General features: G+C 75.1%; 49 protein-coding genes (1 of these 49 running past the window's edge). 29 read left to right on the forward strand and 20 right to left on the reverse strand.

The genetic code is table 11. The features are described from left to right. Both ACFUK0_RS02655 and ACFUK0_RS02660 read right to left on the reverse strand, forming a co-directional pair. Window positions 1-170: transposase (locus tag ACFUK0_RS02655; RefSeq protein WP_380246314.1), on the reverse strand; the 170-nt coding region annotated here is incomplete at its 3' end. Window positions 171-206: 36 nt separating this feature from the next. After that, the gene (locus ACFUK0_RS02660; protein WP_380246182.1) at window positions 207-1,577 is read right to left on the reverse strand and encodes a cation:dicarboxylate symporter family transporter; all 1,371 of its coding nucleotides are present in this window, start codon (window positions 1,575-1,577) and stop codon (window positions 207-209) included. 162 nt (window positions 1,578-1,739) lie between these two features. Between ACFUK0_RS02660 and ACFUK0_RS02665 the strand changes: the two genes are divergently transcribed. Then, window positions 1,740-3,359 (forward strand): ATP-binding protein, encoded by a 1,620-nt coding sequence (locus tag ACFUK0_RS02665; RefSeq protein ID WP_380246183.1) that lies wholly within the window; start codon window positions 1,740-1,742, stop codon window positions 3,357-3,359. Next, window positions 3,359-4,096: a response regulator gene (locus ACFUK0_RS02670; protein ID WP_380246184.1), complete on the forward strand. Its 738-nt coding sequence runs from the start codon at window positions 3,359-3,361 to the stop codon at window positions 4,094-4,096. The genes ACFUK0_RS02665 and ACFUK0_RS02670 overlap by 1 nt, the downstream gene beginning before the upstream one ends. A 61-nt stretch (window positions 4,097-4,157) precedes the next feature. Here ACFUK0_RS02670 and ACFUK0_RS02675 read toward each other — a convergent pair whose 3' ends face one another. Together ACFUK0_RS02675 and ACFUK0_RS02680 are read right to left on the reverse strand one after the other, a co-directional pair. Next, on the reverse strand, window positions 4,158-5,483 hold the full coding sequence (locus ACFUK0_RS02675) for a M48 family metallopeptidase (RefSeq protein WP_380246185.1): 1,326 nt from the start codon (window positions 5,481-5,483) through the stop codon (window positions 4,158-4,160). A 66-nt stretch (window positions 5,484-5,549) separates the two neighbouring features. Beyond that, window positions 5,550-6,197, reverse strand: coding sequence for a class I SAM-dependent methyltransferase (locus ACFUK0_RS02680; protein WP_380246186.1), 648 nt, complete (start codon window positions 6,195-6,197; stop codon window positions 5,550-5,552). 181 nt (window positions 6,198-6,378) lie between these two features. On the opposite strand from ACFUK0_RS02680, the gene ACFUK0_RS02685 reads away from it, so the two are divergent. Both ACFUK0_RS02685 and ACFUK0_RS02690 read left to right on the forward strand, forming a co-directional pair. Continuing rightward, window positions 6,379-7,776 (forward strand): diaminobutyrate--2-oxoglutarate transaminase, encoded by a 1,398-nt coding sequence (locus ACFUK0_RS02685; RefSeq protein ID WP_380246187.1) that lies wholly within the window; start codon window positions 6,379-6,381, stop codon window positions 7,774-7,776. Further along, entirely contained in the window at window positions 7,773-9,242 is a 1,470-nt protein-coding gene (locus tag ACFUK0_RS02690; RefSeq protein WP_380246188.1) for a pyridoxal phosphate-dependent decarboxylase family protein, read from the forward strand. Before ACFUK0_RS02685 ends, ACFUK0_RS02690 begins: the two co-directional genes overlap by 4 nt. A 43-nt stretch (window positions 9,243-9,285) precedes the next feature. On the opposite strand, the gene ACFUK0_RS02695 is transcribed toward ACFUK0_RS02690, so the two are convergent. The 5 genes from ACFUK0_RS02695 to ACFUK0_RS02715 all read right to left on the reverse strand — a co-directional run bounded on the left by ACFUK0_RS02695 (window position 9,286) and on the right by ACFUK0_RS02715 (window position 16,191). Further along, entirely contained in the window at window positions 9,286-10,089 is an 804-nt protein-coding gene (locus tag ACFUK0_RS02695) for an inositol monophosphatase family protein (RefSeq protein WP_380246315.1), read from the reverse strand. Window positions 10,090-10,216: 127 nt separating this feature from the next. Beyond that, a complete protein-coding gene (locus tag ACFUK0_RS02700; protein WP_380246189.1) occupies window positions 10,217-11,434 on the reverse strand; it encodes a type III PLP-dependent enzyme in 1,218 nt (405 codons plus the stop codon). Next, window positions 11,431-13,227: an IucA/IucC family protein gene (locus ACFUK0_RS02705; protein ID WP_380246190.1), complete on the reverse strand. Its 1,797-nt coding sequence runs from the start codon at window positions 13,225-13,227 to the stop codon at window positions 11,431-11,433. The genes ACFUK0_RS02700 and ACFUK0_RS02705 overlap by 4 nt, the downstream gene beginning before the upstream one ends. A 43-nt stretch (window positions 13,228-13,270) precedes the next feature. Then, a complete protein-coding gene (locus ACFUK0_RS02710) occupies window positions 13,271-14,998 on the reverse strand; it encodes an IucA/IucC family protein (RefSeq protein WP_380246191.1) in 1,728 nt (575 codons plus the stop codon). Further along, the gene (locus tag ACFUK0_RS02715) at window positions 14,995-16,191 is read right to left on the reverse strand and encodes an ATP-grasp domain-containing protein (protein WP_380246192.1); all 1,197 of its coding nucleotides are present in this window, start codon (window positions 16,189-16,191) and stop codon (window positions 14,995-14,997) included. The genes ACFUK0_RS02710 and ACFUK0_RS02715 overlap by 4 nt, the downstream gene beginning before the upstream one ends. A 621-nt stretch (window positions 16,192-16,812) precedes the next feature. Between ACFUK0_RS02715 and ACFUK0_RS02720 the strand changes: the two genes are divergently transcribed. Beyond that, window positions 16,813-17,658, forward strand: coding sequence for a (2Fe-2S)-binding protein (locus ACFUK0_RS02720; protein WP_380246193.1), 846 nt, complete (start codon window positions 16,813-16,815; stop codon window positions 17,656-17,658). A gap of 28 nt (window positions 17,659-17,686) precedes the next feature. Here ACFUK0_RS02720 and ACFUK0_RS02725 read toward each other — a convergent pair whose 3' ends face one another. The 3 genes from ACFUK0_RS02725 to ACFUK0_RS02735 form a co-directional block, all read right to left on the reverse strand. Further along, window positions 17,687-18,160 (reverse strand): hypothetical protein, encoded by a 474-nt coding sequence (locus ACFUK0_RS02725; protein ID WP_380246194.1) that lies wholly within the window; start codon window positions 18,158-18,160, stop codon window positions 17,687-17,689. A 10-nt stretch (window positions 18,161-18,170) separates the two neighbouring features. After that, window positions 18,171-18,398, reverse strand: a complete 228-nt coding sequence (locus ACFUK0_RS02730; RefSeq protein WP_380246195.1) for a hypothetical protein — start codon at window positions 18,396-18,398, stop codon at window positions 18,171-18,173. Between the two features lie 120 nt (window positions 18,399-18,518). After that, entirely contained in the window at window positions 18,519-19,292 is a 774-nt protein-coding gene (locus ACFUK0_RS02735) for a MerR family transcriptional regulator (RefSeq protein WP_380246196.1), read from the reverse strand. Window positions 19,293-19,484: 192 nt separating this feature from the next. Here ACFUK0_RS02735 and ACFUK0_RS02740 point away from each other — a divergent pair, with 192 nt between their 5' ends. From ACFUK0_RS02740 to ACFUK0_RS02760, 5 genes are all read left to right on the forward strand, one after another. Further along, complete coding sequence (locus ACFUK0_RS02740) at window positions 19,485-21,035, forward strand: flavin-containing monooxygenase (protein ID WP_380246197.1); 1,551 nt, start codon at window positions 19,485-19,487, stop codon at window positions 21,033-21,035. Then, on the forward strand, window positions 21,032-22,012 hold the full coding sequence (locus tag ACFUK0_RS02745) for an alpha/beta fold hydrolase (protein WP_380246198.1): 981 nt from the start codon (window positions 21,032-21,034) through the stop codon (window positions 22,010-22,012). The genes ACFUK0_RS02740 and ACFUK0_RS02745 overlap by 4 nt, the downstream gene beginning before the upstream one ends. After that, window positions 22,009-22,917, forward strand: a complete 909-nt coding sequence (locus tag ACFUK0_RS02750) for an SDR family oxidoreductase (protein ID WP_380246199.1) — start codon at window positions 22,009-22,011, stop codon at window positions 22,915-22,917. Before ACFUK0_RS02745 ends, ACFUK0_RS02750 begins: the two co-directional genes overlap by 4 nt. A gap of 116 nt (window positions 22,918-23,033) precedes the next feature. Continuing rightward, window positions 23,034-23,807 (forward strand): SDR family NAD(P)-dependent oxidoreductase, encoded by a 774-nt coding sequence (locus ACFUK0_RS02755; RefSeq protein ID WP_380246200.1) that lies wholly within the window; start codon window positions 23,034-23,036, stop codon window positions 23,805-23,807. A gap of 156 nt (window positions 23,808-23,963) precedes the next feature. Further along, on the forward strand, window positions 23,964-25,781 hold the full coding sequence (locus tag ACFUK0_RS02760) for an ABC transporter ATP-binding protein (protein ID WP_380246201.1): 1,818 nt from the start codon (window positions 23,964-23,966) through the stop codon (window positions 25,779-25,781). A 19-nt stretch (window positions 25,782-25,800) separates the two neighbouring features. On the opposite strand, the gene ACFUK0_RS02765 is transcribed toward ACFUK0_RS02760, so the two are convergent. Next, on the reverse strand, window positions 25,801-26,469 hold the full coding sequence (locus ACFUK0_RS02765; RefSeq protein WP_380246202.1) for a lysophospholipid acyltransferase family protein: 669 nt from the start codon (window positions 26,467-26,469) through the stop codon (window positions 25,801-25,803). Window positions 26,470-26,741: 272 nt separating this feature from the next. Between ACFUK0_RS02765 and ACFUK0_RS02770 the strand changes: the two genes are divergently transcribed. Then, the gene (locus ACFUK0_RS02770; protein ID WP_380246203.1) at window positions 26,742-26,954 is read left to right on the forward strand and encodes an EF-hand domain-containing protein; all 213 of its coding nucleotides are present in this window, start codon (window positions 26,742-26,744) and stop codon (window positions 26,952-26,954) included. Between the two features lie 73 nt (window positions 26,955-27,027). On the opposite strand, the gene ACFUK0_RS02775 is transcribed toward ACFUK0_RS02770, so the two are convergent. Next, window positions 27,028-29,229 (reverse strand): CDP-glycerol glycerophosphotransferase family protein, encoded by a 2,202-nt coding sequence (locus ACFUK0_RS02775; RefSeq protein WP_380246204.1) that lies wholly within the window; start codon window positions 29,227-29,229, stop codon window positions 27,028-27,030. Window positions 29,230-30,060: 831 nt separating this feature from the next. On the opposite strand from ACFUK0_RS02775, the gene ACFUK0_RS02780 reads away from it, so the two are divergent. Further along, window positions 30,061-30,327: a hypothetical protein gene (locus ACFUK0_RS02780; RefSeq protein ID WP_380246205.1), complete on the forward strand. Its 267-nt coding sequence runs from the start codon at window positions 30,061-30,063 to the stop codon at window positions 30,325-30,327. Window positions 30,328-30,500: 173 nt separating this feature from the next. Then, window positions 30,501-30,923 (forward strand): secondary thiamine-phosphate synthase enzyme YjbQ, encoded by a 423-nt coding sequence (locus ACFUK0_RS02785; protein WP_380246206.1) that lies wholly within the window; start codon window positions 30,501-30,503, stop codon window positions 30,921-30,923. Window positions 30,924-31,004: 81 nt separating this feature from the next. Here the strand turns inward: ACFUK0_RS02785 and ACFUK0_RS02790 are convergent, their stop codons facing one another. After that, on the reverse strand, window positions 31,005-31,556 hold the full coding sequence (locus ACFUK0_RS02790; protein WP_380246207.1) for a DUF1990 family protein: 552 nt from the start codon (window positions 31,554-31,556) through the stop codon (window positions 31,005-31,007). Between the two features lie 103 nt (window positions 31,557-31,659). Here ACFUK0_RS02790 and ACFUK0_RS02795 point away from each other — a divergent pair, with 103 nt between their 5' ends. Further along, the gene (locus ACFUK0_RS02795) at window positions 31,660-31,863 is read left to right on the forward strand and encodes a hypothetical protein (protein WP_380246208.1); all 204 of its coding nucleotides are present in this window, start codon (window positions 31,660-31,662) and stop codon (window positions 31,861-31,863) included. Between the two features lie 47 nt (window positions 31,864-31,910). Here the strand turns inward: ACFUK0_RS02795 and ACFUK0_RS02800 are convergent, their stop codons facing one another. Then, the gene (locus tag ACFUK0_RS02800; RefSeq protein WP_380246209.1) at window positions 31,911-35,012 is read right to left on the reverse strand and encodes an AAA family ATPase; all 3,102 of its coding nucleotides are present in this window, start codon (window positions 35,010-35,012) and stop codon (window positions 31,911-31,913) included. 100 nt (window positions 35,013-35,112) lie between these two features. Further along, the gene (locus ACFUK0_RS02805; RefSeq protein WP_380246210.1) at window positions 35,113-36,282 is read right to left on the reverse strand and encodes an exonuclease SbcCD subunit D; all 1,170 of its coding nucleotides are present in this window, start codon (window positions 36,280-36,282) and stop codon (window positions 35,113-35,115) included. Window positions 36,283-36,493: 211 nt separating this feature from the next. Here ACFUK0_RS02805 and ACFUK0_RS02810 point away from each other — a divergent pair, with 211 nt between their 5' ends. From ACFUK0_RS02810 to ACFUK0_RS02825, 4 genes are all read left to right on the forward strand, one after another. Then, the gene (locus tag ACFUK0_RS02810; RefSeq protein WP_380246211.1) at window positions 36,494-37,594 is read left to right on the forward strand and encodes a hypothetical protein; all 1,101 of its coding nucleotides are present in this window, start codon (window positions 36,494-36,496) and stop codon (window positions 37,592-37,594) included. A 360-nt stretch (window positions 37,595-37,954) separates the two neighbouring features. Continuing rightward, window positions 37,955-38,563, forward strand: a complete 609-nt coding sequence (locus ACFUK0_RS02815) for a hypothetical protein (protein WP_380246212.1) — start codon at window positions 37,955-37,957, stop codon at window positions 38,561-38,563. Window positions 38,564-38,567: 4 nt separating this feature from the next. Then, window positions 38,568-38,951, forward strand: a complete 384-nt coding sequence (locus ACFUK0_RS02820) for a glyoxalase (protein ID WP_380246213.1) — start codon at window positions 38,568-38,570, stop codon at window positions 38,949-38,951. Between the two features lie 207 nt (window positions 38,952-39,158). Next, window positions 39,159-39,956: an SGNH/GDSL hydrolase family protein gene (locus ACFUK0_RS02825; protein ID WP_380246214.1), complete on the forward strand. Its 798-nt coding sequence runs from the start codon at window positions 39,159-39,161 to the stop codon at window positions 39,954-39,956. A 94-nt stretch (window positions 39,957-40,050) separates the two neighbouring features. On the opposite strand, the gene ACFUK0_RS02830 is transcribed toward ACFUK0_RS02825, so the two are convergent. Beyond that, entirely contained in the window at window positions 40,051-41,172 is a 1,122-nt protein-coding gene (locus ACFUK0_RS02830; protein WP_380246215.1) for a polysaccharide deacetylase family protein, read from the reverse strand. A gap of 203 nt (window positions 41,173-41,375) precedes the next feature. After that, window positions 41,376-43,211 carry an AMP-dependent synthetase/ligase gene (locus tag ACFUK0_RS02835; protein WP_380246216.1) on the reverse strand — a complete coding sequence of 612 codons (1,836 nt, stop codon included), beginning with the start codon at window positions 43,209-43,211 and terminating at the stop codon, window positions 41,376-41,378. Window positions 43,212-43,673: 462 nt separating this feature from the next. On the opposite strand from ACFUK0_RS02835, the gene ACFUK0_RS02840 reads away from it, so the two are divergent. The 6 genes from ACFUK0_RS02840 to ACFUK0_RS02865 all read left to right on the forward strand — a co-directional run bounded on the left by ACFUK0_RS02840 (window position 43,674) and on the right by ACFUK0_RS02865 (window position 50,421). Continuing rightward, window positions 43,674-46,484, forward strand: coding sequence for a nitrate- and nitrite sensing domain-containing protein (locus tag ACFUK0_RS02840; protein WP_380246217.1), 2,811 nt, complete (start codon window positions 43,674-43,676; stop codon window positions 46,482-46,484). Beyond that, complete coding sequence (locus ACFUK0_RS02845; protein ID WP_380246218.1) at window positions 46,481-46,894, forward strand: roadblock/LC7 domain-containing protein; 414 nt, start codon at window positions 46,481-46,483, stop codon at window positions 46,892-46,894. Before ACFUK0_RS02840 ends, ACFUK0_RS02845 begins: the two co-directional genes overlap by 4 nt. A 7-nt stretch (window positions 46,895-46,901) precedes the next feature. Continuing rightward, entirely contained in the window at window positions 46,902-47,342 is a 441-nt protein-coding gene (locus ACFUK0_RS02850; RefSeq protein ID WP_380246219.1) for a DUF742 domain-containing protein, read from the forward strand. After that, window positions 47,323-47,940, forward strand: a complete 618-nt coding sequence (locus ACFUK0_RS02855; RefSeq protein ID WP_380246220.1) for an ATP/GTP-binding protein — start codon at window positions 47,323-47,325, stop codon at window positions 47,938-47,940. The genes ACFUK0_RS02850 and ACFUK0_RS02855 overlap by 20 nt, the downstream gene beginning before the upstream one ends. 443 nt (window positions 47,941-48,383) lie before the next feature. Beyond that, on the forward strand, window positions 48,384-49,394 hold the full coding sequence (locus ACFUK0_RS02860) for an NrtA/SsuA/CpmA family ABC transporter substrate-binding protein (RefSeq protein ID WP_380246221.1): 1,011 nt from the start codon (window positions 48,384-48,386) through the stop codon (window positions 49,392-49,394). A 298-nt stretch (window positions 49,395-49,692) separates the two neighbouring features. Further along, a complete protein-coding gene (locus ACFUK0_RS02865; protein ID WP_380246222.1) occupies window positions 49,693-50,421 on the forward strand; it encodes a winged helix-turn-helix domain-containing protein in 729 nt (242 codons plus the stop codon). Window positions 50,422-50,463: 42 nt separating this feature from the next. Here ACFUK0_RS02865 and ACFUK0_RS02870 read toward each other — a convergent pair whose 3' ends face one another. After that, window positions 50,464-51,246, reverse strand: a complete 783-nt coding sequence (locus tag ACFUK0_RS02870; RefSeq protein WP_380246223.1) for an IclR family transcriptional regulator — start codon at window positions 51,244-51,246, stop codon at window positions 50,464-50,466. A 437-nt stretch (window positions 51,247-51,683) separates the two neighbouring features. Here ACFUK0_RS02870 and ACFUK0_RS02875 point away from each other — a divergent pair, with 437 nt between their 5' ends. The 5 genes in view from ACFUK0_RS02875 to ACFUK0_RS02895 are tightly spaced (at most 35 nt apart) and all read left to right on the forward strand, a layout consistent with a single transcriptional unit that may run on beyond the window. Next, on the forward strand, window positions 51,684-52,691 hold the full coding sequence (locus tag ACFUK0_RS02875; protein WP_380246224.1) for an ABC transporter substrate-binding protein: 1,008 nt from the start codon (window positions 51,684-51,686) through the stop codon (window positions 52,689-52,691). Window positions 52,692-52,711: 20 nt separating this feature from the next. Then, on the forward strand, window positions 52,712-53,734 hold the full coding sequence (locus tag ACFUK0_RS02880) for an ABC transporter substrate-binding protein (protein WP_380246225.1): 1,023 nt from the start codon (window positions 52,712-52,714) through the stop codon (window positions 53,732-53,734). After that, window positions 53,731-54,633, forward strand: coding sequence for an ABC transporter permease (locus tag ACFUK0_RS02885; protein WP_380246226.1), 903 nt, complete (start codon window positions 53,731-53,733; stop codon window positions 54,631-54,633). The genes ACFUK0_RS02880 and ACFUK0_RS02885 overlap by 4 nt, the downstream gene beginning before the upstream one ends. Further along, a complete protein-coding gene (locus tag ACFUK0_RS02890) occupies window positions 54,630-55,388 on the forward strand; it encodes an ABC transporter ATP-binding protein (RefSeq protein ID WP_380246227.1) in 759 nt (252 codons plus the stop codon). Before ACFUK0_RS02885 ends, ACFUK0_RS02890 begins: the two co-directional genes overlap by 4 nt. 35 nt (window positions 55,389-55,423) lie before the next feature. Next, a protein-coding gene (locus ACFUK0_RS02895; RefSeq protein ID WP_380246228.1) for an ABC transporter substrate-binding protein crosses the window boundary here: on the forward strand, window positions 55,424-55,931 show its 5' portion. The gene runs 398 nt beyond the window's last position; only the first 508 of its 906 coding nucleotides appear in the window; it begins with the start codon at window positions 55,424-55,426; the stop codon falls past the right edge of the window.

Below are 55,931 nucleotides of genomic sequence, written 5' to 3' on the forward strand. Positions count from 1 at the left end.
CGCTCCGGCACGTCCCGCCACGCCGAGCCGGTCCGCAGCTTCCACACGATCCCGTTCAGCACCACCCGGTCGTCCGCCCGGGGCCGTCCCGTCCCTGCTCGCGGCAGAAGACGGGACAGCACCTCCCACTCCACATCCGACAGCTCATGACGACGAATCACGACCAACATGATCGCTCATCAGCCCATCGCCTTTGAAGACGCGCCCTAGGCGGACACGTTCTCGGCGCTGGGCGCGCCCGGCTGCGCCGGGACGGCCGGGGCCGCCCCGTGGTCGACCAGCGTCCGCTCGTCGAAGGGCAGCCCGCCGGCCAGCACCGTGCGGACCCGCTCGTGGTCGATCTCCTTCGTCCAGTGGCCGATCAGCACGGTGGCGACGGCGTTGCCCGCGAAGTTGGTCAGCGCGCGGGCCTCGGACATGAAGCGGTCGATGCCGACGATCAGGCCGACCCCGTCCACCAGCTCCGGCCGGTGCGACTGCAGGCCGCCGGCCAGGGTGGCCAGGCCCGCGCCGGTGACACCGGCCGCGCCCTTGCTGGCGATCACCATGAACAGCAGCAGGGAGAGCTGCTGGCCGATCGACATCGGCTTGTCCATCGCCTCGGAGATGAAGATCGAGGCCATCGTCAGGTAGATCGCCGTGCCGTCCAGGTTGAAGCTGTAGCCGGTCGGCACGGTGATGCCGACGACCGGCCGGCTCACCCCGAGGTGCTCCATCTTGGCGATCAGGCGGGGCAGGGCGCTCTCCGAGGAGGAGGTGGAGAGGATCAGCAGGAACTCGCGGCCGAGGTAGCGCAGCAGGGCGATCACGCTCACCCCGGCGACCAGGCGCAGCAGCGTGCCCAGCACCACGACGACGAAGACGGCGCAGGTCAGGTAGAAGCCGATCATGATGACGGCGAGGCTCTTCAGGGCGGCCGTGCCGGTCGCGCCGACCACCGCCGCCATCGCGCCGAAGGCGCCGACCGGGGCGGCCCACATGATCATCGACATCACCCGGAAGACCAGCCGCTGGACGTGCTCGACGCCGCGCAGCACCGGCGCCCCGGCCGGGCCCATCGCCTGCAGGGCGAATCCGGCCAGCAGCGCGACCACCAGGGTCTGCAGCACCTTGCCCTCGGTGAGGGCCGAGAGCATGGTGGTCGGGATCATGCCGAGCACAAAGTCCGCGGTGCCCTGGGCGTGCCCGGCGGTGGCCTGGGCGTGGCCGGCCTTCGCCAGCGCCTGGGTGAGGTGCAGGCCGGAGCCGGGTTCCAGCAGGTTGCCGACCAGCAGGCCGATGCCGAGCGCGACGGTCGACATGGCGAGGAAGTAGCCGAGCGCGAGGCCGCCGACCCGGCCGACCTTCGCGGCCCTGTTGACCGAGCCGATGCCCAGCACGATGGTGCAGAAGATCACCGGGCTGATCATCATCTTGATCAGGTTGACGAAGCCCGTTCCGACCGGCTTCAGCTCCACCGCGAAGCCGGGGGCGGCCAGCCCGACCACGATGCCCGCCACCACCGCCGCGATCACCGCGAGATAGAGGTAGTGCGTGCGGTCCCGGCGTCTCCTGGGTACTGCCCCGGTGATCGGCATCTGCGGCTCCTTCGCCCTGCTGTCCTGGCGGCCCCGGGTGGTGGGCCGCTCCGACTATGGGTTCCGCCGTGACCGGGGTCACGTTTACGTTCATAGAGTTCACGGCCCGCTGCTGCACCGGCCCTTGCCGGGCACCTCACCCGGCAGTGCACACTGGCTGGCATGTCCCAGCGTCCGAGTCCTCCGTCGCGCCGGCGGGTGCGCAGCCTCGCCGGGCAGCTGTTCGTCGTGCAGATCGTGATCGTCGCCGCCGTGGTGGCCGGCGGCGCCGTCCTCGCCTACCTGTTCACCGCGAGCCGGGCCGAGGACGCCGCCCGCACCCAGGTCAACGCCGTCGCCCGGACGGTCGCCGACTCACCGGCCGTCCGGGCCGCCGTCACCGGCCCGGACCCCTCCGCCGTGCTCCAGCCCTACGCCCAGGACGTCGTGGCGCACACCGGCGTCTCCTTCGTCACCGTGATGGACACCCGCGGCGTGCGCTGGACGCACCCCGATCCCGGCCAGATCGGCCGGCCCTTCCTCGGCCACATCGGCCAGGCACTCGCCGGGCAGACCTGGACCGAGACGTACACCGGCACCCTCGGCCCCTCCGTCCGGGTGGTCACCCCCGTCCTCGACGACGGCCGGCACGTGCTCGCCCTGGTCAGCGTCGGCATCACCGTCGACTCCATCAGCGAACAACTGCGCGACCCGCTGCTCGCCCTGGCCGGGGTTGCCCTGGCGGCCCTCGCCCTCGGCGGGCTCGGCAGCTACCTGGTCGGCGCCCGGCTGCGCCGGCACACCCACGGCATGGGCGCCGCCGAACTCAGCCACCTGTACGAGTACCACCAGGCCACCCTGCACTCGGTGCGCGAGGGCCTGGTGCTGCTCGACCGCGAGCACCGGGTGGTGCTCTGCAACGACGCGGCCCGCGAACTGCTCGGACTCGGAACCGACCTGGAGGGCAGGCCGGTCGCCGCCCTGGGCCTGCCCGAGTCGCTGCTCGCCGCCGTCCTCGCCCCGGCCCCGGCCCGCGACGAGATCCACCTGACGGCGGAGCTGGTCGTGGTGCTGAACACCTCGGACATCGCCGGCGGCCTCGGCCGGGTGCTGACCCTGCGCGACCACACCGAACTCCAGGCGCTGACCGGCGAACTGGACACCGTACGCGGGTTCAGCGAAGCCCTCGGTGCGCAGGCGCACGAGGCCGCCAACCGGCTGCACACCGTCGTCTCGCTGATCGAACTCGGCCGCCACGAACAGGCTGTGGAGTTCGCCACCGCCGAACTCGCCCTCGCCCAACGGCTCACCGACCGGGTGGTGGCCGCCGTCGGCGAACCCGTACTGGCCGCGCTGCTGCTCGGCAAGGCGGCCCAGGCGGCCGAGCGCGGCGTGGAGCTGACCCTCACCGAGGACAGTCGGATCGACGACGGCGTCCTGCCGCCGGAGCTGACCGCCCGCGACCTGGTCACCGTGCTGGGGAACCTGGTCGACAACGCGGTGGACGCCGCCGTCGAGGGCGCGGCCAGGCGCGGCGACGCCCCCGAAGTCACCGTCACCGCACGGGTGGAGGACGCCCACCTGCTGCTGCGGGTGGCCGACACCGGCGCCGGCATCGACCCGCAGGCCGTCGCCGACGTGTTCCGGCGCGGCTGGACGACGAAGGACAGCGGCGGCCACGGCCTGGGCCTCGCCCTCGTCGCCCAGACCGCCCGGCGCAACGGGGGCACCGTCGAGGTCGGCCGCGAACGCGGCGCCGTGCTCACCGTCCGGCTGCCGCTCCAGCGGACGGGGGGCAGCTGATGCCGCCGGCACCGGTGGCGCGCCCGACGATCGGCGTCCTGGTGGTCGAGGACGACCCGGTGGCCGCCGCCGCGCACGCCCTCTACGTGCAGCGCGCGCCCGGTTTTCACGCCGTCGCCACCGTGCACAGCTGCGCGGACGCGCTGCGCGCCCTGGACCGGGCCCGCGACGCCGGCCGCCCCGTCGACCTGATCCTGCTGGACCTGCACCTGCCGGACGGTCACGGGCTCCAGCTCTGCCGCACCCTGCGGGCCGCCGGCCACGCCACCGACATCATCGCCGTCACCTCGGCCCGCGAACTCGCCACCGTCCGCCAGGCCGTCTCCGCCGGCGTCGTCCAGTACCTGCTGAAGCCCTTCAGCGGCGCCGCCCTGCACGACCGCCTGGAGCGCTACGGCCGCTACCGCGAAACCCTCGGCCGCACCGGCGAGGCCACCGGCCAGGACGAGGTGGACCACGCGTTCGCCGTCCTGCGCACCCCCGACCGCACCGCCCTCCCCAAGGGCCTCACCGCCGCCACCCTCGACACCGTCGCCACCGTCCTGCGCGCGGCCGACGCCGGCCTGTCCGCCGCGGCGGCCGCGACGGCGGCCGGCGTCTCCCGGATCACCGCCCGCCGCTACCTGGAACACCTCGTCGACACCGGCCTCGCCCACCGCGAACCCCAGTACGGCCAGGTCGGCCGCCCGGAGCTCTGCTACCGCTGGCGGGCCGCCAAGGGCACTCGGGGCCCGTAGCGCCCGGCAGCGCAGCCTCTCCGGGATCCACCGGCCCGGGGCCCGGGGCGGGGCCGCGGCCTCAGGCCAGCAGCTCCCGGGCGAGCCGGTCGCGGTGCCGGGCCAGCTCCAGGGCGATCGCCGCCTCCTCGGCGTCGGTCAGCACGACGGATGGCGCCAGGACGGGCCGCCGTGCGAGCATGGCGATCCGCAGATGGGTCGGCGGGTGCGTGCTGTCGACGCTGCCCAACTCCCGCGTGGAGAGCCTGAGCAGACGCTCCGTCTCCTGCGGCGGCACCGTGGCCAGCTCCTCGGCGAGCCCGCTCCAGAAGACGGCCGGACCGCGCGGGATGCCGGGCCGGTGGATCCCGGAGAGGCTGCGCTGCCGGGCCCGGAAGGTCTCCACCGTCCGGTCCAGCAGGAGCACCCGAAGCATGTCCTGGGCGGCGGCCGTGGACGCGACCTCGGCGGCCAGGGCGTCGGCCCGGTACTCGGCGCCCTGCCCGGACCGGTCGGCGAGCCGCACCAGCAGGCCGAGGAGGAGCCCGACCAGCCGGTTGACGATCTCCAGGAACAGGTTGGCGATCTCGTGCGCGATGATCTCCAGCGCGTGGGTGCGGCCTGCGTGGGGGTCCGGCAGGCTGACGTACCACCACTGGTTCAGCGTCCCGATGGCGGAGCCGAGCCACCGGCTGCTCCGGTGGTCGCCGTTCACGTCGTGGCCGAGTTCGTGCCCGAGCAGGGCGAGCCGCTGGCCGCCGGTCAGCGGCTCCCAGAGCGACAGCCCGAGCGTGAGCACACTGCGGCGGCGCAGCCCCACCCGCCCGAAGGAGGCGTTGAACTCGCCGGTCACCCGTACGACGTCCACCGGACGGCCGCCCACGGCGGCGGCCACCCGGTCGACCAGTGCGTACAGCGTGGGCGCCGCCGCCCTCCCCAGCACACCGGCGTCCTTCGGGACCCGGCCGAACCGGGGGCGCAGGAGTACGGCCAGGGCGAGGCCCGTCCAGCCGATGGCCCGCAGCGGCCAACTGCCGGTGAACTGCAGGGCCACCGAGGCGGCCAGCAGGCCGCCTGTCACCAGATGGACGAGTGCGGCGACGGCCATGGCCGCGATCCAGGTCCGGTCCTGACGCGCGCCCGCCCCCTCGGCCACGGCCTCGTACACCTGCCCGGCCCGGGAGCGGGCCGCCGCCAGCAGGGCCGCGTCGGCCCGCTGCCGGCGATCGCTGATCCGCCGCCGCCGGGGCGGGAGCACCGGGGCGTCGGCCGGGGCGGGGGACAGGTTCCACTCGCAGCCCGGACACCACGTCGGGAACCGCTCGTCGAGGGCGAGCCGGGTTGCGCAGGCCGGACAGGCGGGGCCGGCGGGGCCGGCCGAGGGTGCTGCGAACAGGGGTACGGGCATGACGGCCGATCATGCCAGTGGGTGCACCACGCGTGCTCCACCGGGCCCCGGCCACGGATCCGGGTGTCAGTCCGTCCGTTCGGCCAGGGCGAGGTAGCGGTCGTCGGTGTCCGTGTAGGCGGTGAGCCGCCAGCCCGTCGCGGCCAGCAGCGGCCGGAGGTTGGGTTCGGCCCGCAGGTCGCCTCCTTCCTTCGCAGCCTCCGGGCGCTCCGCGCCGGTGCTCTGCCGCCCGTGGCGGGCCGCCAGGGCGGCGCGGCCGATCGGGTGGAAGAGGGCGAGCAGGCCGCCGGGGCGGGTGGTGCGGGCGAGTTCGCGCAGGCCGGCGGCGGGGTCGGGGAGGTGGGAGATCAGGCCGGCGGCGAAGACGGCGTCCAGGGTGGCGTCCGGGAGGGGGAGCCGGGCGCAGTCGGCCTGCAGCAGGGTGGCGCCGGTGTCGCGGGTGGCCGCGACGGCGAGCATCTCCGGGGTGAGGTCGACGCCGGTGACGGCGCCGCCGGGGCCGACGGCGGCGCGGAGCAGGGGGAGGGCGCGGCCGGTGCCGCAGCCCGCGTCGAGGACGGACTGCCCTGGCTCCAGGGCGAGTTCGGCGACGGCGGCGGCGTAGCGCGGGCCGTCGTCGGGGAAGCGGGCGTCCCAGTCGGCGGCTCGGGCGGCGAAGAACTCGCGGGTGCGGGCGAGTTCGGCCTGGTGGGTGTCGTCGGTCGGGTCGGGCATCGGGGCTCCCCTCGGTGATCTGCGGTCAGCGTACCGAGCGGGGCCGTGACCTCGGGCGGGAGCGGGTCGTTGGGCAGCGTGCGGCGGGGGTTCACCCGCTCGGGTGGTCTTCACCCGGTGGGCCGGGCGAAGTGGTGCAATCCAGTAAAGTTAGGCTTACCTAACTTCATGGGAGTCTGCTGTGACCGTCACCGTCGAGCCTGCCGAGCCCACCGCACCCGCCCCCGCCCCCGGGGAGGCCGTGCTGCGCCGCCAGCGCATCCGCGAGTCGGCCGCCCGCACCTACGCGCGGTCCTTCCCGATCGTGCCCGTCCGCGCGCACGGCATGACCGTCGAGGGCGCCGACGGCCGCCGCTACCTCGACTGCCTCTCCGGCGCCGGCACCCTGGCCCTCGGCCACAACCACCCCGTGGTGCTGGAGGCGATCCGCCGCACCCTGGACAGCGGCGCGCCCCTGCACCTGCTCGATCTCGCCACCGCCGAGAAGGACGACTTCACCAACGCCCTCTTCGCGAGCCTGCCGGCCGGCTTCGGCGAGCGCTCCCGGGTGCACTTCTGCGGCCCGGCCGGCACTGACGCCGTCGAGGCCGCGCTCAAGCTGATGCAGACCGCCACCGGCCGCCGCGGCGCCCTCGCCTTCACCGGCGCCTACCACGGCATGACCGCCGGCGCGCTCGCCGTGACCGGCAACGTCGCCGTCAAGGCGCCGCTGCCCGGCGGGGGCGAGGTCACCCGGCTCCCGTACCCGTACGACTACCGCTGCCCGTTCGGCGTCGGCGGGCCGGCCGGCGCCGAGCTGGCCGTGACGTACACCGAACGGCTGCTGGACGACCCGGCGGGCGGGGTCGTCAAGCCCGCCGCGATGATCCTGGAGGCCGTGCAGGGCGAGGGCGGCGTGGTGCCCGCACCGGACGGCTGGCTGCGCGAGATGCGCCGGATCACCGCCGAGCGCGGCATCCCGCTGATCGTCGACGAGGTGCAGACCGGGGTCGGCCGCACCGGTGCGATGTGGGCGGTCGAGCACAGCGGCATCATGCCGGACGCCATGGTGCTGTCCAAGGCGATCGGCGGCAGCCTGCCGCTCGCCGTGGTCGTCTACCGCGAGGAGTACGACGGCTGGCAGCCGGGCGCGCACACCGGCACCTTCCGCGGCAACACCCTGGCGATGGCGGCCGGTGCGGCCACCCTGCGCTACGTCGCCGTGCACGGGCTGGTCGAGCGGGCGGCCGCCGTCGGCGCCCGGATGACCGCCCGGCTGCGCGCCCTGCGGGCCGAGCTGCCGGTGATCGGCGACGTCCGGGGGCGGGGCCTGATGATCGGCGTCGAGCTGGTCGACCCGGCCGCCGGCCCGGACGCCTGCGGTGCGCGGCCCGCCGCCCCCCGGCTGGCCGTGCTGGTCCGCGAGGCCTGCCTGGAGCGCGGCCTGATCGTCGAACTCGGCGGCCGGCACGACGCCGTGCTGCGCCTGCTGCCGCCGCTCACCATCACCGACGAGCAGGCCGAGGCCGTCCTGGAGCGCCTCGCCGACGCGATCCGGGCCGCCTCCGTCGCTGCCTACGGGGCGGGGGCGGGCGCGTGAGCACCGGGGCGCCGCTCTCGGGCGGCGCGGCCGGGCCGCAGGCCCTGCGGCCGCTGCTGGAGACCGTCCTCGACGCGTTGGCGGCGGGCGCCGCCCGCCGGGGCGGCCCGCTGCCGGCCGGCGGCCCGGGGCAGAGCGCCGGGCAGGTGGCGGACGCGCTGCGCCACGAGGGCGCGGACTCCCTGCGCCGGCTGACCGAGCTCCTCGCGCACGGCAGCGCCGACCCGGCCGACCCGGCCTGCGCCGCGCACCTGCACTGCCCGCCGCTGGCCGTCGCGGTGGCCGCCGACCTCGCGGTCAGCGCCCTCAACCCCTCCCAGGACTCCTGGGACCAGGCCCCCGCCGCCACCGCCCTGGAAACCGCCCTGCTCGCCGAACTCGCCGCCCTGGTCGGCTTCCACCCCGAGGAGTCGGCCGGCGTCCTCACCTCGGGCGGCACCGAGTCCAACCTGATGGGCCTGATGCTGGCCCGCGACCAGGTGCTCGGCGGCATCGTCGAGCTGGACGGCGTGCCGGCCGGCGCCCGGCCCCGGATCTTCGCTTCGCAGGCCGCCCACTTCTCCGTCCAGCGCGCTGCCGCCCTGCTCGGCCTCGGCGAGCGCGCCGTCGTCCCCGTCCGGGTCGACCACGAACTGCGGATGGACCCGGACGCGCTGGCGCAGGCGATGGCCGAAGCCGCCTGGCAGGGCGCGACGCCGCTCGCGGTGGTCGCCACCGCCGGCACCACCGACACCGGCGCCGTCGACCCGCTGCACCCGGCGGCCGACCTGGCCGCCCGCTACGGCGCCTGGCTGCACGTGGACGGCGCGTACGGCGGCGGCGCGCTGCTCTCCGACCGGCTCGCGCCGCTGCTGGACGGCATCGCCCGCGCCGACTCGGTCTCGCTCGACTGGCACAAGCTGGGCTGGCAGCCCGCCGCCGCCGGCGTCTTCCTGGCCCGCCGGGCCGAGACCTACGCCTCGCTGCTGCGCCGCGCCGCCTACCTCAATCCGGCCGACGACGAGGAGGCCGGCTACCCGAGCCTGCTCGGCCTCTCGCTGCGCACCACCCGCCGGGCCGACGCCTTCAAACTGGCCGTCACCCTGCGCACCCTGGGCCGGCCCGGCCTCGGGCGTCTGGTCGACGCCTGCCACGACCTCGCGCGGGCCACCGCGGAGGCCGTCCTCGCCGAGCCCGCCCTCGAACTGCACTGCGCGCCGATCCTGACCACCGTGGTCTTCCGCTACCGGCCCGCCGGGGGCGGCCCGGCCGCCGCCGACCGGCTCAACGCGCAGCTGCGCCGGGCCCTGCTGCACGAGGGCCGCGCGGTGGTCGGCCGGACGGAACTCCCGGGATCCGGCCCGGGCCGGGTGCGGCTGAAACTGACCCTGCTGAACCCGTACGCCACGCCGGCCGACACGGCGGCGGTGCTGCGCGAGGTGGTCCGCGCGGGCCGGGAGCTGGAGCGGACGGCGGCCCCGGGCTGACGGATCCCCGGGGTGGCCGGTCCGGTCCGAGCGGGGTGGCGGGTCAGGCGGCCGGGCGGAGCAGGATGGCCCGGGTCTGCTCCCAGGTCTCCGGGTCGCAGGCGACCAGCAGGCCGTCCTCGCCGCCGGGCGGGTCGGGCCGGTAGGGGGAGCCGTCCAGCCGGGCGGAGACCCCGCCGGCCTCGCTGACCAGCAGCGAGCCGGGGGCGTGGTCCCACGGGAGGGTGCGGTTGTAGAGGATGAACTCCTGCTCGCCCTCCGCGATGTCGGGGTACTCGACCCCGGCGGCGGAGCGGCCGGCGGCGACCCGGCCGAAGGCGGCGGCGTTGGCGCGCAGCCGCCGCTGGTCGGCGGGGGCGAGGAAGCGGCCCTTGATGAAGCCGCGCCAGTCGCCGGGCGTGCCGGTGGCGGGTCTGCGGGTGAGCCGCTCGCCGTCCCGCCACGCGCCCGCGCCCAGTTCGGCGGCGTACGCGGTGCCGGACACCGGCTGCCAGATCCACGAGGCGACGGTCTGCCCGGAGCGGACGAGCGAGGCCATCACGGCGAAGTCGGGGCGGCCGGCGATGAAGTTCGCCGTGCCGTCGACCGGGTCGACCAGCCACACGGCGGGCTCGGAGAGCAGGGCGTTCGCCAGCTCGGGGTCGGCGGCCACGGCCTCCTCGCCGACCACCGGCACCGGCAGCAGCTCGCGCAGCCTCCTGGCGATGATCACCTCGGCCTCGCGGTCGGCGACGGTGACCACCTCGCCGGGTGCCTTCTCCATCACCTCGCCCGCGGACAGGGCCCGGAATCGCGGCACGACCACCTCGGAGGCCGCCTCGGCGAGGATCTCCGCCACCTTCTCCATCAGCACGTGCCGCTCCCTTCGCTGACACCACTCTCGCACGCCTGTGCCACTCGGACCTGCGGCAGCCCCCTGGCGGCGCCGGGCACGGCCCCGCTCCGGCCTGCGGCGGGCCGGGTCCGGCCCGGGGTCACCGCCTCGGTGCGGGGTCGTCGAGGAAGTGGAAGGCGGGGCGAGGGTGCATCAGGAACTCGTGGTGCGAGATGTTCCACGCGTACGCGCCGGCCAGCGCGAACACCACCCGGTCCGCCGCCCGCAGGCCGGGCGCCGGTGCCCGGTGCGCGAGCACGTCCTTCGGGGTGCAGAGCTGGCCCGCCAGGGTGACCCGGCCGGTGGCGGCGGCCGGGCGCGGCCACGGGTGCGGCCACCCGGCCACCGGCAGCACGGTGAACGGCTGGTCGTGGCCCCGGGTCGCGGGCGTGCGCAGGTGGTGGGTGCCGCCCCGGACCACCGCGAAGTCCTCGCCGTGGCTCTGCTTCACGTCGAGCACCTCGGTGGCGTACCAGCCGCAGTACGCCGTCAGGGCCCGTCCGGGCTCGATCCGCAGGGTCGGCCCGGGGTGGCGGGCGAGCAGCCCCGCGAGGCCGGCGCCGAACGCCGTCCAGTCGAAGCGGCGGGCCGGGTCGGCGTAGTCGACGGCCATCCCGCCGCCGATGTTCACCTCGTCGAGGGCGGTCCGGTGCCGCTCCGCGAGCCGCACCGACCAGGCCACCAGCTGCCCGGCGAGCGCCAGCTGCGCTTCGGGGTCCAGCCCGCTGGCCAGATGGGCGTGGAACCCGCGCAGCCGGATCCGGCGGCCCACCGGGCCGGCCAGCAGCGCGAGGCACTCCTCGGCGGCCGCCGGGTCCAGCCCGAACGGCGTCGGCCGGCCGCCCATCGCCAGCGCCACGGAGTCCAGCGCGCCCGGGGCGAGCGGCAGGTTGACCCGCAGCAGCACGTCCACGTCGGCGGCCTCCGGGTCGGCGGCCAGGGCCGCCGCCAGCAGGTGCAGCTCCCGCACGCTCTCCAGGTGCCAGCGGTGCACCCCGCCCCGGACGGCGGCGGCGATCTCAGCCGGCGTCTTCCCCGGCCCGCCGAACGCCAGCGCCGCACCCGGCACGGCCGCCCGCACGTGCGCCAACTCGCCCCCGCTGGAGACCTCGTAGCCGTCGACCGCGCCGCTCAGCGCGCCGAGCACGGCCGGTTCCGGGTTGGCCTTCGCGGCGTAGTACAGCTCCACCCGCCCGGGCAGCGCGGCACGCACGGCGGCCGCGTGCGCGCGCAGGGCGGCCAGGTCGTAGACGTACGCGGGCAGTTCGTCGGCGCCGAGGCGCCCGACCAGGCTGCGCACGGGTGCGGTCAGGGTCATCGGGCACTCCGCGGGGTCGGCGGGCCGGCGGGGCGGACGGCCCCGGCCAGTGGTGACGGCAGCCGGACGTAGCCGGCCTCGCGGTCGGCCCGGCGCTCCCACCGCGTCAGCAGGTTGGCCTTGGCCGGCAGCGGGCCGCCCGCCAGCAGGGCGGCCAGTTCCGGCGGGCAGCCGAAGGTGTCGGCGTACGAGCGCAGCGCGGCGCGGACGGCCTCCCACAACGCGCCCTCCAGCTCCGGGTGCAGGTCGGCCAGCGCGGCCAGCAGCTCGGAGACGTGGTTGACCAGCAGGCAGTACACCACGCGGTCCCAGCCGCGCCTCGGGTCGTACGTCATCGGGCCGGCGACCTCGGGCGGCAGCCCGGCCGGCAGGGCCGCGTGCCGGCCGGACACCAGCTTGGCGCCCTCCAGGTCGCGGAACAGCACCTGGACGGGCCGGCCGGCGGTGTCCACCCCGATCAGCACGTTCTGCAGGTGCGGCTCCAGCGCCACGCCGTGGTCGAAGTAGGCGGCCAGCACCGGCGGCACCAGCAGCCGCAGGTAGCTGCTCCACCAGGCCAGCGACTCCTGCGGGCCGGCGCCGTCGAGCAGCCGGGAGATGTGGGCCGAACTGGTCGGGTACTCGTCGGCCACCGCCGCCGCGAGCAGCGGCGTGACGCCGGGGTGCAGGGCGCCCGCCAGGCCGTCCCGGACGATCACGCCGAAGCCCTCGAACAGCGCCGTGTCGGTGCGGCCGTCGGGGCCCGGCAGGGCGAGGGTGCGGAAGGCGGGCTCGCGCAGCACGGTCGCGGCCGGGAAGCGTCCGGCCAGCTCGCCGAGGGCCGGGGCCAGCAGGCGGGTCAGCGCGACGGCTCCGGCCAGCTCGTACGCGGCGTTCTTGCGCAGGCAGTTGGTGATCCGGACGTTCAGGCTGAACTTCAGGAAGGCCCCCGCACCGTACAGCGTGCGGACGGACGCGGTGGCGGCGAACGGGGTGCCGCCGGTGCCGAGGTCCAGGACGTCGCCCCGGGCCAGCGCGGCCTGCAACAGCCCGTTCTCCGCCAGCAGTTCGTACTGCCACGGGTGAGCGGGCAGCAGCCCGTACCCGGCGGGCGCCTCGCCCAGCCCGTCCAGCAGCGCGGTCGCCGCCGGATCGAGGCTCTCCCCGGCGAGCAGGCCCGTGCGGACGGCGAGCCGGCGTAGCGGGAAGACGGCGCGGGCCTCCGGTGCGTACGCGGCCCAGGCCTGGCCGGCGTCGGCGCCCCCGCCGGAACCGGTGCCCTCGGCGGAGCCCTCGCCGGAGCGGGACTTGGGCGCCGGGTGGAAGCGGTGCCCGTACACCAGTGCCTGCTCGGACTCCAGGTAGCGGGCGGTCTCGGGGGAGCCGCCGGCCGCCGGGCCGGCCCGGCCGGCCAGCGCGGCCCGGACGCCCGCGTGGCTGGAGGCGAGCTGCGGGAGGAACTCGGCGTTGCTCACCCCCGTCCGCAGGGTCAGCTCCTGCTGGATGTGCTCGGCCAGCTCGCGCCAGCCCAGGACGCGCCACCCGTCCGGCCGTTCCTGCTCCACCGGCCCGGCGAAGCGGTGCGCGCCGATCAGTGAGGTCCGCCGCAGCCGGGCCCGCAGCAGCACTCCGCGCCGGGGCAGCCGCAGCAGCAGACTGCCGTCGGCGACGGCGGTCTGCCGCTCGGGGGCGGAGACCTCGCGCAACAGGCAGTTGAGCAGGGTGTGGGCCACCGCCTGGTCGGCGTCGGCCAGTTCGGGGTGGTCGGCCGGCCGGGTTCGGCGACGGGCCACGGGCGGGACAGGTAGGGGCATCAACGGCTCCGGCGGGTGCGGGGGAGGAGGGCGGCCGGGCGCGTCATCGGCAGACACCCGGGCGGCGAAGGTAGTTGGGCCCGGTGGTGTAGTGCTTGTTGATGTCGGCCGCGCCCGATCGCGCCTTGGCGAGCAGGCTTCCGGCGGTGACCATCGCCTTCACCGGCAGCCGCTCGGCGTCGAGCAGGGCGGCCCGCAGCGGCTCGGCGTCCGGGCCGGCCCGGTCGACCGCTTCGCCCAGCCGCCTGCGCAGCAGCCGCAGCGAGCCCTCCAGCGGTGCCCGTCCGTGGGCGTCGAGGGCGAACGCGAGCGAGGCGGTGCAGAGATGGCCGGTGACGGTCGTGAACAGGTCGGTGAGCGCCCGGTCGTCCGTACCGAGGATCCTCGGGTCGGCGAACCCCGTCTGCCCGGGCGCGTCCGGTCCGAGGGCGGCGGCGAGCCTGCGGGTGTTCACCCGGGGGCCGTCGTTGTCCTTCAGCAGCAGCCGCAGTCTGGTCCGGCCGCCGGGCCGGTCGAGGACGAGCGAGATGTTCTGCTGGTGCGACTCCAGGGCGATGCCGTACCGGAAGAGCGTGGTCTGCCAGTCGAGCAGCAGCACCAGCAGGTCGTCGAACAGGGCCGTCGGGTCGCCGTCGTGGAACCGGTCCGCGAGGTGGTCGAGCACCAGGCGCCCGCCCGGCGCCCGGGCCGCGAGGGCGGCCAGCGGCACGGTGACGGCCCCGTCCAGGCCCTCGGGGTACCGGCGCAGCAGGGCGGCCAGCAGTTCGTGGCCGGCGTGCGCGTAGCCCTGCTCGTCCGCGTGCAGGACGCTCCCGGCGAACCGGGGTTCGCGGGCGGTGACCGCCGCCAGCAGGCGCTGGCCGGCCGCGCCGTCCAGCAGCGTGCCGGGCTTGATGGTGCGGCGGTTGAGCAGGCCGAGGGTGGCGGTGGCCAGCGGCAGTTTGAGGTGGTGGGCCGGGTCGGCGGCGACCGCGACGGTGCGCATCGACAGGGTGGGGACGACCCGCAGGTACGGGCGCTCGGCGAGCACCGCCCGTCCGGCCAGTCCGGTGGCGCGCAGCGCCTCCTCCAGTGCGGCGCCCACGGTGAGTGGGTGCACGGGCAGGGTGAGGTACGGGCCGGTGAGGCCGGTGAGCCCGAGGCCGGCCGGCGTGGGCCACCAGGGCGGCAGAGGCCGGGGGCCCCGGACGGTGAGCGCCTCGGCGGGGACGGCGAGCCAGCGCAGTTCGAACTCGGGGTGGAACTCGGGTGCGTACGCGCGCAGGTGCGCCTCGGTGAGGCCGGAGCGGCCGCGCGCGGTCGGGTACACGGGGTGGTCGTGGCGGGCGGCCAGGGTGTCGTGGGCGAGGGCCGCGCGGGGGCCCGTCCAGTCGGCCGGGTCGGCGCCGTACCGCTCGGCCAGCGTGCGGTGCACCGAGGCGCGGGTGCCGTCGTGCAGTTCCATGGTGGCCAGGGTCTGCCGGCACTCCTCGGCGAAGGCCGTGTACCCGCTCCGGTCGGCCGGGTCGGCGCAGCTGCCGAGTGCGGCCAGGATCTGCGGCAGGCCGGTGAGGGCGGTGCCGTCGACCTCCAGCAGCGGCAGCCGGGCGGCGTACTCGCTCTGGAAGCCCTCGGGTGCGACGGGCAGCAGAAGGGTGTGCGGGGCCGCCGCCAGCCGGATCCAGCGTCCGTCGGCCCGGTCGACGGCCGCGCCGCGGGTGCGGAGCCCGAGGACGTCCTCGCGCAGCAGCGCCGAGAGCACCCGCAGGGTCAGCCCGGCCGCCGCGCTCACGGGGTGATCTCCCAGCGGTTGGCGGCGATGAAGGCGGCGACGGCGCGGTCGACGGCCGGCCGGTCGGGGCCCACCGCCCAGACCACGCCCAGGTAGTCCCGGTTGGTGCGGTAGTGCTCGTGGCGCTCACCGACCGGGCGCACCGGCCGGTAGGCCAGCCGGACGCCGTCGGTCTCGGCGTCGTACGGGCCGGGCGCGGCGGTGAGGGTGCCGGCCCGGTCGGCGCAGACCGGCTCGTTGCGGGCGTGGCGGCCGGTGCGGGCGCCGAGGCCGGCGGGCAGCGGCTCGCCCAGGTGGACCTTGAGCACGTGTTCGAAGAAGGGGATCTCCAGCAGCCGGGCGAGCATCAGGTCGCACTGGTCCCCGATGGCACGGTAGTTGACCTCGACCAGCCGGGCCCGGCCGTCGGCCTGGAGGACGAACTCGGTGTGGCAGGCGCCGAGGCCGACGCCGAGGGCGTCCAACTGGGCGAGCAGCTGGTCGAGGACGGGCCGCGGGTAGGCGGGGACGAACTCCAGCAGCTCCTCGACGAAGTGCGGCGGCGGCGAGAGCCGGGTGCGGAAGCCGCCGAGGACGTGCCGGGTGCGGCCGTCGCCGAGGGTCTCCAGCGTGTGCAGGTCGCCGGTCAGGAACTCCTCCACCACCAGGGCGGCGCCGGGCCGCCGGTGCTGTATCTCCCGGCACCGCTCCCGCAGTTCGGCCGCGTCGGCGACCAGGACGACGTCCTCGCTGGCGACGCCCTCGCGCGGCTTCACCACGCAGGGGAAGGGCGCGTCGGGCAGCTCGGGCGCCTCCCCGGGGGCGAGCTCGGCCGACCACACCGCGTCCAGGCCGGCCAGATCGAGCCGGCGGCGCAGCTCGGCCTTGTTCTTGGCCCGCAGGGCGGCCCGCCAGTCCTTGGCCGGAAGTCCGAAGTAGTCGGCGGCCAGGGCGGTCTGGGTCTGGAGGTGGTCGCTGTTGCTGAAGACGGCGTCCGGTGCGTGGTGGGCGGAGATCAGTCCGATCACCTCGCGGAAGTCCCGGACGTCGCACTCCAGGATTTCGGGGGCGCCGGGCAGCCCGAGGTAGGCGGCGCGGTGCGGAGCGGCTCGGTCGGTGAGGACGGTGACGTCCAGGCCGAGGCGGGCCGCGGCCGGCAGGAATCCCTCGGTCACCGAGTCGGTGGGGTTGAGGGCGAGCAGATAGAGCCGCATCGGGGGTGAGGTCCTCTCGTGGGCCGGGCCGGGCCGGGCCGGGCGGAGCGGTGGGGGCGGGCGCGGCCCGCTCACCCGTTCGGCGGTGCCATCGGACGGCATCCGGAGCACGCCGGGAGTGGGCCCCGCTGTGCGCGACCGGTGCCGGCGCCGGTCGTGCGGGCGGGGCGGCCGGGTGGTGGCGAGGGCCGGACTGCCGCCGGAAACCGCTGTACCACCGGGATTCCGGGCGCCGGGTGATGGAGGGTCAGCACGGAAGGCGAGTCTAGGTTAGGTTGGCCTAAGTACGTCAAATCGCAGGCCGGAGCGGGTGCGGGCCCCCGAATCGGGCCCCGCCGCGCGTCGTGCCCCCGCGCGGAACGCGGCCGGTCATGTGTAAGGTGAGCCTCACCTTAGGCCGATCGGCAGTGGGGGCGGCACGAGGCCGTGCACGCACCCCGAGCCTTCGGCCGGGGTGGCCACCCGCCGCGTCGTCGTCGGTCGCCGCTCCGCACGGAGGTCCGCCCCCGGTCGTCGGAGTGAAGGCGCCCGGCCGCTCCGCTGCGATGCACGAACCTCCACGCCGCTCCGCCACCCGCCCCCCAGTCGCCGCTCGGCCCCAGCCGAATCCGGGAGAAATCCATGCCCGAACCACAGGTGGTCCAACCCCGGGCCGCAGAGCTGCTCGCCCCCGTCTACCGGGAGCTCCTCAGCAGTTGCGAGAGCCTGCGGGTCCGGCTGCTGGGGCCCCAGGAGGTCCCGGACGGCCCGGGGTTCGTCCGCGCCGACCGGCTGGGCGCCCACCTGGACGGGCTGGTGGCCGGCGAGAGCGCGCGGATCCTCGCCGTCCACGGCCGCGAACCCCGCCCGCACGTCGCCGCCTCGCGCCTGCTGCACCACTACCTGTGGTCGCTCTGCCTGCTGGTCAGCGGCCCCTGGTACCTGTCCCGGCGGGTACCAGGGATCAGCGCCGAGGACCTCTGGATCGACCTCGGCACCGGCGACCTCGCGCTGCGCCCCGGTGCCTTCGCCTGCCTGCCCGGCGACCCGGCGGCCGGCCTGCCCGGCACCCGGGTGCCGGGCGGCGAGGACGAGCTGCGGGCCGAGCTGCGGGCCGCGGTCGCCGACCACCTGGAGCCCGTACTCGCCGTCTTCCAGGGCCCGTTGAAGCGTGGACAGCGCGCTCTGTGGGGCATGGCCGCCGACGACCTGGCCTCCGGCGTCTGGTACCTCGGCCGGATGCTCGGCGACGAGGAGGCCGGCGCCCGCGCGGCGTCCCTCCTGCTGCCCGGCGACACCCTGCCGTTCCCGGGCGCCGCCGACTTCCGCCGGCTGGCCGGTACGGAGGGCCGCACCCACCTCACCCGCACCCGGCTCGGCTGCTGCCTCTACTACGCCATCCGCCCCGAGGACACCTGCGTCACCTGCCCCCGCACCTGCGACGCCGAGCGCGTCCGCCGGCTGGAGCAGCCGGCGGCCACCGGCTGAGCGGGCCGCCGGCCGCCCGGCCGGCGGGTCAGTGCCCTTCGTGCCGCTCCGAGCTGTAGGTGGCCGTGCCGCCGATGTCGGCGACGACGCCGGGGCAGACGGCGCACGCGGCCGCACCCCGCTGCGCGTACCAGCGGCAGGTCCGGCGGATGCCGCAGGCGGGCAGCGGCGGACCGCCCGCCGGGAGCTCCCCGCCCGCGCCGTCCGCCGGGGCGTCCAGCAGGTGGTCGACCACCCCGCACCCGCTGCCCGTCCACTGCGGGCAGCGGTCCTGGACGCACGGCGCGGAGAACCGGTACCGGGCCTCCGGGCGGCCGTCCGCCGCCAGCGCCGCGGCGAAGGCCTCGTCCACGGGGACCGGCATCGGCAGGTACGCCAGCCGCCCGGAGCCCGTCATCACGCCCAGTACGGCGGTGCCCTCGTGGTGGCAGGCGGCGCTCGGGCAGGTCCGCCCCTGCTCCCCGGCGGGCCGGCCGCCGTCCGCGGCCGTGGGCGGCCTCATCGGCCGGCACCTAGCCGATCTGCAGCTGGGCGAACCTCTCCAGCTCCGTCCGCAGGGCGTCCGGCGGGAGCCCCCGCCACCACACGTGACTGCCGAGCGCCACCGAGACGGCTCCCGGCGGCGTCAGGTCGCCCAGCGCGAGCGCCCCCGCCTGGCCGACCGCGTGGCTCACGCGCGCCTGCTGCTCCTCGGTCAACTCGACGTCGCTGACGACGAACTTGAACTCGTGCTTGCCCATGGCAACCTCGCGATCACTCCGTGCTACGAATGGTTCGAGGCCATACGGTACCTGCGGCGCAAGGGCACTGCGGGTTCGACGCGCCAGGCGGTGCTGCGGGCGGGGGCGCCCCGGGGCGCGCTACGCGCCGTCCTGGCGGCGCTGCTTGAGCATCTCGTCGTACTCGGCGTGCACCCGGCGGTCCATCGCGAGGGCGAACTGGGCGTCGGCGACGGTGCGGGCCAGCGGCCGGACGTGCTGGATCTGCTCCGTCAGGTGGGCGGCCTCGCCCGGGGGGAGTGGCCGGTCGTCGGCCAGGGCGCCGAGCAGGTGGTCGCGGACGAGGCCGACGAACAGCTCGGCTATCGCGTCCACGTGTTCCTGGGTGCGGCGGCTGGCCTCCAGGACGGCGGAGAGCGGCACGCCTTCGGCGACCAGGGCCGTCGTCGCGTCCATCAGCCGCCGGCTGACATGGGTGATGCCGTGCTCGTGGAGGGTGATGTAGCCCTGCGCGATGGACTCGGCGGTGTTGGTGTCGGTGAGCTGGTCGCCGAAGGTGTCCCGGAGTTCGTTCCAGCTGAGTTCGACCGGGGTCTCGTCCGACCAGGGCGCGACGATGGCCGCCTCCAGGCCGATCAGCTCGGCGACGTCGCGCCCGCTCTCCCCGGCGCCGATCAGTTCGGCGATGCCGCCCAGCGTGTGGCCGCGCTCCAGCAGTTCGGCGATCACCCGCAGCCGGGTGAGGTGGGCCTCGCCGTACCAGGCGATCCGGCCCTGCCTGCGGGGCGGCGGGAGCAGCTTGCGCTCGCGGTAGAAGCGCAGGGTGCGGGTGGTGATGCCGGCCGCCTCGGCCAGTTCCTCCACCCGGTACTCGTGCTGCGCTGTCGCCGCTGGTACTGCCCGGAGCTTCTCCACGGCGCTCAGCATAGGCGCCGCCGTCGGGGGGTCGGGGGTCTGCAACCGTGGTTGCGCGGCTTCTTCCATGAACTGTCAGCAACGGCTACCCTGCCAATCGTGCCAGTGATTACTGGCACAGATCGAATGGACGCGCGCACCGCACCCTGCCCCCGGGTGCGCGCCCCACCCCACCCTCAGGAGGGACGCCGGATGGCATCCACCCCCAAGCGCAGCAAGCCGGACGAGCCCGCCACGCCCGCCACCCCGCACGTGCGGGTGGCCGTGATCGGCTCCGGATTCGGCGGCCTCGGCGCCGGCGTCCGGCTGCGCCGCGCAGGGATCACCGACTTCGTCATCCTGGAGCGGGCCGGCTCGGTCGGCGGCACCTGGCGCGACAACAGCTACCCCGGCTGCGCCTGCGACGTGCCGTCCCACCTCTACTCCTTCTCCTTCGCGCCCAACCCGCAGTGGCCGCGCAGCTTCTCCGGCCAGCCCGACATCCGGGCCTACCTGGAGAAGGTCACCGACACCTTCGGCCTCCGCCCGCACCTGCGCTTCGGCGCCGAGGTCACCGAGGCCCGCTGGGAGAGCGACGGCGCCCGCTGGCGGGTCACCACCACCGCCGGCGAGTGGACGGCCGACGCCGTCGTCTCCGCCGCCGGCCCGCTCGCCGACCCGCAGATCCCCGACATCCCCGGCCTGGACGCGTTCCCCGGCAAGGTCTTCCACTCCTCCCGCTGGGACCACGACTTCGACCTCGCGGGCAAGCGCGTCGCGATGGTCGGCACCGGCGCCTCGGCCGCGCAGATCATCCCCAGCATCCAGCCCGGGGTCGGCCGGCTCACCGTCTTCCAGCGGACCCCCGCCTGGGTGCTGCCGCGCCGCGACCGGGCGATCAGCAGCGCCGAGAAGTGGCTGCACAGCACGCTCCCCGCCACCGCCAAGCTCCGCCGGGGCGCCGTCTTCGCCCTCCGGGAGCTCCAGGTGGACGCCTTCGTCCGCCGGCCCGGCGCGCTGCGCCTGGTGCAGCGGCTGGCCCAGCGGCACATCGCGGCCGGTGTCACCGACCCGGCCCTGCGGGCCCGGCTGACCCCGGACTACCGGATCGGCTGCAAGCGCATCCTGCTCAGCAACACGTACTACCCGGCGCTCGCCGCCGCCAACACCGAGGTCGTCTCCGCCGGGCTGTCCGAGGTGCGCGGCTCGACACTGGTCGCGGCCGACGGCACCGAGCACGAGGTGGACGCGATCGTCTTCGGCACCGGCTTCCACGTCACCGACATGCCCGTCGCCGACCGGGTGTTCGGCGTGGACGGGCAGAGCCTGGCCTCGCAGTGGAAGGAGGGCATGGAGGCGCTGCGCGGCTCCACCGTCCACGGCTTCCCGAACCTGTTCTTCGTGATCGGGCCGAACACCGGCCTCGGCAACAACTCGATGATCCTGATGATCGAGTCACAGCTGAACTACCTGATCGACGCGTTGACCACCCTGCAGTCCGTCGGCGCCACCGCCATGCAGCCCACCGCCCGGGCCCAGCGGCACTGGAACCAGGCCCTCCAGCACCGGATGTCGCGCACCGTCTGGGCCACCGGCGGCTGCAACAGCTGGTACCTGGACGAGGAGGGCAGGAACACCGTGCTGTGGCCGGGCTCCACCACCGCCTTCCGCCGCGCCACCCGCCGCGTCGACCTCGCCGAGTACGAGCTGATCAAGCGCACCGCACCCCGGCCGTCCGCCCTCGCCCAGGAGGTCCCCGCATGAGCCCCGCGATCCCCGCCGACTGCGTGCTCCCGACCCCGGTAGAGGAGTTGAGCATCCGTTCGGCGGACGGCACCCGGCTGCACGCCGAGGTCCACGGGCCGGCCGGCGCGCCGACCGTCGTGCTCGCGCACGGCTGGACCTGCTCGACCGCCTTCTGGGCCCCGGTCATCAACCAACTCGCCGGGGAGTACCGGCTGGTGGCGTACGACCAGCGCGGCCACGGGCGCAGCGACGTACCGCGCGACCGGGCGGCGTACAGCACCCGGGCGCTGGCCGAGGACCTGGAGGCGGTGCTCGCCGAGGCCGTGCCGGCGGGGGAGCGGGCCGTGCTGGCCGGGCACAGCATGGGCGGCATGACCATCATGGCGGCGGGCGGCCGGGCCGCGGTCGCCGCCCGGACGGCCGCCGCGCTGCTGGTCAGCACGGGGGCGGGCGACCTGGTCGCCGAGCTGCGGGTCGCCCCGGACGCCGTCCGCAGCCCTTGGCTGCGGCGCTTCCTGCACCAGCGCATCCTGAAGTCGCGCCTGCCGCTGGGGCCGGTCAACACCGTCAGCCGGGCCGTCCTCAAGTACGCCACCATGGGCCCGGCCAGCCCCGCCGGCCGGGTCGAGGCCGCGGCCAGGATCGTGCACGCCTGCCCGACCGCCGTCCGGTCCCACTGGGCCTCCGTCCTGGAGGAGTTGGACGTCAAGGACGGTCTCGCGGCGCTGGCCGCACCGACCGCGGTGGTGGTGGGTACCGACGACCGGCTCACGCCGCCCGTCCTGGCGCACCGGCTGGTCGCCGGACTGCCCGATCCGCAGGGCCTGTTGCTGCTGCCGGGAGTCGGCCACATGGCGCCGCTGGAGCGCCCGGCCGAGATCGCCGCCGAGCTGCGCCGCCTGGCCGCCGCCCACCTCGCGGCCCCCGCCCGTCCCGCCACGTCCGCCGAGCCTGCCGCACCGGCCGTCCCGGCGGAGAGGAGCACCGCCGCATGAGCGCCGTCCCGCCCCTGTCCGCGCAGGTCGTCGTCGTCACCGGGGCCGCCCGGGGCGTCGGCGCGACGCTGGCCCGCAAGCTCGCCGCGCAGGGCGCGAAGGTCGCCCTGGTCGGCCTGGAACCGGCCGAACTGAAGGCCGCCGCCGCCCTCTGCGGCCCGGACGCCTCCTCCTGGGAGGCCGATGTCACGGACATCGACGCGCTGTCCGCCACCGCCCGGGCCGTCCAGGACCGGTACGGGAGGATCGACGCGGTCGTCGCCAACGCTGGCATCGCCATCGGCGGGCCGCTGCTGGACAGCGACCACCGGGCGTTCAGCCGGGTGATCGAGGTCAACCTGCTCGGCAGCGTGGCGACCGCCCGGGCGTTCCTGCCCGCGCTCACCGAGAGCGGCGGCTACCTGCTGCAGATCGCCTCGCTGGCGGCCATGACGCCCGCGCCGCTGATGAGCGCGTACTGCGCGAGCAAGGCCGGGGTGGAGGCCTTCGCCCACGCGCTGCGCGCGGAGGTGGCCCACCAGGGGGTCAAGGTCGGTGTCGGGTACCTGAGCTGGACGGACACCGACATGGTGCGCGGCGCCGACCAGGACGAGGTGCTGCGGCAGATGCGCTCCAGGCTGCCCTGGCCCGCCAGCAGGACGTACCCGCTCGACCCGGCGGTCGACCGGCTGGTGGCGGGTGTCGCGCGGCGCTCGCCGCACGTCTACGCCCAGGCCTGGCTGCGCGCCGTGCAGCCGGTCCGGTGGGTGCTGCCGGGGCTGATCGCGGCCGTCGGCTCACGTGACGTCGCCAGGCTCGCACCGCAGTTGAAGGCCACCGCGGGCACCCGGCTGGGCCCGGTCGGAGCCGGCGGGGACGCCGACTCGGCGGCCCGCGCCGCCGCGGCGGACGCCGGGAAGCAGTAGGCCCGGCGGGCGGCCCCGAGGGGCACGGTCCGGTGCGTTCGTGGGAGAGCGGACGTACGGGGCCGTGCCCCTGGGGGTTCGTGTGTTCCGGCGGGCGAGTCGGTACGGTCTGGGCCATGACCACTGCCCTCATCACCGGCGCCACCGCCGGAATCGGCGCCACGTTCGCCGTCAAGCTCGCCCGTTCCGGCCATGACGTCGTCCTCGTCGCCCGGGACACCGCGCGGCTCGCGGAGAGCGCCGAGAAGCTGTCCGCCGAGTACGGCGTGGTGGCCGAGCCGCTCACCGCGGACCTCTCGACCGAGGCCGGCATCGCCGCCGTCGAGGCCCGGCTCTCGGACGCCTCGCGGCCCGTCGACCTGCTGGTCAACAACGCCGGGTTCGGCAACAAGGGCGCCTACCTGACCGTGCCGCTCCAGGGCGAGTTGGACATGCTCAAGGTGCACGTCGAGGCCGTCCTGCGGCTGACGAGTGCCGCGCTGCCGGGCATGCGCGAGCGCGGGCGGGGCGGGATCGTCAACGTGGCCTCGGTCGCGGCCTTCCTGCCGCGCGGCACCTACGGGGCGTCGAAGGCGTGGGTGGTGAGCTTCACCCAGGGCGCGGCCCGTGACCTCGGTGACTCGGGGGTGCGGCTGATGGCGTTGTGCCCCGGTTTCACCCGGACGGAGTTCCACCAGCGGGCCGGTATGGGCACCTCGAACATTCCGGCCTGGGGCTGGCTGTCGGCCGAGCGGGTGGTGAACGAGGCGATGCGCGACCTGGCCCGCGGGCGGTCGCTGTCGGTGCCGGGCAAGCGCTACAAGCTCGTGGTGGCGCTGGCGCGGCTGCTCCCGTCGGGCGGGCTCGGCAGGATGTCCTCGAAGGCGGCGCGGACGTACGGCAGGGAGTGAGCGCGCGGTGGCGGCGGGCGGGCCCGCAGCAAGACGGCCGGCGCACGGAGGAATAGACCGAGCCTCATTATTAGCTTCGCTAACTATGAGCTTTTCTCTGTATGCTGGCCCGCGGACCGCCCCGCCGCCCCGCCCCGACCCCTTGGAGGCCCGCACGTGAGGCCCGACACCGACGCCTGGACCCCGCCCGCCCGCGAGGGCGGCGAGCCCGCCCCGCCCGCGCAGCTGCGCCGCATCCTCGCGCTCTTCCGCCCCTACCGGGGCCGGCTCGGCGTGGTCGGCCTGCTGGTGGCGGCCTCCGCCGTGGTCTCGGTGGTGTCGCCGTTCCTGCTGCGGGCCGTCCTGGACACCGCGATACCGCAGGGCCGCACCGGGCTGCTCAGCCTGCTGGTGCTCGGCATGATCGCGGCCGCGGTGGTCAACAGCATCTTCAACGTGCTGCAGACCCTGATCTCGACCACCGTCGGCCAGCGCGTCATGCACGACCTGCGCACCTCCGTCTACTCGCACCTCCAGCGGATGTCCCTGGCCTTCTTCACCCGGACCAGGACGGGCGAGGTGCAGTCCCGGATCGCCAACGACATCGGCGGCATGCAGTCCACGGTGACGTCCACCGCGACCTCCCTGGTGTCCAACTTCACCAGCGTGATCGCCTCGGTGGTGGCGATGGTCGCGCTGGACTGGCGCCTCACCCTGGTCTCGCTGCTGCTGCTCCCGGTGTTCGTCTGGATCAGCCGGCGGGTCGGCGGGGAGCGCAAGAAGATCACCACCGAGCGGCAGAAGCAGCTCGCGCTGATGTCCTCCGCCGTCCAGGAGTCGCTGTCCGTCAGCGGCATCATGCTCGGCCGCACGATGGGCCGTTCCGACTCCCTGTCCAAGGAGTTCACCGAGCAGTCGGACCGCCTGGCCGACCTGGAGGTCCGCTCCAGCATGGCCGGGCGCTGGCGGATGAACACCATCCAGATCGTGATGGCCGCGATGCCCGCGGTGATCTACTGGGCCGCCGGGCTGGCCTCCGCCGACGGCGCGCCGATCGTCTCGATCGGCACCCTGGTCGCGTTCGTCTCGCTCCAGCAGGGGCTGTTCCGGCCGACCGTCAGCCTGCTGTCGACCGGCGTCCAGGTGCAGACCTCGCTGGCGCTGTTCCAGCGCATCTTCGAGTACCTCGACCTGCCCGTGGAGATCGCCGAGCCCGCGCAGCCCGTCCGCCTGGAGAAGATCCGCGGGGAGGTCCGCTTCGAGGGCGTCGGGTTCCGCTACGACCCGGCGCAGGAGCGGCCCACCCTGGCGGGGATCGAGCTGAAGGTGCCGGCCGGCGGCTCGCTGGCCGTGGTCGGCGAGACCGGCTCCGGCAAGACCACGCTCAGCTACCTGGTGCCGAGGCTGTACGACGTGACGGCGGGGCGGGTCACCATCGACGGCACGGACGTACGGGAGCTGTCCTTCGAGAGCCTGTCGCGCGCCGTCGGGGTGGTCTCGCAGGAGACGTACCTGTTCCACGCCTCGGTCGCCGACAACCTGCGCTTCGCCAAGCCGGAGGCCACCGACGCGGAGGTGGTCGCCGCCGCCCGCGCCGCCCAGATCCACGACATGATCGCCGGCCTGCCGGACGGCTATGACACGCTCGTCGGTGAGCGCGGCTACCGGTTCTCGGGAGGAGAGAAGCAGCGCCTCGCGCTCGCCCGGACGATCCTGCGCAACCCGCCGGTGCTGATCCTGGACGAGGCCACCAGCGCGCTCGACAACCGCACCGAGCTGGCCGTCCAGCAGGCGATCGACGCGCTCGCGGCGGGCCGGACGACGATCACGGTCGCGCACCGGCTGTCCACCGTCCGCTCGGCCGACCAGATCGTGGTGCTCGACCGGGGGGAGGTCGTCGAGCTCGGGACGCACGAGGAACTGGTCGAGGCCGGCGGACGGTACGCCGCGCTGCTGCGCCGGGAGGGGCCGGTGCCGGCGGACGTCAGGGTGTAGCGGGCCGGGGCGGGGGCGGTCAGGCGGCCTTCGGCAGCTCGTTGTAGGTCTCGGCGACCTCCTGGCCGGACAGCTCCTGGATCGCCCGCATCACCTCGTCGGTGACCTGGCGGCGGGCCTGGGCCGAGCGGGCCTTGCCGTGCAGCTCGGTGAAGTCCAGCGGTGCGCCGAAGCGGACGGTCACCTTGCGGATCCGGGGGAGCCGGCGGCCGACGGGGAGGATCTGCTCCGGGCCCTCCAGGGCGACCGGGACCACGGGCACCCCGGCGGTCAGCGCCAGCCAGGCGACGCCGGTCTTGCCGCGGTACAGCCGGCCGTCCAGCGAGCGGGTGCCCTCGGGGTAGATGCCGAAGGCCTTGTCGGCCTCCAGGATCTCCAGCGCCGACTGCAGCGAGGCCTGCGCGGAGCGGTAGGTGCCGCGCTCGACCGGGACGGCGCCGATCGCCTCGAAGAAGCCCCGGGACAGTGCGCCCTTGAGGCCGGTGCCGGTGAAGTACTCGGCCTTGGCCAGGAAGTGCACCCGGCGGGGCGCGGTCAGCGGGATGACCACGCTGTCGATGAAGGACAGGTGGTTGCTGGCCAGGATCACCCCGCCCTTGCGCGGAACGTTCTCCAGGCCCTCGATCACCGGCCGGTAGACCGCCCGTGCGAGGGGTTTCAGCACCAGCTTGGTGAGGATGTTGATCATGGTCCCTCCCTGGACGAATGACCGGGCCGTGCACCCGGGGCGGAGCGTGTGTCGCTCGGCTCACCGGCGGGCCGAGATCAGATCGCAGGGTACGACATGAACCCCGGCGCCCGTCCACTCCCGTCCGCGCCCGGCCTGTCGCGTCGCGCGGTGTTCGAGCGGCCGGTCGAACGCCTGTCCGCACAGGTCCGGGCCGGGGTCCCGGCCGGAGGCGTCCGGCGGGGCCGGTACTGTACGCCAGTCAGTAACGCGCACAGGAGGGGACACATCCCATGGCAGACATCGAGGCGGCTCGGCAGGCGTTCGAGCGGTTCGACATCAACGGCGACGGCCTGATCTCGGCCGCCGAGTACTCCCGGGTGATGGCGGAGCTCGGTGACCCCCACGTCTCCGTGGCGGTCGCCGAGTCCGTGATCAAGGCGTCCGACGTCAACGGCGACGGCCTGCTCACCTTCGAGGAGTTCTGGGCCTCGCGTCAGCGCTGAGCCCGCGCGAAGGGCCGGCCCCGGGTGTCCGGAGCCGGCCCTTCGTCATCTCGCGGCGGGTCTGGTCCGCCGGTCAGCCCGCGGTGCCCGGGAACACCCGGCGGACCACCCGCTCGGCGGCCCCGCCGTCGTCCCACGGGCAGAACCGCTCGCGGAACTTCGCCCGGGCGGCCGGCTCCGGATCACCCGCGAGCAGTGCCGCGGCCAGCCCGTCCTGGTCCACCGTGACGGCGCCGGGCGGCTCGGCGAACAGGTCGAAGTAGACCCCGCGCACCCGCTGGTACTCCTCCCAGTCCGGTGCGAAGACGACGATCGGCCGGTCCAGCACCGCGAAGTCGAACATCATCGAGGAGTAGTCCGTGACCAGGACGTCCGCCGCGAGGTAGAGGTCCTCGACCGCCGGATGCGCCGAGACGTCCACGATCGCGGCCGCCCCGTCACGGGCCGCGAGGTCGCCCGGCCCGCCGGTGTGGAAGTAGTGGGTGCGCACCAGCAGCGTGAAGCCGGGGCCCAGGCGCCGGGCCAGCTCGCGGACGTCCAGCAGCGGCACGTACCCGCCCTGTCCCTCCCGGTGCGTGGGCGCGTACAGCACCGCCGTACGCCCCTCGGGCAGGCCGAGGCGCTCGCGCATCGCGGCCACCTCGGCGGGGCCCGCGTTCGCCAGCCGGTCGTTGCGCGGGTAGCCGGTGTCCAGCATCTCGTACCGGCCGGGGAAGGCCCGCGCGAAGTGCTCGCTGGTGTGCGGATTGGGCGAGACCAGGTAGTCCCACCGCCCGACGGCCTCCCGCAGCCGCTCGAAGTCCATCCCGTCGGCGGCCACCGGGTGCCCCCGGAGGTCCATGCCCATCATCTTCAGCGGCGTGCCGTGCTGCGTCTGCACGTGCACCGTCCCGGACCGCTTCACCATCGTGTGCGGGAAGTTGACGTTGTTGACGAAGTACTTCGCGGTCGCCATCGCCCTCAGGTACGCGGGCGTGTTGACGATCACGTACGGCACCCCGGCGGGCAGCGCGGCGGCCTGCGCCCGGGTCTCCACCACCCAGACGCCCCGGATCCCCGGTGCCAGCTCCTTCGCCTTCTCGTAGATCGCGGCCGGGTTGCAGGCGTACCCCCGGTGCCAGTAGGCCGCGTACACCGCCAGGTGGTCGTCCAGCGGCAGCCGGCGGAAGGCGTTGTACGCGGTGAAGCGGGCGCTGCTGCGCACTCCGCGCCGCACCGCCGGGGCCACCGCGCGGGCGCCGCGCTTCAGCTCGCGGGGCAGCCGCCCGGTGCGGCGCAGCTCCTCGTACGCGACCCGCGAGCCCCGGGCGGCGAGCCGGTACCGGAGGCCGTCCAGGCCGCCGGGGAAGTGGTAGCCGGCCGGGCGGTGGCGGGCGAAGTGCGCGGTGATGCCGCGGAAGAACTCCTTGCGCAGCCCGGCCGGGACCAGTCCGGGGGTGTCGTAGACGTTCAGGGCCTGCTTGACGGTGCGCTCGAAGAACAGGGTGCGCAGGGGGTCGGCGTCGCTCAGCCCGTGCCGGTCGGCGCCGTGCCCGTCCAGGAAGGCGAAGATCGCGTCGTACTGGGCGAAGGCGTCCGCGTGCTTCGGCGAGGCGGTGCTGGTGATCGCGCCCGGCCGGCCCCGGCGGTAGTTGTAGCAGGACTCGTCCACGTAGCGGATCCGCTCGGCGGCGAGCAGGGCCGGGTAGGTGACCGAGATGTCCTCGTAGAAGCCGCGGCCGAAGGAGACGCCGAGGCCGAGCAGGAACTCCCGGCGGAAGACCTTGTTCCACACCGACATCACGGTGCGCAGCAGGGCCGGGTAGGCGCGCAGCGTGCTGCCCTCGACGAGCGGTGAGCCGGTGAGCACGTGGCGCCACGGGTTGGGCTCGGTGGAGTCGTCGGGGTAGACGTGGGTGAAGCCGGTCAGTAGGACGTCCGCGGGCGCGGGCGCGGCCGCTTCGCTCCCCAGTTCGGCCAGGACGGTGCCGAGGGCGCCCTCGGGCAGCCAGTCGTCGCTGTCGACGAACCACACGTACCTGCCGCGGGCCTGGGCCAGGCCGGCCTCGCGGGCGCCGCCGAGACCCTGGTTCTCGGCCAGGTGCAGGACCCGCAGCCGGCCGTCCCGGGCCGCGTACCCGTCGAGGATCGCGCCGCAGCGGTCGGGGGAGCGGTCGTCGACCGCGATGAGTTCGAAGCGGCCGTCGTCGGGCCCGCCGAGGATCGAGTCGAGGCAGCGCGGGAGGAAGCGCTCCACGCCGTGGACTGGCAGCACGATGCTGAGGAGGACTGTCACGCTCGTTGGCTCCGCGCTCCGAGAGGGGCCCGGCACGCGGGCCGGCCCCGGGGTTGCTGGGGGAGGTGCGGGCGGGCTCCGGCACCGGCCGCCCGGCCTGCACACTCTACCCAGTGCGGGGGGAGCGGCCGGAACGGGGAAGCGGGGGCGATCGGAACGGGAGCGGCTGGGGGCGTAGGCCGAAGGACGGCCGGCGGGGGAATGAAGCGACCGCCGGTGCCGCGCCCGTGCGAGGGCGGCACCAGCGGCCTGGTGGCGGTCCGGCCGACCCTCAGCGGCCGACCGCCAATCCGTACACCGCTTCGAGTCTGGCCGCCGCAGCGTCGGGGCAGCCGGACAGTGACTCAAGGCGGGTGTCGGAAGTTCCTTCACCTGTCGAACCCAATCGACTGGCAGGGGTGGTGCATGTCTCACCGGCCCTGCCGATAGAGATATTGCTTGTAGGTTTCCGTGGCGTCAATCCCCCGGGTGTGTTCACTTTCTGAACCTAAGCTCGGGAGCGGCCCGTGGATCTTGCACGATCGGCCTTGCTGACAACGAGTCTCACGGGAAACGGCCGCTCCCCGGCCTCCCCACCTGCACCCGAGCGCTCCCGCCGCGCGCCCGGCGCCCCCGCTGCGCACCGGGCGCCCGCCGCGCACTTCCATCAACCTCTGAACAGGTCGTGCACCTCCACCGATGCGCAGTCGTGACCACGGCAGCTGCCCCTGGTGAGGCGTCAGTTGCCGTCGCACGGTACGGTGGCGGAACACCGGGACGGTTGCGCGAAGGCCGTCTGTCACGGATAGTCTTCGCCTCACGGCCCTGGCGCCTCGTAGGGGTGGGAAACTGATGGAACACATGCAAGTGCGGACTCGGCCTCGCGTGCCGGCGATCCAGTGCGGTGTCGGCGCGACCGGCCGCCGGATCGACCACCACCTGGCCGTGCTCGGCGCGCCCGCGCTCCCGGTGGTCGACACCGCCGAGGCGCTCGGGTTGATAAGGGAGCTGACGCCCCGCGGCGTCAGCACCCCGACCGCGCCGCGGCGCACCGCGCGGGTGTCGCTGCTGGCGCCCCTGCGTCGGCTGCGACGGAGCCTCTTCGGCGGACGCGGCTAGCCCGCGCCCCCCGGCACCGACCCGACGGACCAAGTGGTCCCTCGGGTCTTCCGCACGTCCGGCTCCGGCTCCGGAGAGACTGGGATGCGGAGAATAGCGGACAACCGGGCCGGTCCGCAGCGAGTCGGCCGAGATTGTCGAAGGACCCGCCCGGAGTGGGTGAGGATGGCGCCATGGCGGACAACTTCCACACCCTGACCTTCCAGATCACCACGGGCAGCCACGAGGTCGCCCTCGACATCACCGAGCGCTGCTCCGAGTTCCTGGCCGACCGGGCGGCGGGCCGCAGCGGTCTGCTCAACGTGTTCGTCCCGCACGCCACCGCGGGCATCGCGGTGCTGGAGACCGGTGCGGGCAGTGACGACGACCTGCTGGCCGTCCTGCGCGAACTGCTCCCCGCCGACGGCCGCTGGCGCCACCGGCACGGCAGCGAGGGCCACGGCCGCGACCACGTCCTGCCCGGGCTGGTCGCCCCGCACGCCACGCTGCCCGTGATCGACGGTCAACTCGCGCTCGGCGTATGGCAGTCGATCGTCCTGGTCGACACCAACGGGGACAACCCGCGACGCACCGTCCGGCTGTCGTTCCTCGGCTAGCCCCTCGACCCCGGCCCTCCTACCCCCTCAGCCCTACCCCTTCGGCCCCACCCGCTCAGCCGCTCACCCGCTACACCCTGTTCAGGCCCTCACCGCGGCCGCCACCGCGCTGAGGTACCGCTCTATCGCCAGGTACTGCAGCACCAGCGCCACCGGCCGGCCCAGCCGCGCGTACCAGGAGGCGAGCCGGGAGAACGCGGTCACCTCGAACCACACGTCGCCGGCCGCGTCCATCGACACCACGAACGACTCCTCGCCCCGTTCGGGGTGCCCCGGCAGGGTCCCGTACGCGAAGCCGATCCGGTCCTGCTCCCGGACCGTCCACACCACCCGGCACGGGATCACCAGCCGCGGCAGCCGCAGGCCCGGCAGTCCGATCCTGAGCAGCACCGTCGCACCGGGCTCAGCCGGAGCACCCGGATACACCGCGAAGCCCGTACCGAGCTGGGTGCCCCAGCCGAGGACGTGCCGCCCGGCCCGCTCCAGCACCTCGTGGCCGTGGCCCAGGTGCACCCGGCGGCGCAGGTGCGCGTAACCCGGCGGCAGGGTGGCGCCGCGGGTCGCCCCGACCTCCGGATAGCTCGGGGAGGCGGCACGGGCGGCCGCGAGGCGGCTGCGGAGATCGGCGGGCATGCCGCCACGCTAACCCGGCCGCACCGCGGCCCCGGCGGGAGGGCGGTGGCTCCGGCCCCGGGGGCGCTTGCGGTGGGCGGGGCGGGCGGAGTAGGAAGGCGGCATGAGCGATGACACCGAGCAGATCTGCATCGTGGCGCCGGCCGGCACCGTGCGGGCGCTGACCGCCGATCCGGAGCTGACCGGCCCGCGGGCCGACTGCGTGCTGTGCGGCGAGCCGACCGAGCTGCCGGCGGACCAGCCGGGCAGCACGCTCTGCCCGGTCTGCACCTGGCAGCAGGCACAGCGGATCGCCTGCTCGGGCTGACGGCTGAGGCCTGAGCCTCCGGGCTGACGGCTGAGGGCTGCGGGCCGTCAGGCGTGCTCGCGGCCGACCAGTTCCACGGTTGAGCCGTGGCGGCCCTTGCGTACCAGCAGTTGGGCGGGGATCCGGGCGCGCAGGTCCGCGACGTGGCTGACGATGCCGACGGCGCGGTCGCGCTCGCGCAGGCCGTCCAGCACGTCCATCACCTCCTCCAGCGCCTGTTCGTCCAGGGTGCCGAAGCCCTCGTCGATGAAGAGGGTGTCCAGCGGCATGCCGCCCGCCTCGTCCGTCACCACGTCGGCGAGGCCGAGGGCGAGGGCGAGCGAGGCGAAGAAGCTCTCGCCGCCGGACAGCGTCGCGGTGTCCCGCTCGGTGCCCGTCCAGGCGTCCACCACGCGCAGCGAGAGGCCGGAGCGCTTGCCGCCGGTCGTCCGGTCGTCGCTGTGCACGAGGGTGTACCGGCCGCCCGACATCCGCACCAGCCGGTCGCTGGCCGCTGCCGCGACCTGCTCCAGCCGGGCCGCCAGGACGTACGACTCCAGCCGCATCCGGAGCCGGTTCTCGGCGGACGTGCCGGCGGCCAGCGAGGCCAGCCGGCTGATCCGGGCGTAGTCCTCCAGCGCCGGTGCCAGTGAGTCGGCGAGCGCGGCCAGCTCCCGGCCGATCCGGGCGAGGTCCTCGCCGCGTTCGCGGGCCGCGTGCTGCCCGGCCGAGGCCTGCCGCAACCGGACGGTGGCCGCCTGGAGCGCGGCCTCGGCGGCCGCCGGATCGGCCGGGGGCCGGGCGGCCGCCGCCACCAGCTCGGGGGCGGCGAGCTGCTGCTCCACGGCCGACAGTTCGTCGCGGTGACGCTCCAGCCGGGCCTGCAGGGCAGCCCGGGCGGCGGCCGGCAGCAGCACGGCCGAGGCCTCCTGTGCGGAGGGGAAGCCCGCTGCGGCGGCGCCCCTGGCCAGCTCCTCCCGGGTCTCCTTCGCCCGGGCGCCGGCCTGGGCGGCGGCCCGGGTGGCGCCGAGCAGGCCGGTCACCGCGCGGGCGAGCGCCGCCAGCGCGCCGGCCCGCTCGGCGACCGTCGCCGCGTCGCCGCGGGCCGCCGCCACCCGGGCCTCAAGCTCCTGCCGTTCGGCGTGCAGGGCATGGATCCGGGCGGTCAGTGCGGCGCTGCGCTCGCCGGCCTCGCGCAGCCGGGACTGCCGGAGGGCCTGTTCCTGGGTCAGCCGCTCGATCTGCCGGCCGGCCGGGCCGAGGCCGTCCGCCGTGCGGGCCGCGCTCCGGTGCTCCGCCGTCAGCGCGGTGAGCGCGGCGTCGAGGGCGTCGGCGGACTCCTCCCCGGCCGCGCCGGCGGCCGCGGCCTCCTGCACCCGCAGCGAGGTGAGGGCCCGGTCGGCACTGGAGAAGGCCTGCTCGGCCTCGGACTGGGCGGCGAGCGCCCGCTCCTCGTCCTCGGCGCGGACCTGCCCGTCGGTGGGGCGTGCGGGCGCGGGGTGGCCGGGGGAACCGCAGACCCGGCAGGCCTCGCCCGCGCGCAACTGCGCGGCCAGCTCGGCCGCCATCCCCGACAGCCGGCGCTCGCGGACGTCCTGGCTGTGGCCCCGGGCGTCGAGCCAGCGGCCGCGCAGGGCGTGCAGCTCCTGCTCGGCCCGGCCGATGGCTCCGAGCAGCCCGTCCCGTCGGCGGGCGGCGGCGAGCCGGCCGGTGACCTCGGCCTTCCTGGCGTCCAGCTGCTCGACCCTGGCGGCGGCGGCGCGGGCCGCCGACTGCTCCTCCTGCAGGGCGCCGAGGCGGGCGTCGAACCCGGCCAGCCAGTCGCCGGCCTCCTCGGCGAGTTCGTCGGCGCTCCGGCGTTCGCCCTCCAGCGCGGCCCGCTCCCGGCCGAGCCGGGCGCACCGCTCCTCCTCCTCGCCAGCGGCCTCCAGCCGTACCACCTCGGCCCGCAGCCGCAGCTCCGCGTCGGCCAGCTCACCGGCCTCCGCCCGGGCGAGGACGGGGCCGGAGTCGGGTGCCGGGCCGGAGCCGGCCTCGCCCGGGCGGCCGGTGGGAGTGTGCTGCTCCGGGAAGCCCGCCAGGCTCCCGCGGTGCCGGTGCTCCTCGCGCCGGGCGGCCTCGTGCGCCTGCTCCGCCGCCCCGTGCAGGCGCAGGACGGCCTCGACGCCCACGGCGGCCTGCGCCGCCGCGAGCCGGGCGCGGTCCTCGGCCAGCGCGGACTCCGCCTCGGCGAGCCCGGCCGCCCGGGCGGCCGCCGCCCGGTGCCGCCGCTGGTGCTGCGCCAGCTCGGTCGCTGTCTCCAGCCGCTGCCTGGCCCGCCGGTGACCGTCCTCGGCCCCGGCCAGCGCGGCATCGGCCACCGCGAGCTGCTCGGCCGCGCCGCTGCGCAGGATCGCGGCCCAGGAGAGCACGCCCGTGGCGAGGTCCGCCGGGGCGGCCGACGACTCCTCCTCGGCGGGCAGCCAGCCGGTGACCGGCTCGGCGCCGGGGCCGGCGGCCTGCTCGGCCTTGCTGGCCAGGTCGCGCAGCCGGCGCCGGCCGGCCTGGACCGCGGCCTCCTTCGCCTTGCGCCGCTCCGCCAGCCAGCCCTCGACCTGGCCGAACCGGCGGGTGTCGAAGAGCCGGCCCAGCAGCTCGGCGCGCTGGCCGGCGTCGGCCCGCAGGAAGCGGGCGAAGTCCCCCTGCGGCAGCAGGACGACCTGGCAGAACTGCTCGCGGCTCATCCCGATCAGGCGGTGGATCTCCTCGCCGGTCTCCTGGTGCGATCGGCTGCCCGCCCGCCAGCCGGGCGTGCCGTCGCCGGTGTCGGCGACCCACTCGCGGAGCAGTGTCTGGGCCTTCTCCGTCGTCCAGCCGCCGCCGCGCTTCTTCGGGCGGAGCTGCTCGGGCAGCCGGGTGATCTCCAGCCGCCGGCCGCCGAGGGTCAGCTCCAGCCTGACCTCGGTGAGCCGCAGCGGGTCGGCGTGGTCGCTGCGCAGCCGGTTGACCCGGCGGGCGCCCGGCACCTCGCCGTAGAGCGCGTAGCAGACCGCGTCCAGCACGCTGCTCTTGCCGGCGCCGGTCGCGCCGCGCAGCAGGAACAGGCCGCCGGAGGAGAGCGCGTCGAAGTCGACCCGCTCGGTGCCGGCGAACGGGCCGAAGGCGGTGACCGACAGCTGGTGCAGTCTCATCGGGGCGGCTCCTGCCGGCGCTGAGGGGCGGGCGGTGCCGAGGGGCGGCGCAGCGGGGCGGGCAGCGGCGCAGCGGCGGGCGCCGCGTCGGTGGCGGGGCTCATCGGGGCAGCTCCGCCTTGCGGTCGGCGCTCTCGCGGGTGCTCTCGAAGCCCTCGCGGAGCCAGTCCAGCTCGGTGCCGTCCGGCTCGGTGCCGGGGCGGACGTGCCGGACGAAGCCCTCGGCGATCTCCAGGTCGGTGCGGCCGCGCACCCGGGCCGCGTACGAGGGCGAGGCGTCGCCGCCCGCGCCGTCCGGGTCGAAGAGCAGTTGCAGGGTGTGCGGGAAGCGGCGGCGCAGCTGCTCCATCGGCTCGGCGGGGCGGCCGGGGTCGGTCAGGGTGGCCTGCACCCAGGACTGCTCGTGCGGCTCGTACCGGGGGTCGTCGAGCAGCTCCGCCAGCGACCCGCGCAGGCAGGCCAGCGGCCGGGGGACGGGGCAGTCCGTCCGCTCGGCGGAGACCGAGCCGTCGGCGGCCAGGTCGACCAGCCACATGGTCTTGCGGTGCTTCTCCTCGGAGAACGAGTACGCCAGCGGGGAGCCGCTGTAGCGCAGGTGCGGGGCGAGTGTCTGGCAGCCGTGCAGGTGGCCGAGGGCGGCGTAGTGCACGCCGTCGAAGACCGCGGCGGGCACGCTCGCGACCCCGCCGACCGCGATGTCCCGTTCGCTGTCGCTGGGGGCGCCACCGCTCACGAAGGCGTGTGCCAGCACCACCGCGCGGGTGCCCGCGGGGCGGGTCGCGAGGTCGGCCCGCACCCTGTCCATCGCCGCGCCGAGGACGGCCGCGTGGCCGCCGCGCTCCAGGCCGAAGCGCTCGCGCACCAGGGCCGGCTCCAGGTAGGGCAGCCCGTAGACGGCCACCGGCCCGTCCGGGTCGGGGAGCAGGACGGGGGTGGCGCAGCCGTCCGGGTCCGTCCGCAGGTGGATGCCGGCCCGGTCGATCAGGCCGGCGCCGACGCCGAGCCGGCGGGCCGAGTCGTGGTTGCCGCTGATGAAGACGGTGGGGACGCCGAGCGCCGCCAGCCGGTGCAGGACGTCGTCGAAGAGGGCGACCGCCTCCAGGCCGGGCAGCGCCCGGTCGTACACGTCACCGGCCACGAGCACGGCGTCGACGCGCTCGGCGGCGACCACGGCCACCAGGTGGTCGAGGAAGGCACGCTGCGCGTCGTGCAGGCTCTCCCGATGGAAGGAGCGCCCGAGATGCCAGTCGGAGGTATGCAGCAGTCGCATGGTCCCCGACCATAACCGCCGGGACCGACAACCCGGGGCGAAACGGCTTTCCGGATCGCTCCGACGAGCACCCTTCCGTAGCTCAGAGTCGATTGTCAGTGACACTGTGTATGTTCTCGACTGCCGGTCACCCGGGATTCCCGGGCCGTCCGGCGACCGTGCCCGCGGCACAGCCGTGACCAGGCACACCCCGAGGAACCAGGGAGGGCGCATGGCCAAGCCCGAGCAGTACTGCCTCACCGGCCCGAGGCCGGACGGCGGCGGCAGCAGTGCCGGCAATGGTGGCGGCAGCGGCGGCAGCCGGCGGAAGGGCGCGAACGCGAAGGTGCGCAAGGTCCGCACGGGCCCGGGCGCCGGCCGGGCCGAGTCCGGCGGCGGGCCCGGTGCCCCGGTCCGGGGCAGGGGGCGCCCGCGCGGCGTCCCGCTGCCGCAGCCGGTGGCGCTGGCGGTGGCCGCGGACGCCACCGACTTCGCCTGCCTCAGCCGGTACGGCCTGTTCGGCCGGGCCACCTTCGAGGGGTACCTGCGGCGCACCGAGACCCAGCTGCGGGCGCTGCGCGGGCAGGGCCTGGAGGTGCACCTGAGGGTCCTCGAACCGGCCGACTTCGAGGACTTCTGCGAGGAGTTCGGCCTCGACCCGGACGATCCGGTGGCGCGGGTCGCGTACGCCGCCGACCCGGAGCTGGCGGGCGCGCCGTTCGTCTACGCGGGCGAGCGGCTGGGGGAGCTGCTCCCGGCGCTGGTCGAGGACCACCGGGCGCGGGTCCGGATCTCGATCGCCTGCTCGGCGCTCCTCGCCGCGCTGGAGTGCGACGAGCAGCCCGAACCGAGGCTCACCGCGGTGCTGCAGTACGTGTCGGAGCTCTACCTCGCGCTCGCGGCGGGCGCGGCGGACGGCTGCCACCTGCTGACGCTGCGCTCGTACGGGCCCGAGGACGGCGAGGAGCTGACGGCCGCCGCCGAGGTCTGCGTCGAGGACGGCAGCCTGTTCGTGGGCGGCCGGGAGGCCGAGGCGTTCTGCGTCACGCTCGCCGCCGGGATCGCCGCCGACGGGGCCGGGGAGCTGTTGCTGCACAGCTACCCGGGCCCGCGGCCGACGCCGGTGGTGCTCGGCTGGCTGCTGGCCGGCGGGCGGCTGCGCCCGATGGCGGTGTCCGAGGTGTTCGCGGCGCTCGCCGAGGACGCCGCCCGGGGCCTGGCGCTGCCGGAGGGGGTGGCGGTGCGGCCGGGGTTCGCCCTGCCCGAGCGGCCGATCACCTGTTCGGCTCCGGAGCGCGGGACGGGCGCGGGAGCGGGTGGGGCCAGGGGCTGACGGCAGGCTGTGGGCCGGCCGGTGGCCGGGGTGCGCACGGAGGGCGCCCCCGCCCCGGTGGGCGGCCGGCGGGGTGAGCGGGTGGCGGTCCTTGCGCCACGCGGCGCTGGGGGCTGTTCATCGACCGCCTGTTCGGGGAAGATTCGTGGAAGATCAACAGTCGGAGCGCATGGTGGTCCCCACCCCGTCCGCTCGGACCAGCCGGACCGGTCCGCACCCGCGGGCCGCACGAACCGACCACACGAACCGACCGCACGAACCGCACGAACCGACCGCAGATACAGCAGACGCAGACCGCACAGGGCAGACCGCACAAGGAACCGGCGCAGACCCGGCGGGCCCGGCACCGGAGGGGGACGAGTGGGCCGCATCGAGTACAGCGCGGAGATCGCCGACCTGCTCGGGCGCGTCCGGCGGCGCCCCCCGGCGGGCTGGCCCTGGCTGGCGGGCGAGTCGGTGCCGTCCGGCCTGCCGGTGAAGCAGTCCTGGGGCTGGCTGTTCGCTCCGGACGGCCGGGTGCTGACGCTGGTGAACCCCAAGGACGGCATCGTCAGCCTGCCCGGCGGCTCGCTGGAGCCCGAGGACGCCGGCGACCCCGGGGCCGCGCTGGCCCGCGAGGCGGGCGAGGAGGCGCAGGCCGTCATCGGCGCCCCGCATTATCTGGGCTACCTCTACGACCGGGTGGGCTCGGCGAACGGCGGCCACGAGTGCGCCCGGGTCCGGATGGCGGCCGCCCTGCTCGCGGTGGGGCCGACGGCGCCCGATCCGGCGTCGGGCCGGCACTACCGCCGGCTGCTGGTCGCGCCCGGGCTGGCGGTGGAGCTGCTCGGCTGGGGCGAGCCCGGGCTGCGCCAGGCCCGCGCCGCCGTCGCGTCGGCGGCCGCCAGGCTGGGCGTCCCCGGGGCGGCGAACGAGACCATCGAGGAACTGCCGGAGGGCGGCGGCGTCGTCTTCCCGGGGAGGGTCTGAGCGGATGCCGGCCGGGGGATCGCTGTTCCATCACGTCGAACTCTGGGTGGACGACCTGGAGCTGGCCCGGGCGCAGTGGGGCCCGGTGCTGCTGGCGCTGGGCTGCGAGCCGTTCCAGGACTGGCCCGCCGGGTGCAGTTGGCGCCTCGGTGCCTCCTACCTGGTGGTCGAGCAGTCGCCCGCGCTGCTGCCCGGCGGTCACGATCGGCTGCGCGCCGGGCTCAACCACCTCGCCCTGCACGGGTCGAGGGCCGCAGTGGCCGCGGCGCTCGCCGCCGGCTGGACGATCCGCACCGACACGGGTGAAGCCGTCCATCTGATTGACGCTCAGGGGTTCGAGCTGGAGGTCGTCTGCGGGGTCGCGGGCCCGGGGAGTCCGTCGGCCTGAGCGGGGCGGACCGGCCCTGCGTGCCCGTGCCGCACCGGAGTTCACCCCTGCTCACCTTCCGGTCGCCCGGTGCTCGCCGGCGGGCTCACCCGCCGGTTCATCCGGCTGTTGCAAGACGGACCGTCAATATCTTTGGCATGACCGCTTCCCCCGCAAGCTACTGACTGGTATCACATATGTGACCGCCGTCACTTTCGTGGAGGAATCATGCGATCCCCCCGTTCGTTGTCCGTCGCCCTGCTTGCCGTGCTCCTCACCCTGGGCACCTTCTTCGTCGCCTCGCCCGCCAGCGCCGCCACCGTGCGGTACGCCGCCCTCGGGGACTCGTACTCCGCCGGAGTCGGGGCCGGCAGCTACACCAGCGAGAGCGGCAGCTGCAAGCGCAGCACCAACGCGTACCCGTACCTGTGGAAGAACGCGCACGCGCCCTCGGCCTTCTCCTTCGTGGCCTGTTCCGGTGCCAGAACCGGTGATGTGATGAACAACCAGCTCTCCGTGCTGAGCACCAGCACGACGCTGGTCAGCATCAGCATCGGCGGCAACGACGCCGGCTTCGCCAGCACGATGCAGACCTGCGTGCTCGACTCCGAAAGCGCGTGCCTGAGCGCCGTGGCCACGGCCAAGAGCTACGCCAACAACACCCTCCCGGGGCAGCTGGACACGGTGTACGCGGCGATCCACGCCAAGGCCCCGAACGCGCACGTGGTGGTGCTCGGGTACCCGCACCTCTACCAGCTCGGCGGCAACTGCATCCTCGGCATCGGTGACACCAAGCGGGCCGCGATCAACGGCGCGGCGGACGCCCTGGACGCGGTGACCGCCAAGCGCGCGGCGAACGCCGGGTTCACCTTCGGCGACGTCCGCGGCGCCTTCACCGGCCACGAGATCTGCGGCAGCAGCACCAACTGGCTGCACAGCACCACGCTGCCGATCGACGAGAGCTACCACCCCACCGCCGCCGGCCAGTCCGGCGGCTTCCTGCCGGTCTTCAGCGCCGCGGCCTGAGCCGGCGCGATCCCTCCGGGCCCGGCCCGGAGGAACCCCGGGGTCCGCCCCGCCGTGAGGCGGGACGGACCCCGGGCCCGTGTGCGCGGTGTGCTCAGTGCAGGTAGGCGGTGAGCGAGGCGGGCGTCAGACCCGCGGCCGAGGCTGCGGCGAGGGCCCGTTCGAGGTCGGCCGCGAGGGTGTCCGTGAAGTGCATCAGGACGACGTCGCCGGCCTGGAGCGGGCCCCCGTGCCAGACGTTGGACGCGCCCCAGCTGAAGTCGGCGGTGGCGGTCACTACCGTGTTGATGCCGCAGTTGGCGGCGGCCTGCAGGGTGTCGGCGTTCCAGGTGAGGTAGGGCGGCCGGAAGATCGTGGTGGTGGTGCCGTAGATCCGGGCGTCCGCGTCCCGGGCGTCGCAGATCTCCGCCTGCTGCTCGGCGAGCGGGAGCGTGCTGAGGTCGCGGTGCGAGACGCTGTGGTTCTGGATCGACGAACCGGGGGCGGCGGTCACCCGCCTGAAGTAGTCCGGCTCGAAGCCGGAGGGCATCGGCAGGGCGAAGGCGGCGATCGGCAGCTGGTGGTCGGCGATGAACTGCGCGGCCTCGGGGGTGCGCTGCCAGCCGTCGTCGATGGTGAAGAAGACGACCTTGTCGGTGGTCGGCGCGTTCCAGGTGGCCCGGGCGGGGGCGGGCGCCGGGCCGTCGACCCGTACGTCGTCGGCGGAGAACGGCCCCTGGCCGTACCAGCCGTGCAGGTAGAGGCGCACCGAGGTGGCGGTGGCGCCGGTGGTGAAGGTGGTGGTCAGCTTCTGCCAGCCGCCGCCGGTGGTCTCCGTCCAGGACGGCGCGACGTCGCGGCCCGTTCCGGTGGCGCCGAGGAAGACGTACGAGCCGCGGACCCAGGCGGAGGCGGTGTACTTGGTGTGGGGGAGCACCGAGACGGTCTGGGCGCACTCGCCGGTCGAGTCGCCGCTCGCCGGGGTCACGGCCAGTGCCGAGGCGCCGTCGTGGGCCTGACCGGTGCTGACGACGGCCTCGCCGGCGCCGCAGCTCCAGCCGGGGACGGAGCCCCAGTCGGCGAGCGGGAGGGTCGGGATCTCGAAGCCCGGGTTGGTCGCGAGGTTGACGGTGGGGACGGCGTCGGTCGCGGCCCGGGCGGCGGGCGCCGCGAGGCCGAGCAGGGCGACTGCCGCGCTCGCGGCGCACGCCGCGAGTCTGCGCATGGTGGTGGGCACCGGTGAACTCCTGTGTGGGGGCGCGCCCGGCCGGGCGCGTGGAGGCGGGGGTTGCTCCCCGAGGGAGGGGAGCCGCTGGCGTGCCGCACTCAGGCCGACGCAAACAATGGACTGGACCAGACGGTCCGTCAAGAGCGGCCTCCCGCCCGGGGCTGCGGCTCGCGCGGCCGGAGCCGGGGCCGGGGCGGCGGGGCCGCCGGCGCTCACGCCGAGTACAGCTCCTCGATGTCCTCGGCGTACCGCTCGGTGATCGCCGCGCGGCGCAGCTTCAGCGAGGGCGTCATCAGGCCCTGCTCCAGGGTGAACTCCTCCGGCAGCAGGCGGAACGCGCGGATCGACTCGGCCCGTGAGACGGCCGTGTTGGCGGCGGCCACGGCCCGCTGGATCTCGGCGTGCAGGTCCTCGTCGGCCAGCACGGCCCAGGCGTCCAGCTGCTCCCGGCCGTGGGTCTTCAGCCAGTGCGCGAGGGCGGGCCCGTCCAGGGTGACCAGTGCGGCGACGTAGGGGCGGTCGTCGCCGACGACCAGGCACTGCGAGACCAGCGGGTGCGCCTGGACGCGCTCCTCCAGGGCGGCCGGGGCGAGGTTCTTGCCGCTGCTGGTGACGATCAGGTCCTTCTTGCGGCCGACGATGCTGAGGTAGCCGTCCTCGTCGAGGTGGCCGAGGTCCCCGGTGGCCAGCCAGCCGTCGTAGAGCGCCTCGGCCGTACATCGGGGGTGGTTCAGGTAGCCCGCGAACACCATCGGGCCGCGCACCCACACCTCGCCGTCGTCGGCGATCGACACCGAGGCGCCCGGCAGCGGCAGGCCCACGGTGCCGAACTTGGCCCGGCCCGGCGGGTTGGCGGTCACCGCGGCGGCCGTCTCGGTCAGCCCGTAGCCCTCGTAGAGGGTCATCCCGGCGCCGGCGAAGAACAGGCCGAGTTCGCGGTTGAGCGTGGAGCCGCCGGACATCAGGTTGCGCACCCGCCCGCCGAGCACCGCCCGCAGCCGCTGGTACACCAGCCGGTCGAAGCTCCGGTGCCGCAGGCGCAGCCGGGGGCCCGGGCCGGGGCCGTGGCCGAGCGCCTTCTGCTCCCGGGCGGCGGCCCACTCGACGGCCACCTCGGCGGCGTGCTCGAAGAGTTCGGCCCTGCCCGCCTCCTCGGCCGCCCGCCGGGCCTGCTGGTAGACCTTCTCCAGGACGTACGGCACGGCGACCAGGAACGTCGGCCGGTAGGTCGCCAGGGCCGGCAGCAGGGCGTCGGTGGTGACCTCCGCCAGGTGCCCGAGCCGGATGCCGCCGCGGATGGCGGCGATCTGCGTCACCCGCCCGTACACGTGGGCCATCGGCAGGAAGAGCAGGGTCGAGGCGGGCCCGGCGCCGCTGTCGTGGAACACGTCGCGCCAGCCGTCGAGCAGGGTGTCGGCCTCGGTGGCCAGGTTGCCGTGGGTGAGCAGGCAGCCCTTGGGGCGTCCGGTGGTGCCGGAGGTGTAGATGACGGTGGCGATGGTGTCGGGCGTGACGCCCAGGCGCTGGCGGTGCACGAGGGAGTCGGGTACGCCCCGGCCGTCCTCGGTGATGGCGCGCACGCAGTCGCGGTCGAGCTGCCAGATCCCGGCGAGGTCGGGCAGGGCGTCGCAGACCGCGCCGACCGTCATCGCGTGGTCCTCGTCCTCCACCACGCAGGCCACCGAGCGGGTCTCGGCGAGGATCCAGCGGACCTGTTCGGCGGCGGAGGTCGGGTAGACGGGGACGGTGATCGCGCCGATCGACCAGAGGGCGTAGTCGAACAGGGTCCACTCGTAGCGGGTGCGGGACATCAGGGCGACCCGGTCGCCGTACCGCACGCCGCGGGTGAGCAGGCCCTTGGCCAGCGCGAGCACCTCGTCGCGGAAGGCGGCGGCCGTCACGTCCCGCCACGGGTGGCCGTCGCCGCGGTCCTCGCCGCGGCGGGCGAGCTGGACGAGGGCGGGGGAGCGTTCGGCGGTGTCGTACAGCGAGTCGGCGAGCCCGCCGCTGGCCGTGACGGCCGGGACGGGGCTGGTGAACTCGCGCACGTTCCCCCCGATTTCCGCGACGGCTGTGCCTGCCGGGGCCCGAGCGGGCGTCCGGTACGGCGTCGCTGTTGGACGGGCAGGTGGGAGCGAAGGTATCGGATTGCCGTGCCACTGCCCAGGGCTGTTGCGCGGGCGGGACGAGATCGGCACGGGCCGGTGAGGAAAGTGCCTGCCGGCCGGGATCCGGCGGCGGACACGGATCTGTACACGGACTTGTACACGGAGTGGACACCCTGTGGACACAGTGCCTGGCCACAGGGGGTGCGCCCGCCCGGAGCGGACGGCACTTTCGCGACCTTCCGGGTAATCCGGACATCCTTCGGTTACGGATCGGTTCGACCCTTCGAACGGGCGGTCAGGGCGGTGTAGGCTCGCGCAGATCCAGTGACCGGGCCCTCCGGCGACCCGGCATGTCCGAACCGATTCCCTGTCCGCGCCTGGCATTTCCCGACCGAGGACTCCATGCGTCTGCGCAGCAGCTCGATCCGCGCGAAGGTCATCGCGCTGCTCATGGTGCCCATCGTCGCGCTCACCGCGCTGTGGGTCTACGCGACCCTCGCCACCACCGGCGACGTCTGGACCCAGCTGCAGGTGGCGAGCACCTACCAGGACTTCGGCGGCCCGGTCGAGCAGTACGCGCACGCCCTGCAGGACGAGCGGCGCGCCGCCGTCCAGCGGCTCGCCGACCCGCGCTCGCAGAACGCCGCCGACGCCTTCCAGGCGACCCGGACCGTCACCGACCGGGCCGCCCAGGTCCTGCACAACAAGGCCGACGGCAGTTCGGCGAAGAAGCTGGACGCCGCCCAGCAGGCCCGCTACCGGGACATCCTGGCCAGCTACGACCAGCTCACCGCGATGCGCGGCCACATCGAGCGCGCCACCGTCACCTGGCCGTACGTCCTCGGCAAGTACAGCGACCTGGTCCGGCCCACCTTCGCCTTCCGGTCCGCCTTCGTCAGCCGCCAGAGCGGCCAACTGCCCCGGCAGGGGACCATCCTGATCGAGCTGGTCCGGGCCCGGGAGTTCCTCTCGCAGGAGGACGCCGCGATGGGCGGCCTGTCCGTCGGCACCGCGAGGACCACCCCTGAGCAGTACCAGGCCGCGGTGGACGCCCTGCACGCCCAGGAGGCGCTGTTCACCGTCTACATCGCCGAACTCGAACCCGCCGACCAGCGCGACTACACCGCCCTGCGCGGCGGCTCCAACTGGGCCGCGCTGGAGCGCGCCGAGCGCGATTTCGAGAGCGCCGGCGGCTACGAGAAGGTCACCGCCGCGATGCTCGGCACCGACTGGAAGGTATCGGCCGAACACGCCCTGGACGACCTCGACGCGATCAACGACCGGCTCTCGGGCGACATCGCGGACCGGGCCAGGTCGTACTCGATCGGCCTGCTCTGGCGCGGCGGCATCGCCGGTGTCATCGGCCTCGCCGCGATCGTGCTCTCCATCGTCATCTCGTACCGGATCGGCCGCGGCATGGCCCGGGAGATGATCGGCCTGCGCAACGCCGCCCAGGAGCTGGCCGCCAACCGGCTGCCCTCGGTGATGCTCCGGCTGCGCCGGGGCGAGCCCGTCGACATCGCCACCGAGGCGCCGGACCTCCAGTTCGGCCCCGCCGAAGTGGGCCAGGTCGGCCGGGCCATCAACGCCGTGCAGCGCGCCGCCGTCGAGGCGGCCGTCGAACAGGCCGAGCTGCGCCGGGGCGTCTCCGCCGTCTTCGTCAACCTGGCCCGCCGTAGCCAGGTGCTGCTGCACCGCCAGCTCACCCTGCTCGACACCATGGAGCGCCGCACCGAGGACCCGGCCGAGCTGGAGGACCTCTTCCGGCTCGACCACCTCACCACCCGCATGCGCCGGCACGCCGAGGGCCTGATCATCCTCTCCGGCGGCTCGCCGGGCCGCGCCTGGCGCAAGCCGGTACGGATGGTGGACGTGGTCCGCGCCGCCGTCGGCGAGGTGGAGGACTACGCACGGGTGATCGTCCGCCCGTTCCCCGGCACCGGCCTGCTCGGCAACTCGGTCGCCGACGTCACCCACCTGATCGCCGAACTGGTGGAGAACGCGGCCGTGTTCTCGCCCCCGCACACCCAGGTCACGGTGCAGGGCGAGGTGGTCGCGCACGGCTTCGCGCTGGAGATCGACGACCGCGGCCTCGGCCTGAGCGAGCACGCCCTCGCCGAGATCAACCAGCGCCTCGCCGTGGAGCAGGAGTTCGACCTCGCCGACACCGACCGGCTGGGCCTGTTCGTGGTCAGCCGGCTGGCCCGCCGGCACGGCATCCGGGTCCACCTGCGGCCCTCGCCCTACGGGGGCACCACCGCCGTCGTACTGATCCCGCGCGAACTGCTCGCCGAGGCGCCGGACGTCATGGCCGAGCAGCCCGCGCCGCCGCCCGCCGAGCGGGCCAGGACGGCGCCGGCCGCCGCGGCCCGGCGCGGGCAGCGCGAGCTCGTCGCGGTGCCCGCCCTCGCCGAGGGCGCACCGCACCGCAGGCACGCCGGACCGGCCGCCCCCGGGACCGAGCCGGAGCCCGGCGACCAGCGCCGCGGCGGCGGCCCCCGCCCCTCGGTCGCCGAACCGGCCCGCCAGCCGGGCGGACTGCCGCGCCGCCGCGCCGGCGGCCCCGTCCTCGTCCCCTCGCCCACCGCGGCGGACGGCACCGGCCGCGGCCGGCACCGCCGGGACGGCGAGCCGCAGGCGCCCGCCGAGCCGGGCGACATGCCGGTGGCCGCCCCGCCGACGCCGCTCGCCGGCCGCCCGGCCGGCGGTCTGCTGCCCCGTCGCGTCCGGCAGGCGAACCTGGCCCCGCAGCTGCGGGAGCAGGCCGCGCAGCAGGCCGCACAACAGGCCCAGGGTGGGTCCGAGCAGGGCGCCGAGAGCGCCCGCGAGCGCTCGCCCGAGGAGGCCAGGGCCACCTTCGCGTCCTTCCAGCGCGGCTTCACCCGTGGCCGCGGCGACCGTCCGCGCCCCGGCTCGCTGACGGCCGTGCCGGACGCCGCCCCGGCGCGCCCCGGCGGCCGGGGGCCGGCCGCGCCCGGCCCGGCGGCCTTCGACCCGGCGATGTTCGACCCGGTGCGGGCCACCGCCCGGCGCGCGCTCACCTCGGCGCCGCGCCCGGCGGCGCTGCCCCCGGCCCCGGCCGGACCGGCCGCGCTCACCGGCCGCCCCGCGCCCGCCTCCACAGCAGACCCGGCCCCTCCCGCACGTCGCATATCCACCGCACCGTCCGCACCATCCGCACCACCCGCTCCAGCGGAAGGAACTGATTCATGACCAGTACGACGCAGCCGTCCGGGGACCTCAACTGGCTCCTGGACGACCTCGTGGGACGGGTCGCGGCCCTGCGGCACGGCGTGATCCTCTCCAGTGACGGCCTGGCCACCGGCGCCTCCAGCGGTCTCTCCCGCGAGGACGCCGAGCACCTGGCCGCCGTCGCCGCCGGCTTCCACAGCCTCGCCAAGGGCGCCGGCCGGCACTTCCAGGTCGGCGGTGTCCGCCAGACCATGGTCGAGCTGGACGAGGCCTTCCTCTTCATCACGGCGGCCGGCGACGGCAGCTGCCTGGCGGTGCTCAGCGAGGCGGAGGCCGACATCGGCCTCATCGCGTACGAGATGGCCCTGCTGGTCAAGCGGGTCGGCGAGCACCTGGCCGCCGAGCCGCGCACCGCGCCGCCCGGGAGATGACGAAGCGATGACCGACGGGACGGGGCAGCAGCCCGAGGCCAGCCTGTTCGAGCCGCGCCCGGCGGCGGACGAGCGCTGGTTCGACGACGAGGCGGGCCCGATGGTCCGGCTGTTCTCGATGACCAGGGGACGGACCAGGCCCGCCGACGAGGGCCTGTTCGACCTGATCTCGATGATCGCCCTCGCCGAGCGCGAGGGGGAGAACGGGGCGGCCGCCGAGCCGGCCCTCGACCCCGAGCACCACACCATCCTCGACTGGTGCCGGCGCGAGCCGCTCACGGTCGCCGAACTCGGCTCGTACACCGACCTGCCGGTCAGCGTGGTGCGGGTGCTCCTCGGCGACCTGTACGACGCCGAGCTGATCTCCGTCACCCGTCCGGTACCGCTCGCCCAACTGCCGGACGAGCGCCTGCTCCGAGAAGTGATCAATGGACTCCGTGCGCTCTGACACCCACCCGGCATCCGGCCGCTGGCCGGGCGGCCCCGCGGTCGCGCTCAAGATCCTCGTCGCGGGGGGCTTCGGCGCGGGCAAGACGACCCTGGTCGGAGCGGTCAGCGAGATCCGCCCGCTGCGCACCGAGGAGCAGCTCAGCGAGCTGGGCCGCCCGTTCGACGACACCTCGGGCGTCGAGGCGAAGCGCACCACCACGGTGGCGATGGACTTCGGCCGGATCGACCTGCGGCCCGGCCTCGCGCTGTACCTGTTCGGCACGCCCGGACAGGACCGGTTCTGGTTCGTCTGGGACGAGCTGGCGCTGGGCGCGCTGGGTGCGGTCGTGCTCGCCGACACCCGCCGGCTCGCCGACTGCTTCCCGTCGGTGGACTTCTTCGAGCAGCGGGGGATCCCGTTCGTGGTCGGGGTGAACTGCTTCGAGGGCACCGAGGTCTTCGCACCCGAGGACGTACGCGCCGCCCTGGACCTCGACCCCGGTGTACCGGTGGTGCTCTGCGACGCGCGGCGGCGCGAGGACGGCAAGGAACTGCTGATCGCACTCGTCGAACACGCCGCCGCGCGCCGGGCGGCCGCGCCCGTCCCGTCCGGATGACGGACACCGGGGGCCGGGCAGGTTGCCTTGCCGGGCCCCCGCGTGGAAGGCTCTGAACCGAAGGCCCCACGCGGGAGGACTCCGCGCGGGGCCGGCGCGGCGCCGTAGCGGCGGCCGGCGCGGACAATCCGGGGGGAGGGCAGCGCCATGACCGTTCAGCGGTCCCGTACGGCCGTGCCCGCCCCGGTCACCCCGGCGTTGACGATCCGCCGGTACATCGACCTGGCGCTGATCTGCAGCGCCTGCTGTCGGTAACACCCCTCCCGCTCCACCGCACGGCCGGGGCCCCGCGCGCTCCCGCGCGCCCCCGCGTCCCGGCACCGGCACCGGCACCTCCGCATATCTGACGGTCCGTCAGATTACCCCGGGATCGGGCCGGTTGCGGTCGGCGGGTGCGGCCACGACCTGCCCGACCTCCCGTCCCGGCTCCTGCGGAGACCCCTGTGAAGCTCGCCCGACCCGCCCTCGCTGCCGCCGCCCTGCTGACCGCCACCGCCTGCGGAGGCAGCGCGGAGGCCGGCTCCGCCGTGTCCGCCGACACGCCGCCCGCCGTGCAGGTGCGGCTGCCGGAGCCCGGGAACTCCGGGGTGCTGGCCGTCGCGAAGAAGGACGGTTCGCTGGACCGCGCACTCGCCGCGGTGCACGCCAAGGTGGCCTGGACGCCGGCCCCGGCCGGATTCGCGGAGGCGGCCGAGGCCCTCAACTCCGGCCGGCTGGACGCCGCGCAGGGCGCCGTCAGCACCGTGCTCGCCCCGCTCGCCGGCACGCCGGGGTTCTCGATCTTCGGTGTGGCGCAGCCGGACCCGATCGGCGAGGGCATCCTGGTCAAGAACAACTCCGGGATCAAATCCGTCAAGGAGCTGGCGGGCCGCAAGGTCGCCGTGGACGACGGCGGCACCGGCGAGTACCTGCTGCTCCAGGCCCTGGCGAAGCACAAGGTGCCGGCCGAGCAGGTCCAGCGCGTGCACCTCGGGCCCGAGGCCACCCGGACGGCCTTCGCCACCGGGGAGGTGGACGCCTGGGCGACGACCGGTGAGCCGGTCGTCACCGAACTGGCCCACGCCAGCGCGTACCTGGTCAGCAGCGCCTTCGGCGCGGGCTCCGACAACTACCGGCTGTGGGCGGTGCGCACCGAACTCGCCCAGCAGCACCCCGAGGTGGTCCGGGCGCTCTACCAGTACCTGCACGAGGCGGGCGACCGTGCCCGGCAGGATCCGGCCGCCTACCTCAACGTGTTCACCGACAGCGGCCCGGACGCCGTCTCCGGGCGGGCGAAGGAGGTGCTGGTCGACGTCGGCCGGGCGGCGGCGCCGGTCGAGCTCGTCCAGGAGGCCGACACCGTCCGGCTGGAGAAGGTCGCGCAGTTGTTCGCCGCACAGAAGGTCACCCCCTCGGTGGTCGACGTCCGTTCTCATCTGCTGGACCCGAGCCGGCTCGCGGGCGGCCCGAAGTGACCTGCTCCGGAGCCCGCCGCCGGGCACGCCGGGAGGGTCTGCCGACCGCGGTGCGGCGCAACGGTCCGTTCATCTGGTTCAATAGGCGCATGAACATCGTCGTGGACAGCAGCCAGGGTCGTTTCGACCTTGAGCCTTTCTGGACGTCCCGGCAGCCGCACCTGTTCGACCAGACGTGTCCGGGCTCGCCTCGCGCGTCCCGGTTCTCCGCCCGCTGAACCACTTCAGCCCCCGGAAGCAATCCCGGTCGACGCGCAGACGACACCCACCGTCAGTCTCGCGCGAAAGTAGCGGCATCATGTCTTCTTCCTCCACCGCCACCCTCTCCGTCCCCTCCGCGACCCCGCACCTGCGCGCCGTCCGCGCCGTGGCCCCGGTGCCCGCCGAACGCAGGCATCCCGGAGCCGCCCAGCCGTACGCGGCGCCGCAGCCGCCCGCGGCCGGCCAGTACCCGGCGGCGGTCCAGTACCCGGCCGCCGTCCAGCAGCCCGCCCTGCCGCCGCAGGCCCTGCTGACCGCACTGCCCGAGGGCGCGACGGTCGTCGCGGCGCTCCCGCAGTCCGCTCTGCCGCAGGGTCTGCTGGCCCAGTACGGCGTGCAGTTCGGTGCGGCCGGCAGCCACCCGATGGTCGGTTACCTGGTGCTCGTCCCGGCGGACGCGGCGCAGGCCGTCACCGGCGCCGTGCAGCAGGCCGCCGCCCCGGTGGCCGAACCCCGCCAGGCCAAGCCCGGCGGGCGCGGCATCAGCGTCGACGTCGAGCGCCGCAACGCCTACGTGGACGGCAAGCTGCTCGACCTCACCTACCTCGAGTTCGAGCTGCTGGCGCACCTCACCGGCCACCCGCAGCGCGTGCACACCCGCGACCACCTGGTCTCCGCCGTCTGGGGCTACGGCCACGTCGGCGACGGCCGCACGGTGGACGTGCACGTGGCCCGGCTGCGCCGCAAGCTGGGCGCGGCGTACCGCGACACCATCGTGACCGTCCGCCGGGTCGGCTACAAGTACACCCCGGTCGCCCAGGGCTGACCGACAGTCAGTGAACACGCGACGAGCCGGCTGACCCACGGGTCAGCCGGCTCGTTGGTCCGGCGGCAGCAGCAGGACGGCGAGGGCGCCCGCACACGTCCGGGCGTGCCCGAGGAACCAGTCCAGCCGGTCGTCGGTCAGGCGCTCCGGCGTGGAGCGGACGGCGAGTGCGAAGCGGGCCTGCCCCCCGTGGTCGAGCACCGGCACGGCGACCGTGCGCACCCCGGCTGCCGACTCGCCGTCGTTGAGCGCGTAGCCGGCCGCCCTGACGTTCTCCAACTCGGCCAGCAGCACGGCCGGTTCGGTGATCGTCCGGTCGGTGAAGGGCTCCAGCGGGCCCAGTGCCGGGGCATCCGGCTCGCCCGCGCGCGGCCAGGCGAGCAGGACCTTGCCGAGCGCCGTGGAGTGCAGCGGGCGGCGCAGTCCGAGGCCGGTGTCGGGGCGGACGGACGCGCCGACCAGGATCACCGCGTGCGGGCCGCTGCGGATCGCCAGGTCGGCGGTCGCGCCGGTGCGCCGTGCGAGCAGGTCCAGCTCCGGTCCGGCGAGGTGCAGGCCCCTTCGGTGGAAGGTGAGTTGGCCGAGCTCGGCGACGGCGGGGCCGAGCCGGTAGCGGGTGGTCTGCTCGTCCTGGTCGAGGAAGCCGGTGCTGACCAGCGTCCGGGCGAGCCGGTGTGCGGTGGAGACCGACAGGCCGGTACGGCGGGCCAGGTCGGAGACGCTGAGGTCCGGGCCGTTGTCGTGGAAACAGTGCAGCAGCCCTAGGGCCCGCTGGACGGCCTGCGCGCCGGCGGGCGGGCTCTGGACGGTGGCCGCCTCGGCCATGGGACCTCGCGTTCTGTGCCGGACCCCTTGCGGCGAGCCGGAGTTGATGGCTGGTTGGGCTGACGGTCCCAGACTATGGCAGCGGGCACTGCGGAATTGTTGCGCCGGTATTGCAATGACATGGCTTTCATGAACAAGTGATCCCACGATATGGAAAAGCTTGCTTCGCGCTCGCCCGGCGTGGAACGCTCAGCCCATCGCACCGGACCGACCGGTGCGGCACCCCGGCCGCGTCCCCAGGACGACGTCCGCGGATGACGCCCGAGCAGGAGGGAGCAGCGCCGTGACGACCCACCGGTGCCCCGCCTTCCCCGCTGCCCGCGTCTGCCGCACCTGTTGTCCCTGACGCGCTGCCCACCACCACGCTCCCCTTTCCCCGCACCGAAGTCGCCGCCCCAGGCGCCCGTGCACCCCCTTCATTCGAGGAAGGCACCACCGTGCCCAGCCACGCCCCGGACACCCTCTGGTTCACCCGCTGCCCCGTTCCCACCGCCACCGGCATCGCCGCCGACCAGGGCTGGCTGGCAAAGGAGTTCGCCGCCGACGGCATCACGGTCCGCTCGCTGCAGGACGCCCCGCCGGAGGTCGCCGCCGACCACCACTTCACCCACGCACTCACCGGACTGTTCCGCGAGGGCGGCAACGTGCCCGCGCTGTGGGCCCGTTCGCGTGGCGAGGCGACCCGGCTGATCGGCCTCACCTGGATCGAGGAGCGCCAGGTGGTGCTGGTCCGGGCCGGCAGCGGGATCACCGGGCCGGAGGGTCTGCGCGGCCTGCGCCTGGCCGTCCCACGTCATGGGATCGGCATCGACTTCTGGCGGGCCATGGCCCTGGCCGGATTCTCCGGCGCCCTCTCGTCGGCCGGCCTGACCCTCGCCGACGCCGAGTTGGTGGACGTCCCGGCGACCGACCGGGCCGGCCAGTGGGCCGCCGAACTCGCCGCGCTCCGGGCAGGCCTGGTGGACGCCGTCTACGTCAAGGGCGCACTCGCCGTCGAGGCGGCCCGCCGCATCGGCGCCGAGATCGCTGTCGAGCTGGACACCGCGCCCGACCGCCGCACCCGGGTCAACAACGGCACTCCGCGCCCGGTCACCGTCCACCAGCGGCTGCTGGACGAGCACCCCGACCTGGTCGTCCGCTTCCTCGCGGTGCTGCTGGACGCGGCCGACTGGGCCGCCGAGCGCCCCGCCGACGTGGCCCGGATCCTGCAGGCCGAGACCGGCGCCGGCGCCGAGGGCGTGGCTGGGGCGTACGCCGAGGGCAGCCACCGCACGCTGCACCTGGACCTCTCCGAGGAGCGGCTCGGCCTGCTCGCCCAGCAGGAGCGCTTCCTGCACGGCCAGGGCTTCCTCGACGCCCCGGTCGACGTCCGGGCCTGGACCGACCCGGAACCCCTGCGCGCCGCCCGCGCGCTGCTCGACGCCCGCCGCACCGCCACCGTCTGACCCTTCCCCAGGAGACTCCCGTGAAGACCCCCCGCCTCGCCCTCACCGCCACCGCCCTGCTCGCCACCGCCTCCCTCGCCGCCTGCGGCTCGTCCGCCGAGGACGCCAAGCCCTCGGCCGACGGCAACGCCAAGACCGACGTGGTGCTGCGCCTGCCCGACCCGGGGAACTCCGGTTTCCTGGCGCTCGGCAAGAAGGACGGCTCGCTCGACAGAGCCCTGGCCGCCGTCCACGCCAAGATCGCCTGGACGGGCAGCGCGGGCGCCTTCGCCCCCGCCGCGCAGGCGCTCTCCGCCGACCAGCTGGACATCGCGCAGGGCTCGATCACCTCGGCCGTGGCCGCGCTCGGCCAGAAGCCCGGCTTCAAGCTGTTCGCGCAGAACGCCCCCGACGCCGTGGGCGAGGGCATCCTGGTCAAGAACGACTCCCCGATCAAGAGCGTGCAGGACCTGGTCGGCAAGAAGGTCGCCTGCTCGCAGGGCGGCACCAGCGAGTACCTGCTGCTCAAGGCCCTGGAGAAGAACGGCATCCCGGCCGACAAGGTGGAGCGGGTCTACCTGCGCCCCGACCAGACCGCCGGCGTGTTCAACTCCGGCCAGGTGGACGCCTGGGCGACCTGGAACACCTTCTCCACCCCGGAGATCTCCAACTCCGGTGCGCACTTCCTGGTCAACGGCAAGGACGTCGGCTCCGACAACTACGCGGTCTGGGCCGTCCGCAACGGCTTCGCCGACAAGTACCCCGCCGTGGTCGGCGCGTTCTACAGCTACCTGCACGAGAACGGCCTGAAGGAGAAGGCCGACCCGGCCGCGTACATCAACGTCGTCACCGACTCCGGGCCGACCGCCGTCACCCCCGCCGAGAAGGAGGTGTCGATCAACGTCACCAAGCAGGGCGCCACGGCCGACGTGATCACCGACGCGGACATCACCCGGTTCGGCACCGTCGCCCAGTTCTTCGCCGACCAGAAGGTCACCAAGTCGCTGATCGACGTCAAGCCGTACGTGCTGGACGTCAGCAAGTTCCCCGGCGGCGGCAAGTGACCGCCCCCGCCCCCGCCGCCCAGGCTCCCGCCGCGCCGGCTCCCACCACTCCCGTCGTCCCGGCTCCGCCGGACACCGCCGCCGCCGTCGCGGCCGGGCTGGTCGCCCCCCAGGCGAAGCTGCCCGCGCCCCGGCCGCGCGCCCTCGCCGTCGGGCTGCGCACCATCGGGCCGCTCGCCCTGCTCGGCATCTGGGCGCTCGCCTCCGCGACCGGGGCGCTCACCCAGGACGTGCTGGCCTCGCCCGCCCAGGTCGTCGAGGCCGTCGGCGAGATCTGGCGCAACGGCCAGCTCGCCGACGCCCTGAGCGTCTCGCTCACCCGGGCCGGGCTCGGTCTGCTGTTCGGTGCGGGCATCGGCCTGGTGCTCGGCGTCGTCACCGGCTTCTTCCGGCTCGGCGAGGAGCTGCTCGACTCCGCCGTCCAGGTGCTGCGGACCGTCCCGTTCCTGGCCCTGGTGCCGCTGTTCATGGTCTGGTTCGGCATCACCGAGACGGCGAAGGTCGCCCTGATCGGCGTCGCCACCAGCTTTCCGATGTACGTCTCCACCGCCGGCGGGGTGCGCAACACCGACCGGAAGCTGATCGAGGCGATGCGCAGCTTCGGCCTCGGCCGGTGGGCGATCGTGCGCACCGTCGTCCTGCCGGGGGCGCTGCCCGCGCTGCTGTCCGGCCTGCGGCTGTCGATGACGCTCAGCGTGATCGCGCTGATCGCCGCCGAGGAGATCAACTCCACCGAGGGCATCGGCTACCTGATGGCCCAGGCGCAGAACTACTCCCGCACCGACATCCTCGCGGTCTGCATCCTGATCTACGGCGTGCTCGGCCTGCTCGCGGACGGCATCGTCCGGGTGCTGGAGCGGGTGCTGATGCCCTGGCGGGCGCAAGGAGCCACCCGATGAGCCACCCGACCACCCCCGGCGACACCCCCGACCCGGGCACCACTCCCGCCGTCCACCTGCGCGGCCTGCGCCGGACCTTCGGGGCCCGGCACGTCCTGGACGGCATCGACCTGGACATCGCCCGCGGCGAGTTCGTCGCCCTGCTCGGTGCCAGCGGCACCGGCAAGACCACCCTGCTGCGCATCCTCGGCGCGCTGGACCGGGCCGACGCCGGCACCGTGCTCGTCCCCCCGGTCCGGACGGTGGTGTTCCAGGAGCCGCGCCTGGTGCCCTCCCAGCGGGTGCTCGCCAACGTCACGGTCGGCCTGCCGCGCGGCGCCGCCTCCCGGGAGACCGGGGTACGGGCACTCGCCGAGGTCGGGCTCGACCGGCACGCCGAGGCCTGGCCCGGCACCCTCTCCGGCGGTGAGGCGCAGCGGGTCGCGCTGGCCCGGGCGCTCGTCCGCGAGCCCCAGCTCCTGCTGCTGGACGAGCCGTTCGCCGCCCTCGACGCGCTGACCCGGCTGAAGATGCAGGACCTGGTCGGCGAGCTGGTCCGCAAGCACCGCCCGGCCGTGCTGCTGGTGACCCACGACGTGGAGGAGGCGATCCGGCTCGCCGACCGGGTGGCCGTCCTGCGCGACGGCGCTCTCGTCACCGACGAGAGGGTCGAGGTGGCCCGCCCGCGCGACTCCGCCGACCCGGCCTTCGCCGCACTGCGCCGGCGCCTCCTCGCGGACCTCGGCGTGTCGCTGCCCGAGCCCGCCACCGTCTGACCCCCCTACCTTCCCACAGAACCGGAGTGATCCCCATGACCGTCACCGTCGGTGTCCACGGCAGCAACCCGTCCCTCTACTACCTCGCCCGCCTGGACTTCCTCGCCGAGGAGCTGGCCCCGCTCGGCGAGAGCGGCGCCTTCCACCACTACACGGACGGCACCCGCACCGGCGCCCTGCTCGCCGACGGCACCATCGACTTCGGCGGCACCGGCTCCACCCCGCCGGTCACCGCCCAGGCCGCCGGCCACGACCTGGTGTACACGGCGGTCTCCGCGCCCCGCCCCGACCACGGCGCGCTGCTGGTGCTCGCCGACGGCCCGGTCCACGACATCACCGGGCTCAAGGGCGGCACCGTCGTCCTCGGCATCGGCTCCTGGCAGACCCACCTGCTCGCCAAGGCCCTGCACGCCGAGGGCCTCTCCTACGCCGAGGACGTCCGGCCGGTGCGTCCGGCGCCCGGCTCCGACCCGGCGGCGCAGCTGCGCAGCGGCGAGATCGCCGGCTGGATCGCCCAGGGCGCGGAGCTGGCCGCCGCCCAGC

Source organism: Kitasatospora sp. NPDC057223, assembly GCF_042669755.1.
Classification (GTDB): domain Bacteria; phylum Actinomycetota; class Actinomycetes; order Streptomycetales; family Streptomycetaceae; genus Kitasatospora.

Bases quoted from the DNA above. Each gene is read 5' to 3' on its own strand.
- ACFUK0_RS02705 (WP_380246190.1), bottom strand. From the start codon at position 13,227: ATGCCCCTACCTGTCCCGCCCGTGGCCCGTCGCCGAACCCGGCCGGCC.
- ACFUK0_RS02755 (WP_380246200.1), top strand. From the start codon at position 23,034: ATGACCACTGCCCTCATCACCGGCGCCACCGCCGGAATCGGCGCCACG.
- ACFUK0_RS02745 (WP_380246198.1), top strand. From the start codon at position 21,032: ATGAGCCCCGCGATCCCCGCCGACTGCGTGCTCCCGACCCCGGTAGAG.
- ACFUK0_RS02790 (WP_380246207.1), bottom strand. From the start codon at position 31,556: ATGCCCGCCGATCTCCGCAGCCGCCTCGCGGCCGCCCGTGCCGCCTCC.
- ACFUK0_RS02890 (WP_380246227.1), top strand. From the start codon at position 54,630: ATGAGCCACCCGACCACCCCCGGCGACACCCCCGACCCGGGCACCACT.
- ACFUK0_RS02750 (WP_380246199.1), top strand. From the start codon at position 22,009: ATGAGCGCCGTCCCGCCCCTGTCCGCGCAGGTCGTCGTCGTCACCGGG.
- ACFUK0_RS02725 (WP_380246194.1), bottom strand. From the start codon at position 18,160: ATGAGGCCGCCCACGGCCGCGGACGGCGGCCGGCCCGCCGGGGAGCAG.
- ACFUK0_RS02855 (WP_380246220.1), top strand. From the start codon at position 47,323: ATGGACTCCGTGCGCTCTGACACCCACCCGGCATCCGGCCGCTGGCCG.
- ACFUK0_RS02795 (WP_380246208.1), top strand. From the start codon at position 31,660: ATGAGCGATGACACCGAGCAGATCTGCATCGTGGCGCCGGCCGGCACC.
- ACFUK0_RS02730 (WP_380246195.1), bottom strand. From the start codon at position 18,398: ATGGGCAAGCACGAGTTCAAGTTCGTCGTCAGCGACGTCGAGTTGACC.
- ACFUK0_RS02765 (WP_380246202.1), bottom strand. From the start codon at position 26,469: ATGATCAACATCCTCACCAAGCTGGTGCTGAAACCCCTCGCACGGGCG.
- ACFUK0_RS02800 (WP_380246209.1), bottom strand. From the start codon at position 35,012: ATGAGACTGCACCAGCTGTCGGTCACCGCCTTCGGCCCGTTCGCCGGC.
- ACFUK0_RS02825 (WP_380246214.1), top strand. From the start codon at position 39,159: ATGCGATCCCCCCGTTCGTTGTCCGTCGCCCTGCTTGCCGTGCTCCTC.
- ACFUK0_RS02850 (WP_380246219.1), top strand. From the start codon at position 46,902: ATGACCGACGGGACGGGGCAGCAGCCCGAGGCCAGCCTGTTCGAGCCG.
- ACFUK0_RS02870 (WP_380246223.1), bottom strand. From the start codon at position 51,246: ATGGCCGAGGCGGCCACCGTCCAGAGCCCGCCCGCCGGCGCGCAGGCC.
- ACFUK0_RS02770 (WP_380246203.1), top strand. From the start codon at position 26,742: ATGGCAGACATCGAGGCGGCTCGGCAGGCGTTCGAGCGGTTCGACATC.
- ACFUK0_RS02865 (WP_380246222.1), top strand. From the start codon at position 49,693: ATGTCTTCTTCCTCCACCGCCACCCTCTCCGTCCCCTCCGCGACCCCG.
- ACFUK0_RS02670 (WP_380246184.1), top strand. From the start codon at position 3,359: ATGCCGCCGGCACCGGTGGCGCGCCCGACGATCGGCGTCCTGGTGGTC.
- ACFUK0_RS02715 (WP_380246192.1), bottom strand. From the start codon at position 16,191: ATGCGGCTCTATCTGCTCGCCCTCAACCCCACCGACTCGGTGACCGAG.
- ACFUK0_RS02720 (WP_380246193.1), top strand. From the start codon at position 16,813: ATGCCCGAACCACAGGTGGTCCAACCCCGGGCCGCAGAGCTGCTCGCC.
- ACFUK0_RS02675 (WP_380246185.1), bottom strand. From the start codon at position 5,483: ATGCCCGTACCCCTGTTCGCAGCACCCTCGGCCGGCCCCGCCGGCCCC.
- ACFUK0_RS02700 (WP_380246189.1), bottom strand. From the start codon at position 11,434: ATGACCCTGACCGCACCCGTGCGCAGCCTGGTCGGGCGCCTCGGCGCC.
- ACFUK0_RS02680 (WP_380246186.1), bottom strand. From the start codon at position 6,197: ATGCCCGACCCGACCGACGACACCCACCAGGCCGAACTCGCCCGCACC.
- ACFUK0_RS02660 (WP_380246182.1), bottom strand. From the start codon at position 1,577: ATGCCGATCACCGGGGCAGTACCCAGGAGACGCCGGGACCGCACGCAC.
- ACFUK0_RS02785 (WP_380246206.1), top strand. From the start codon at position 30,501: ATGGCGGACAACTTCCACACCCTGACCTTCCAGATCACCACGGGCAGC.
- ACFUK0_RS02780 (WP_380246205.1), top strand. From the start codon at position 30,061: ATGGAACACATGCAAGTGCGGACTCGGCCTCGCGTGCCGGCGATCCAG.
- ACFUK0_RS02840 (WP_380246217.1), top strand. From the start codon at position 43,674: ATGCGTCTGCGCAGCAGCTCGATCCGCGCGAAGGTCATCGCGCTGCTC.
- ACFUK0_RS02820 (WP_380246213.1), top strand. From the start codon at position 38,568: ATGCCGGCCGGGGGATCGCTGTTCCATCACGTCGAACTCTGGGTGGAC.
- ACFUK0_RS02740 (WP_380246197.1), top strand. From the start codon at position 19,485: ATGGCATCCACCCCCAAGCGCAGCAAGCCGGACGAGCCCGCCACGCCC.
- ACFUK0_RS02845 (WP_380246218.1), top strand. From the start codon at position 46,481: ATGACCAGTACGACGCAGCCGTCCGGGGACCTCAACTGGCTCCTGGAC.
- ACFUK0_RS02810 (WP_380246211.1), top strand. From the start codon at position 36,494: ATGGCCAAGCCCGAGCAGTACTGCCTCACCGGCCCGAGGCCGGACGGC.
- ACFUK0_RS02805 (WP_380246210.1), bottom strand. From the start codon at position 36,282: ATGCGACTGCTGCATACCTCCGACTGGCATCTCGGGCGCTCCTTCCAT.
- ACFUK0_RS02665 (WP_380246183.1), top strand. From the start codon at position 1,740: ATGTCCCAGCGTCCGAGTCCTCCGTCGCGCCGGCGGGTGCGCAGCCTC.
- ACFUK0_RS02695 (WP_380246315.1), bottom strand. From the start codon at position 10,089: ATGGAGAAGGTGGCGGAGATCCTCGCCGAGGCGGCCTCCGAGGTGGTC.